The sequence below is a fragment of the Sulfurospirillum oryzae genome, assembly GCF_025770725.1.
GTDB lineage: Bacteria > Campylobacterota > Campylobacteria > Campylobacterales > Sulfurospirillaceae > Sulfurospirillum > Sulfurospirillum oryzae.
In genome coordinates, this window is record NZ_JANZKZ010000001.1 from 1 (window position 1) to 57,671 (window position 57,671).

Here is a 57,671-nt window from a genome sequence, read left to right on the forward strand (position 1 = left end):
AATTGTTTCGTTGCAGGCATCCATGTTGGAATACAGCCTAAATGGGTACAAAGCCCTATCATGACAGCATAGTGTTTATTGCCCGCTACAATGTCACGTTTCTCGTTCTTAGGCATATCTGCACTTTTTCTCAAGATGAAAATAGGCTTGCCCCTCCATTGGATCGTTTGCACTTCTCCTTCTTTCATTGGAGAGAGATCAACGGTGATGAATCCAGCAGACTGTACACTTGGAAGTGGATCCCAAGTCTTTTTCATAGCGCCAAGGGCTATGACCCCACCTGCCGCTGCAAAACCGCTGAATGCCATGCCTATAAAGTCTCTTCTGCTTGTTTCAACAGCCATTCTTTGTTCCTTTCGTGTAGTATGAAATATTGAGAATTCTAGTTATTGGTAATTCGAAATGCAGAAAGGCTGTGGTGAAATATCACCACAGCCTTTATTTATAAGAAGCGATGGTAGTAGCAACTGCTTTTAAGTCATCATCACTTAATGCTGTTGCAATGGGTTTCATAACATTTTTCATAGGCCCACCCTCGCCATTTTTATAGCCATTAATTGAAGCTGTAATTTTTGCAACATCCCATCCCGCAATAATTTGCGATTTGTTCAATGCAGATTTTGAAGCTTTATCGCCATGACATGAAAAGCATTTGCTTTTGTAGATTCCTTCGCCATCAGCCGCCATAAGCGATACTGCTGCCACTGAGATGAGCATACACGCTATCTTCTTCATTCTTAAATCCCTCCATTCATTAATATTTTAATATATTTCTAATAATAGAGTGACATTTTATAACAGAGCGAGTTTCTTTTCAGTCGCTTTGTAAAAATAAACCATTTTAATCTTTAATTGCGTATCCTAAGTTACCAATTGTTTTAATAACATCATTTGTTATTTTTTTACGTAATTTAAAAACAAGATTTTTAAGTGCTGAAGGCGGAGCTTCTTCATAGATATAAAGCTTATCTTCAAGAATTTGCCTTGTAACTAAATTGCCTTTATGTGCCAATAATATTTCAATAAATTCGATCTCTTTTTGTGTTAATGTAATAGAGATATTGTCTTGTAAAAAAGTTTTATTCGTATAGTCGTAGAAGCTTGTATTGTTAATTTTGACAATGGTTTTTGACTTTTCCAGTAAAATGCTTGCACTGCTTTCTAAAAGTCTTGTCAAATCTCCTTCTTTAATCGGCTTTACAACATAATCAACTAATGAAAGTTTGATAGATTCTAGTAAAAAATCTTTGTCAGTATAAGCACTTGTAACAATAATGGGGATATCATGATTGTCTTTTCTAATATGCTTAATTAATTCGAGTCCATTTAATTTAGGCATTTTCACATCCGTAATAACAATATCAGGATGATGTTGGTTATAAAGCATTAAAGCCTCTTCACCATCAGATGCCGTGTAAACTTTATCGACATACAATAGTAAAACTTTTGCAAAACTATCTCTCAGATTTTTTTCATCTTCAGCAAGCAATAACGAACTATTTTTTAAAACAAATGCATATTTATCTAACAAAAATTTCCTCCATTTTGAATCTTGCCTTGAGAAATTGTAACACTTTTTTCTCTAAAAGAAAGCTATAATTCTCATAGTGTACTGTAATATTAGTCGCAAAAGGGAGTTTTTATATGATCGAAACAATTAACTTTACGAAACGATATATTATTGCACTTTCCATCATAGCACTCCTTTCTATTCTAGCCTATTACAATCTAAATCATCTTATCAGTAGCCAATCCAATGATGGAAAAATAATTAATATCAGTAGTAAACAAGGAATGCTTTCTCAACAAATTGCTCTGTATGCGATCTATTATAAAACGGATAATTTACGTACAAATATTGCGCTTATGGAAGAAGCTCATAATTTATTGATTTCGTTCCCTATGTCAAATGAATTGAAAAAAATTTATTTTGAAGAGCCGTTTTTCTTAGATAAAAATGTTAGAACCTACTTGTTTCATGCAAAGCGTTTTGAAGAAAATCGTGATGGAAGAAGTTTAACGTATATCTTACAAAACTCGCAAAAGCTTTTAGATAATTTAGATCTAGCTACTTCAATCTATGTTGCAACGACAGAATCAAATACAATAAAACTCAAAAACGTCGAATTTTTTATTTTTATTTTTACACTTGTAACGCTTTTTTTCGAGGCAATTTTCATTTTTAGACCAGCTACAAAGAAAATTACAGAAGTGACAAAAGAACTTATTAAACAACATGATTATGCCAATACTATTATTGAGTCCAATACAAATGCCATTGTAACACTTGATTCGTCACTTAGGATTCAAACGTATAATCATATGGCAGAAAAGATATTTGGCTACACAAAACAAGAAATTATTGGAGAACTTTTCTTCCCAAAAATAATCTCAAAAGAGTCTCTACCCGTAGAACAAGAAGGCATTTTAAATTTTAAAAAAATTCTTGAAATTGAGAATAAAGAAGAAGTACGCGAAATTAAAGCCGTCAATAAGAAAGGACAAATATTTCCCATTAGAATTTCATTTGGAATTAGTGGAGAAGAAAAAAATATGCTCATTATTAGTATGCAAGATATTTCAAAAGAAATACTCAAAGATAAAATTATGATGCAACAAGCTAAATTTGCAGCGCTTGGCGAGATGATTGCTATTATTGCACATCAATGGAGACAACCACTGGCTCAACTTAATTTTAATTGTATGTATATTCGAAAAAAACTCACGGATCCAGAGTTAATGGAAGAAACGGCTAAAAATGAAGAAATTATTCAATTTATGTCAGAAACTATCACAAATTTTGAAAATTTTTATAAACATGTAGATAACACTGTTTTTAACCCTATCATTTCGATTAAACAGACGCTTGTGCTGCTTGAATCTTCTTTAAAACTTTATCAAATCAAACTTATTCAGAAAATTGACTCAAAAATGAATATTTTTGGTAATTCAAATAGCCTGTCGCAAGTCATTTTGTCGATTATCCAAAATACAATTGATATTATTAAAAGCTCTGACATCAAAGATCCTTTTATTCAAATTACCCTCGAAAACTCAGATAAGTTTGTTGTTCTAACAATCACCGATAATGCAGGAGGAATTCAAACTCCTTTAATCAATGATATTTTCAAGCCTTTTCATAGCAATAAAAACAAGCTCTCTACAGGGATTGGTCTTTACATGTCAAAATTAATTATAGAAAATCAATTTCACGGAATAATAAACGCTAAGAACACTCATTGTGGTGCTCAATTTAATATATTACTGCCTTCTTGCTGCGATAATATGTAAATATATGCTTTTTTTACTACCTAATTTTAACTCATAAAATTCTAGCGACTCAAAAGAAACTGACTCTATTATAGAATTCCATAGTCAACTTAAAGTGTTAAATTAATGTTAAATAAAAAGAATAAAGAAGATACTGGCCATATCGCTCTTTATGACAGTTGTTTAGCATAATCTTATGTTTTTAAAGGAGGATATATGGAAAGAGGTTTCAAACTTCTATCATCGCTTGTACTCTCTAGTACTCTCTTAACAACAGTATCTATTGCTGCTGGTGGAGATGGGACTTTAGATAAAGTGATGAAAGAAAGAGGTCTAAGCGAAGCAGATGTCGTTCGTGCTGCAAAGACCTATAATCCAACGGGCGTACATGACAAATACCTCATCTTTAGTTCAGGTGGGCAATCTGGACAGGTATTAGTTTATGGTGTTCCTTCGATGAGGATACTAAAGTATATTGCTGTATTTACGCCAGAACCATGGCAAGGATATGGTTTTGATGAAGAAAGTAAAAAAGTACTTGACCAAGGTAAGATTAGAGGTAAAGACATTACTTGGGGTGACACACACCACCCAGCGCTTTCTGAAACAGATGCCAAAGTTGATGGTAAATGGCTTATTATTAATGATAAAGCCAACCCAAGATTGGCAGTTATTGATTTGAGCGATTTTGAAACAAAACAAATTGTTGTTAACCCTGTATTTAAGTCTGAACATGGTGGTTCATTCTTTACACAAGACTCTGAATGGATCATCGAAGCAGCACAATATGCGGCGCCATTTGACAATAATTACCATCCGATTGAAGACTATAAAGAGAGCTATCGTGGTGGTGTAACCATGTGGAAATTCGATCCTAAAAAAGGTAGAGTTCAAGAAAAAGACTCTTATACCATTGAGCTTCCTCCCTATATGCAAGATTTAAGTGATGCGGGTAAAAAAGTAAGTCACGGTTGGGGCTTTACCAATTCATTTAACTCAGAAATGTACACCGGCGGAATTGAAGTAGGTATGCCACCTAATGAAGCGGGTATGAGCAGAAACGATACAGACTACCTTCACGTATACAATTGGCAAAAACTTGCGGAACTTGCAAAAGATCCAAAAAATGTCAAAGTGATCAATGGTCATAGAGTTGTTCCTATGGAAGTTGCTGTCAAAAATGATGCTCTTTTCCTTATCCCTGAGCCTAAATCTCCACACGGTGTCGATGTTGATCCAACAGGTGAATACATTGTAGTCTGTGGAAAATTAGATACACACGCATCGGTGTATAGTTTCTCAAAAATTCAAGCATTGATCAAAAATAAAGATTATGCCGGTAAAGACCCATACGGTATTCCTATTCTTGATATGAAAAAAGCTTTACATGGTCAGCTTGAATTAGGCCTTGGACCATTGCATAATCAGTATTCACCTGTTGATGGGGAAATTTACACCTCATTGTATGTGGATAGTCAAGTTGTAAAATGGAATTTCAAAACCTTAAAAGTATTAGATCGCGTCAATGTTCACTATAACATTGGACACTTAGCGGGTATGGAAAGTAATACGGCTGATCCACAAGGTGAGTATATTATTGCACTTAATAAATTATCAATTGATAGATTTAATAATGTAGGACCTCTACATCCACAAAATCATCAGTTAATTGATATTCATGGCAATAAAATGGATCTTCTTGTTGATATGCCTATCCCTCTTGGAGAACCACATGATGCTGTAGGTATTCGTGCGGATAAACTTCATCCAAAAGTACGTTACGAAATGGGTACAAATTCTCGAACAGAGCAAATCAGTGAAGGAAAAACACTGGCTGGACAAGAGAGAATTGAACGTAAAGGTAATGATGTAAAAGTCTATGCAACGCTTGTACGTTCACATATTAACCCAGAGCGAATTACCGTCAATAAAGGTGATAACGTCACAATCTATATGACAAACCTTGAGCGCGCAGAAGATGAAACACATGGTTTTACAGTGGATAACTACAATGTTCATGCATCCGTAGAGCCAGGTAAAGTTGCAACTGTTAAGTTCAAAGCTGATTTAGAAGGTGTTTTCCCTTACTACTGTACAGAATTCTGTTCTGCACTTCACTTAGAAATGATGGGTTATTTAATGGTTAAAGACCCTAACAAAAAATATGAAAGTGCACAAAAACTCAAAATGGCAACGATGAGTAAAGAACAACTCAAAGCTGAATACGACAAAACGGTTGCAGTCAATAAAGCAACAGATGATGTTATTCAAAGTGTTGTGAAATTCCTCAAAGAGAACCATTATGAGAAACACGATGTTGTCAAAAACCTTGTAACAGACGCGCTTGATCAGTACGGCAAAATTCCTGAGCAGAAAAAACTCTCAGATGCTGCTGTCAAAGAAGGCGATTTTGAAAAAGCTGTCTTATTTGAAAATATGATCTGGCAATACATGGTTAAAACAGCAGACGTTGGTATCAGAGCTAAAGACTTACTTGTTAAGTTCGTTGCAACCAAACAGTCTCCAGAAGCTGCCAAAGGTGAAACTGCCTTTAATGAAGGTGGATGTTCAGGTTGTCACGTTATTGGAAAAGTAAGTTCAGGTCCAGATCTTACTGGTGTATTGGGTCGTCATGAAAATGGTGAAAAATGGGTAGCTGATTTTATCAAAAACCCAAAAGACAAGTTTGAAGACCCTTATGTCAAAGCGATGATTGACTACTTTAACTTGAGAATGCCAAACCAAAACATGAAAGATCCTGAAGTAAAAAGCATTATTGAATATCTAAAATGGATTGACAGTAACGCTAATTTATTTTAAATTTCATATCTTCAACCCGCAAAGATTCGATCTTTGCGGGTTGACATGTGTCAATGTTAAAAATAAGAATTCAAGATACACTATTTTTATCTAAAGATTTAACGTTAGTTTTTAGCTAAGGATATTAAGGAGAAAAAATGAATCAAAGTTTACTAAAATCAAAAATCTTTGCAGGTATTGCATTGGTGATCATGACACTGTCATTTACATTCCCAATGATCAGTTTTCATGGTGTGCTGAATAAAATTGATGCCGGTAAAAAAGAAGAAATTTCATCTTTCCAAAAAATCGTTTGGGGAATATATAATCAAGGTAGATATAAAAGCACTACTACCCCTAAAGATGCCCACAACAACTTGGACAAAATGATTGTAAGCTCTTCAGAAATTGGTGTCGCATCACTTCCTATTTGGTCATGTTCACTTGAAGCTCCAAACTATCCAAAAGAAGCCTTCCCCGAAGGCATTCCTGTCTTTTTTCACTTTGATGGATTTAGTGGTGAAGTGCATGAGATGAATACGATCAATCACTACATTGGTATGGATCCTATGTGGAGAGGCGGTATATTAGAGCGTGAAATTGGTATTTATGCCTTATTATTTTTAAGTTTGATTATGGTCTATTTTATTGCTTATAATCAAAAAGTGATGAGCTACTTTATGCTCATTCCAACTTCATTACCCTTGCTCTTTATAGCAGATTATTCTTATTGGCTCTATTGGTTTGGACATAATCTTCATGACTGGGGTGCTTTTAAAATCAAACCATTCATGCCTACCGTTTTTGGTGATGGAAAAGTAGCACAGTTTACAACACATTCTTATCCAGCCATCGGGTTTTATGGCTTAGTTCTTATCGGTATCTTTTCGCTGCTTGCTATCTTGGCACGAAGTAAAGCGATGAAAGAAATTGGTCAATAAATATTATGAAACAACTTCTTTTTCTCGCTTTTTTAACACTGTCAACACTCTATGCCAAGAGTGACTTTATATATGAAACAAGAGAAGAAGTCGTTCCATATACAGGCCCTATTAAAGAAACGCATAGAAGTTCTATCCAAGATATTATTGATAATGCCAAAGAGGGCTCTATCATAAAACTTAAAGCTGGTATTTATGAGGGCAATATTGTTATTACTAAACCCCTGAGCATTATTGGAGCCGAAGAAGGTGTCATTATAGATGGATTAGGCGTTGGAAGTGTTATAACGATCAAAAGCTCTTATGTAACCTTGAAAAATCTTACGATTCAAAATAGTGGTGAAAGATCTGACGTTCTTGATGCTGCAATAAATATGACAGGCGATACGACAACAGGGGCACTTGTTCAAAATGAAGTGAGCCATTGCAAAATCCTAGATTCCCTTTTGGGTATCAATATGGAAATAGTCAATAATTCACTCATTAAAAACAATTATATCACGTCAAAAAATTATGAACTTGGACTCCGAGGAGATGGTATAAGACTATGGTATAGCAATGACAATATGATTCAAAAAAACCATCTGTATCGATCCCGTGATATGGTCGTTTGGTATTCACATGGCAATACCATTGAAGAAAATTTAGCTGAACATGGAAGGTATTCACTCCATTTTATGTATGCAGGCAAAAATTTTGTCCACAACAATACCTTTCAATACAATTCTGTCGGTATTTTTTTCATGTATTCTAACGATACGATTGCAACAGGAAACGTCATTACCAATGCACTTGGTGCTACGGGTATTGGTATTGGGCTCAAGGACTCTTCTAACTTCACAATTGAAAACAATACCATTGTCTACAATGCACAAGGTATGTACATTGATCGCTCTCCTTTTGAGCCAGATTCGCATCTTTGGATTCGAGGTAATCAATTTTTATTTAACTCCGAAGCATTGCATTTTCATTCGCTGTGTGAAAATGGAATATTTGAAAGTAACATTGTCAAAGGCAACATTGAAGATGTTGTGAACGACTCACGCAGTAGTGATAATTTTAAAAATGAATTTACGAAAAATTATTGGGACAACTATGAAGGTTTTGATACGAATATGGATGGTTATGGGGATAACCCTTATCGTGTTTATCAGTATGCTGATAAGCTATGGGCGTACAACCCCTCTGTAAAATTCTTTTACGGTTCACCCGTTATGACTTTATTAAACTTTTTGTCGAAATTGGCTCCATTTTCAGAACCAATTTTCTTATTAGAAGACAAAAAACCTAAGTTTACACATTAATTGGAGAGAAGATGGCATTACATGTAAAGCAAGAAAGAAGAGAATTTATCCACTATTCTACACTGGGTGTTTTAGGGCTAGTACTTGGTGGAGGTGTTATTGGAGCACCTTATCTTAAAGGAAGAGAAACCCATTTAAGACCTCCTGGAGCTGTGGAAGAAAATAGGTTTTTATCGCTTTGTATTAAATGTGGACAATGTTTACAAGTATGCCCATACCATTCGATTAAATTGGCAGATTTTGCAAAGGGATATGGCATGGGAACACCTTATATTGAAGCAAGAGAGCGAGGCTGCTACCTTTGTGGCGCACTTCCTTGTGTTCTAGCCTGTCCAACAGGTGCATTAGACCATCATGCTGAGAAACCTGAAGACGTTAAGATGGGAATAGCTGTTTTCGCATTTCCAGAAACATGTTTAGCCATAACAAGAACCATCGTACCGAAAAATCAAATCGAACGAATTTATAGCCATCCACATACGCGTAATTTGGAAGAAAATGTCCTTAAAAAACTCTCAACATACGAGGGCAAAAGCTGCACCATTTGTGCGGATATGTGTCCATTTCCTAATCCTTTGAATGCTATCGAAATGATCGTCACAGAAGATGGAATTAAAAAACCGCAAATCAATCAAGGGTGTGTTGGCTGTGGCGTATGTGAAGAGCTTTGTCCAGCATCTTCGCCATCCATTGTTATTAAACCACGCGAAACTTACGAAACATTTTACAAAAAGGAGCAAGTATGAAAAAATATTTCATTCTTAGTTTATTCATTTTATTAACCTTCAATGCCTGCTCGGACAAGAAAGAAGAAAAAAATGTGCAAGCAGTTGAAAAAAATGTATCGCAACAAGCTGGGAAAATTGAAGTAATTGAAAATGATAATTTTAAAGAGGAAAAAGTTCAAGTCAAAAAAGATGACAGCAATGAGAGCAAAAACTTCTATTACGATTATCATCAAGAGGCAAAAGCTCATGCACAAAAAGAAGAAGAGAGTAACTATACACCGCTAGGTGCAGTGCTTAAAGCAAGAAGTCCTTATGAACATGTTGAAGTTGGTCTGCTTGTGAATCAACTCAGTAAAAATTTTATTGTTAAATGTTCTGCGTGCCATAATCATTATGCCAATGGTATCATTGGACCATCACTCCTAAGTAAGGACAGTGCCTATATTTTCAAAACGATCTCTCAATATAAAACGGGAGAGAAGAAGAACGTTCTCATGAAAGAATTAGTTGAGCAAATGGACGATAAAGAGATCAAAGCATTAGCAGATGAAATTTATACATTTAATCAAGAAGTTAAAAAATTAAAAGAGAGACAAAAATGAAAAATATTATTGTAGGAGTAATCACATTTGTGATTCTTGGAAGTATGGTTTATACAGTCAGTCAGGGTACTGCATTTCAAGGTGGACAAGCAGCTAAAATTATTGAGAATGTATCAAAAACTCAAACTACGGTATCTCAGCAAAAAACTCAAGTAGCTACAGAAAAAAGCGATAGAGATATAGAAGCAGAAAAGATCAAATCGCTTAAAGATAAAGCGGGTAATGCTGCCGCATTTAAAGTAAGTGAAAATTATAAACGAAAATGCGCTTCTTGCCATGGCGCTACAGGTGAAGGTGCGGTTGGACTTCCTCTTTTTGGCCAAAGTGCAGAACAACTCTATTCCAAATTACTTGAGTTCAAGAGTGGAAAAAGAGACAACCCTATTATGAAAAATGCCATCATGAATCTCAATGAAAATGACTTTAAAGAACTTTCTGCCGAAATTGGTGACTTTAAGGCAAGATCCGAAGCATTAAAATAACCAAAGGACATCACGTGAGTAGTAAATACGAAGAGCGAAAAACGATTGCTAAAACATCATTTTTTTCTACATTTGTTGATGAGTCAAGAGATGGGAAAAAGATGTTAAGTATAAGAGCTATAAGGTGGATTGTTATTATTAGTATTCATCTATTGTTCTTTTTGTCATTTAAAATTGATATACAAATACTTGAAGGAACACTCAATGGATCGCGATTTTTAGGATTTCATCTTATTGATGTTTTTACAACATTAGAAGTTTTTGCAGCCACATACCACATGCCGATCAATATGATTATTGGAACGGTAAGTATTTTAATCGTCTATTTACTCGTTGGTGGAAGAACGTATTGCTCATGGGTATGCCCTTATGGGTTACTCAGCGAAATTGGTGAGAAACTGCATAGTATCTTAGTCCAAAAAAAGGTTATTAAGGAAAGAGTTTTTGATTATCGTATAAAGTATATTTTCTGGGGGATTTTTCTAACCCTTGCCTTTACAAGTGGTTACTTAGTCTTTGAACTCTTTAATGTTGTTGGTATTTTAAGTCGTTTTATAACCTATGGGTGGAGTGCTGCTCTGGCTTGGGTCATAACTGTTTTTTTAATTGAAGTTTTTTTTGCAAGACGTGCATGGTGTAAGTATATCTGTCCTATTGGAACAACGTATGGCTTTGTTGGTGTTGTGAGTGCCTCAAGAATAGAATGGAATGATAACTGCGATCATTGTATGGTGTGCCATGATGTTTGCTTTGAAAATCACATTTTGGAACTAACAAAACCACAGTACGATAAGCAACATAAAGAACTTGGCATTAAAAAAGAAATTGTGACAAGTGGCGATTGTACACTATGCGGACGTTGTATTGATGTATGTCATTCTGATGCATTGAATTATACTTTTAGATTAAAGAGTCTCCTATGATAGAAATTCACAATGTCAGTAAAAAATTTGGCAATGTCCTCTCGTTAGATGATCTAACATTGACATTAAATAAAGATGATTGCGTTGCGCTTATGGGGCCTAATGGAGCGGGAAAAACTACTTTAATCAGGTTAATACTAGGCTATTACCATCCTAATAGTGGCACGGTTCTGGTTAATGGACTTGATCCGATTAAAGAGAGGATACAGGTATTACAAAACATTAGTTTTGTTCCACAATTACCTCCTCCGATTAAATTAAATTTGGATGAACTTATCAGTTATGCTTGTAAAAGTACCAAAATAGAAAGAGATGCTATCATCCATTTTGCGAAGGAAATGGAGCTTGATATTGAACCAAATTTAAGTAAATCATTTTTTAAATTAAGCGGTGGCATGAAACAAAAAATGCTAATAGCGATCAGTCTAGCACGTCAAAGCGACATTATTATTTATGATGAACCAACAGCCAATCTCGATCCAAAAGCACGAGATAATTTTCATCGCCTCTTAAAAAAAGAGACACGTTCTAAAATTGCATTGTTCGTTACCCATCGCCTTGATGAGATGAAAGAACTGGTCAATCGACAAATCTATATGGATTTAGGAAAGGTGTTGAGCGATGAAAAGATTTAATGCACTCTTCCTTTTTTTACTGATGATTTTAATTTCAGGATGCGACACAAAGATAGACTTGAGTCCAAAGAAAGTTCATTGGGATCGCGATATGTGTGAGCGCTGTAAAATGGTTCTAAGCGATCGTAATTTCTCAGCACAAGTCATTAATCCAACCAATGGTAAAAGCTATGTTTTTGATGATATTGGCTGTGCTATTTTATGGTTTGAAGAAAACAACATAAAATGGAAAGACAAAGCTGTAATATGGGTTAATGATGCAAAAACAGGTGCATGGATAGACGCGCGAAAAGCATTTTATGATGTTGCCAACATAACGCCCATGGCATACGGATTTGGTGCGCATGCCATGAAATCAGCCATTAAAGAAGGTCAAGAAATGATTGATTTTGAAGAAGTCTCTAGAAGAGTTATTAAAATAGGCAAATGATGATGCAAACAAATTATCTCAATTTATTCTATGATTTATTGAATCAATAATGGAGCTTTTTTGTGAAAAATAAAGTTTTAATTTGGGTACTTATTTTATTTCCCATCATCGTTCTTAGTGGATTCTTTTGGACGTTACATGTAAAACAGCAATTGCCAACAGACATCAGCAACAGTGACAAAAAAGCATTGGAATTTAAAGACAATACCATCCAATGTCCACAATGCCACATGTATCTTGCGAGCGCAAAATATACGGCGCAAATTATTACTCAAGATTCAAAAACACATTTTTTTGATGATGTGGGTTGTGCTATTTTATGGCTTAAAGAACAAAAGACAGAACCACAGTCTATCACTTTTTGGATATTCAGTAATGATACACATCACTATATAGACGCTTTTAAAGCATTTTATTCTATCAATGATATTACACCAATGCATTATGGATTTGGTGCATACGAACAGGAAAAAGAAGGCTTTATCGACTTTACTGAAATGCGCCTTCGTATGCTTCGAGGTGAAAATATGAGTGATCTTAAAATTCGAAAAAAACTAATAGGACATTAAGATGAAAAATTTATTGCTAATTGCTTTTCTCGATATCAAAGAGTCTGTAAGAGCACGTTGGTTTATTGTTTATACATTGGTTTTTGGAGGTCTTATTGCCCTCTTTTTTATTGCAGGCGTGACAGAATCGCAAGTTATGGGATTTAGTGGACTTAGTAGATTATTGCTGATGTATATACAAGTTACGATTGTTATTCTGCCTATTTTTATTCTTATCACTACTGTACGTTCCATTTCAGGCGATAGAGACAATCATATATTAGAGTACATGCTTTCATTCCCTATCTCTTTGCCACAATACTATTGGGGGAAAATTATTGGAAGATTTACAACTGTTTTTTTACCTGTCTTCTTTGCAATGATTCTTGCATTAATTATTGGAACTATAAAAGGTGCCAATATTCCTTGGAATATTTTTCTACTCTATTCTGGTCTACTTTTTGCCCTTAGTGCGGCTTTTTTAGGAATATCATTTTTAATATCTTCTGTTGTCAAATCTTCAGAAGTTGCGTTGGGACTTTCATTTTTTGTTTGGATTGTTTTGCTTGCTTTTATCGATATTGCCTTAATTAGCCTTATGATGCAACACCGTTTGAGCGAAGAAATTATCATTGCTATCTCACTTGTCAATCCAATGGAGATTTTTAGAGTTGCCGCGATCAGCCTTTTTGACCCAGAACTAACGGTTATGGGACCTGTCGCCTTTTATATTTTAGATAACATCCATCTTTCTGTCTTTATTTTATTTTCTATTCTATACCCTATCCTTTTAGGCTTGGGATTTGCATTCTTTGGGTTTAACATATTTAAAAAAACAGATTTAGTGTAGGAGAAAAAATGATTAAAAAAATATTGATTGTTGCTTTAGCAGTAGGTGCTCTCTTTGGAGCTAAAATGGAAATTACAAAAGATACAACATGTCTTATACGAAAAATCAAAGTCTATCAGGCACCAGAATGGGCTGCAACAATTCAAGTAAGAAGTGGTGAAGTCATCTATTTTTCAAGCCCAAAATCCATGTTTGAATTCTATTTTGAACCATCACGTTGGCCAGAATACCAAGTAAAACAAAATGACGATATGCGCATCAATGTAACGGATTATGAAACACTAGAAAAAATTCCTGCACGCGAAGCATTTTATGTCTATGGAAGCCAAAAAACAAGTCCAGCAGGAGACGATTTACCCGCTTTTGCAAGCAAAGAGAAAGCAGAAAAATTTGCAAAACAATATGAAGGAAGAAGAGTTCTTGATTTTTCCCAAGTTTCCAATGGGCTAATCAATCTTTTGAACAACAAACTGCGCTAGAACATGCAATGAGAGACGACCCATCTCTCATTGCATAATTTATTTTTAAAAGACAATGAGAAATTTTATATTTGATAGGAAATTTTCCTTTAACACCCACTCAAAATTCGATTGCGGTGATCAATCCTCGGTCTTTGCAATGCTTCAATAGTTTGACTATCAATTTCCCATTCAAGTTTAACGGTTTCATCGGGAATGCGCCTAATTTTCACATTGGGCTTTTAAAAGAATTTTATATGGCGAAAATTATACTTCACCAACAAAATAAAATAGGTATTAACGTTATTTATCAGTGCTAAAGTTTGCAGAAATACGATATTGTTAGTTTTTAAGCTTTCTTTATAAGGTGAAAAGCAAAAGTTAAAATTCCCATTTACTTTTGTTCAATAATGCTATTAATATCTTTTATAATCTTGACGTGCAAATTACTATTCGAAGAGTCTATTAGTAATTTGCACTGTTGAAATTGCATTTTTAGGTGAGCCATCAATGAGTTTATCTGAATATGTTAAATAAACAAGAGTATTACGTTTTGGATCATAAAAGCGGACAACTTGAATATGCTTGAATAAGAAAGAAGTTGATTCTTTGAAAACGCGCTCGCCATCATTTTTTTTAGATTGAACATCTTGAGGCAAATTAATCACCCCTGTTTGCCTGCAAGCAATAGATGCATCAGAGGTATCTTCTGCAACACCAAACGTACCTTTCACGCCTCCTGTCTTTGCGCGCGATAAATGGCATGAAACTCCTGGTATTTTAGGATCGTCGAACGCTTCAACTAAAATTTTGTGATTAGCGCCAACCAGTACAAAAGCTGTATCGACAGATCCAATTTCTTCTGCATTCATTGATATCGTAGAAATCAACAATATGATACTAAAGCCTTTAACTAAGTTTGTTATGTTTAAAGCCATTTTGTATTCCTCTATAATGTTCTCATTAATGAAATTATACATAGCATTAGTAAACATAAGATTCAACAAACTAAGTTTAGCTCAATGTGTCTAACCTTTGTGTCTAAAACTTATTATTATGACAGTATAGTGCAAAAGAAAACCACTATTAATGATGTTGAATAAAATACTAAAAGCTCTATTTTATGGGATTTTTTGAAGTTTTAGGAGTGGTGTCAAGAGGGGGACTCGAACCCTCGACCTCCGGCTTATGAGTTTGATAATACGAAATACAGAGCCTATCGAAAGTCCTACCCAGTCGTGCATTAGGCATTTTTATTGGGTCTTTTTTTGAGCCAAATTTTAAAGGCACTGCACCCGTTCCTAGTATAAAATTAAGCTGGATATGGATGAGTCTTTGAAGGAAAAAACTGCCTTATTGGGAAACTATTCAGTCAATTTTCATGAAATAATAATTTCATAACGTGTATTTTTGCCTTTTGTTTCAGGATCCACTCGAATACATCCAAAATCAACTAACTCTTTTAAATCTCTAACTGCCGTTCTTGGACTTGCTTTTGTAATAGCAATGTATTTTCGTTTTGTAATGCCACCTTCAAAATTTTCCATTCCTATATCCAGAACCTTATTAAGCACTTTAATTTCTCTTGCATTAAGTCCAGTATTGCGATGATTATCCCAAAATTTTGTCTTATCAATGATGTAGCCCAAACTCTTTTTCGCATCTTCCAAAGCGTGAAGGAGCGTTTTTAAAAACCACTCAATCCATACGGTAATATCAATACCTTCATCACTTTCTTTGATCGGTTTTAAGCCCGTAGTAGCATCAAGAACTTCATAATATCCTCTTCTATCTTTGAGAATGGAGGTTGACATCGAATAGAGTTTAGAGAAATTTGAACGTTCAATTTTAGATAAAACCAAATCTGTAATAGCCCTTGTTATTCTTCCATTACCATCATCGAAAGGATGAATAACCACAAACCATAAATGCGCAATAGCCGCTTTAATAAGAGTCGAATCTTGCTTATTAAACCAATTTAAAAATGCGTTCATTTCATCTTTCAGTGTATCGCTTGGCGGTGCTTCATAGTGTACTTTTTCTCTACCGATGGCACCAGAGACTACTTCCATTTTGGAAGAACCTCTAAAATCTGCCACAATAATCTTTTCAAATCCACTGTATCCTCTTGGAAAAAGTGCATTGTGCCATCCAAAGAGACGTTTTAAGGTAAGATCTCCTTCATAATGAGTATTTGCATCTATTAAAATATCAATGATGCCATCTGTGTGTGTATCAGCAACTCTGCTGTGTTCCATATTAGCGAGCCCTAGTTTTCTACCAACCGAAGCTCTAACACTCTCTCGATTGAGAATTTCTCCTTCAATAGCAGAACTGTTCAAGACTTCACTCGATAAAGATTCCCACTGCCTCATACGAAGTGTTTCATCATTTAAAAATCGTGTAAATGCAATGAGATAGCCCTGCTCCCTACTAATACTCTGCACAAGTGGTTCTATGCTTTTGGCATCATACGTAAAATGAGGATAGTTCGTTTTTTGCCAAATCCAGCGTGCTGATTGTTTCACTAGGACTCCTCTGTAGGTTATTTTAACGCTATTATATCCATTTTGGCACGAATATATATAAAATAAGAGCCATATTTGGCTTTAATATAACAATTATACGTGCCATTCTTTTATTTTAAATATAGTACAACGTATTCTCAAAAGTGCTACAGGGTGGTTTAAAGCATTTTTCACTTTCTCATTCAATACAGGGCTTAGAACGGGTGAAGCTTTGGCTTTACAGTGGGGTGATATTGATTTCGAGAACAACACCATCACTCTTCAAAGAAGTCAAAGGCACGGTGTCTTGAAGTCAACTAAGACAAACATTGTCAATACCGTTTATATGCCCTCACCTGTTAAAGAAGCGTTAGAACTTCACAAGCAAACTGCAAAGAGTGATTTGTGGGTCTTTCCTAACGAAAATACGCTGCAACCCTACTTCGAGTCACGTCCTATCGTTAAAACGTATTTAAAGCCCCTTTTAGAGCGTTTAAACATCACTTACAAAACGCTCTATGCTACTCGCCACAGTTTTGCGAGTTCAGTTGTTGAGAATAATATGCCAATTACTCTTGCTCAAAAGTATTTAGGGCATACAAAACTCTCTACTACTATGGATTATTACGTGAAAAATGGCTTGATGGATGTTGCGAATATTGATAAGGGAATTGATAGGTTGTTTGCGTAAGTGAGGTAGGGAGTTTTTAGGAGAGAGTTAACCCGTTAACCCGTTGGATATGCGGCCTAACGGGTTAATATAGAGAATCTATAAAAATGAAATACTTTTTCCTTTTAAATTATAATTTCTATATAATAGCTTTAGTAAAATATAAAAAGGAAAATACTTAATGAAAGATTATAGTAGACCTTTGCATGAAATTCCTCTTGCATATGATTTTTTAACTAGAGTTCTAAAATTAGCAGAATCTGAGAAAACTGGAGATAAAGCTCTAAAAATAACAACTGCAGAACAGTTATTAAAAAATGCAAAAACAAAATCAACTTTAAACGATGATAGCGTTAGACATCCTTCTTATATGGCTAAAAAAGACCGCCAAAAATTAAGAACAACAATTTTCGAAGAATTAATTACACAAAAAAGATTAGATAATGATGATAATATTAAACTTGGCGATGGTGGTGCCTTACCCAAAAGTGATTTAAAATTTGAATCCCAAGCCTTTATAATAATAGGTCTTCCTGCAGCAGGGAAATCTACAATTGCAGAAAAGATAGCAGATACTTATGGTGCCTGTATACTAGACTCCGATTATGCAAAAAGAAAATTTCCTGAATTTACGTGTCCTCATGGAGCATCAATAGTTCATGAAGAATCATCACTAGTTATATTAGGAGATGATAAAATGCCTGACGAGCTTTCGGTTAAGGAATACATGATATTGCAAAAAGCCAATATTATTATTCCAAAAATTGGATATAATGTGGACTCAATAAAGACTATGAGAGATTATCTAATATCTAAAAAATATAAAGTTCATTTAATTCTTGTCAGTGTAGATAAAGAAACTTCTACTAAAAGAGCCTTAGATAGATTTGTAAGAACTGATAGGTATGTACCTTTAGCTTTAATATTTGATACATACTCAAATGATCCAATGCTGACTTACTATAGACTAAAAGATTGTGAGAACTGGGGATCAATTGGAAAAATATCTACAGAAGGAGAACATCCTGAAGTAATATACAATAAAAATAATAGTCCTGTAGAAATATGGAGTATAAAAGATGAATAAAATGAGAAAAAAAAATTTATTTAAAACTAAAACTGGGGGGAGAAATAAAAATTTTATAAAAGCCTTTGCTTCTACTCCTAGAATAGAAAGAATGGCAGTTTATATAGAGAACCTTAACATGATTTACAAACAAGATATACTTGAAGCTAAATTATTTTCAAAAGAATCATCTAAAGATAGAGAAGAAATACTCAGAGTCAAATATGCTAAATATAATGTAAAAAGAATGTAGAGATAATTTGAAAAATAGGTTGTCTAATTAAACCGAATTTTATATTAAGTATATCTTATACATATTCTTCAAGCCATTCTATATCTTCAAAACTAAAACCGTGTCTAAGTAGCAACATTTCTTTTTCAGTATTTGTACCATATTTTATATAATTTTTTATTATTAGAACCCTATCATCATCACAGTTTTTTTTCATAATAAATTTGTAATGCAACGCAAATTGGATCAGCTAAAGATAAAAATATAACTTTGTCTAAATTAAAGAAGCGCTACAATTTCACAAGTAAACTGCCAAAAGTGAATTATGGGTCTTTCCTAATGAACAAACGCTTCAACCATACTTCGAGTCACGTCCAATCGTGAAAACGTATTTAAAGCCCCTTTTAGAGCGTTTAAACATCACTTACAAAACTCTCTATGCCACTCGCCACAGCTTTGCAAGTTCAGTTGTTGAGAATAATATGCCTATTACGCTTGCTCAGAAGTATTTAGGACATACTAAGCTCTCTACTACTATGGATTACTACGTTAAAAATGGCTTGATGGATGTGGCGAATATTGATAAAGGGATTGATAGGTTGTTTGCGTAGTTAAGAGTTTTTAGGTGAGTACTGACCCGTTGGATGTTGAGTTCTGACGGGTTCGCAATGGTTTTTGTTCTTTGTTAATAATTGCATCAACGCAGAGTCTCATTGTAATTAAATCATGGTAAATACCAATCAACTAAATGTCGAATATAGGCAGGTGCTTGCTCAACTTCTTTTTTGAATATTATATTTTCTTCATTGATAGACTGAATATATGGACTGATTTCAGTAACATTTTCAGGAGGAATTCCGTATCTCATTAGAAGCATATGCGCTGTATTATTCGTGCCAAATCGTAAGAGCTCAATCATTTTTTTTGCTCGCTCATCTTGCGTATCTTCTTGATAAATCTTAAATGTAGCCATAAAAACATCAGATAACGAGAAAGATATCACTTTATCAAAATAATCATAGGTATCAAAGATAACAGCATCATAACTTACATTTTTTGCTGGAATATCTTTAAATAACGAATACTCTTTTTTAAGAGTACTTTTAGGTAAAGATTCTGCAGGTTGCGAAAATCCAGCCATTCCCTTATGTTTTTCATCACGTTTTGAAAGATTACTATATATAATGCCCACAATTTCACGGAATGATCGACCTTGGATCATTTGTAAAAATATTGAAATTGCCTTACGAAATACTGCATTTTCTCCATCATATAATTGTCGATTTATTGAAGCTTCAAATATAATACGAAAGGATTTTTGTATTTGTTCTTTATATTGTTGATTCCAAACACCAGTAGTATTTTCTTTAATGGTATGACCTTCTCTATAAAGGATATCTAAAATAATTTTCGCATGATTTAGGACATTTGGACTGGATAATCTTTCCACTGTTGAGATTGGAATATGCTTCTCATCATCAAAAGTTTCAGAACGTATGGCTTCTATTAATTCCTTAGAATCTGAATTCAAATCATCAATTGGAGTGTCAATAACTGATTTTTCATCTAATACAAAATCATCATTTATACGTTCCATAAAAATTTTAGGACGTTTTGTAAAAACATAGCCATAATCAAACTTGTTTTCCATAGATGATCGCCCTGCTCTGCCTATCAAATTCTTAAATGCAAGTGATCTATCCTGCTCATTTTCACCGATAAGACGATTGGATTCTAGCCACACAATATCAAATGGCATATTTACACCTTGAGCTAAGGTGCTTGTTGCAAAACAAATTTTTGCATATCCATTTCTAATAAAATCTTCAACAAGAAATCTCACTTCAAGAGGTACTGAACCATGATGAATCACAACTCCTCTTTGTAAAAGTGAAACTAGTTTCGAATTATGACCATTTTCATCAGCTCCTAATAAATGTGCTATGGTATTAATTATTTCTACAGCATGCTCATTTATAATTTCAGGGAAAGTATTGATATATTTTTCAAAATTTTCGAGATACGTTCCATTATATATTGAGGCTTTGGAAACAAAAACTAAAACTGTATGATCTCCATTAAATGCAAAATCTTCAAATTTCCCTTGGAATTCAATACAATTTTTTTGCATGTGCCCATTTTCATGAAATGGAGAAAAGAAATAATCTTTACCATTACTATGCTCATATAAACATAATTTCCCTACAGAGCCATATGGATATGATCGTGCATAGCTACTTTCTTTTTGAAAAGCATGCTTACTAATTTGAGCATTAGGATTTTCTACAAAGGGATGTGCAAATATAAGTTTAGCCTCTTTAAAATGCTTTTTGATTCTTCTAATAAGTACATCAAAGATGATACCTCGTTCTTTTTCTTCAGAAACTTGTGCTTCATCAAAGAAAAATACTTGAATATTTAATTTCAAACTAGAAGAAAAAATATCTCTCGCTCTTTCAGGGGTAAGAATAAATATTCTACGCAATTCTCTACTTGTAAAAATATTATCGACAAAAGAAGATATCATAACTCTTTTGTCACCTTTAAATTTTCGTTTCATGGTATTTACATATTCTGCAATTAATGCTCTTGATGGAACAATTACAACTGCATCACCATCTTGCGCTGCAATAAAATCACGAATTGAATAAGATTTCCCAGCACTTGTTGGTGCTGAGATAGAAATAACATTATAATCATCAAGTGCTCGTCTAATGCTTGCCTGAACTGGTGTCAAATAGGCACCATAATCTTTTTTATATTGCTCACCAATTCCAGAAAGCAAAAAAGAATAAATATCCTTTGGTTCTTTTATTTTATAAAATAACCCTAGTGCAAAAATTATTTTTTCTTCAAATTCTAAAAAGATCTCTGGATGAAATCTTTTATAATAACTGATACTTTCTAGTATTGAAGATTGTGCAGGTCCCTCTTTATGCAACAAATCAAGTAATTCAGAAAGATCTTGAAAAGGGTTTTTACTTTCTATAATATCTTTAATGCTCAATGTATAACTCCAACTAAATAAACATATTTAGCATTACTTGATGGAAATGTCTTTCGCACACTCTCTAAAGCATTATTAAGAACTGTGAGAGGATTAACGGCATGTATGGAAAAAGCTGCAACAATACCAAAATCATCATTATCAAGATTTTGAATTGCATTAGGGCTTGTTAGATTGATGAGATGTACTCTGTCTCTGAAATGTTTTTCTTCACAGATAAACCGATGAGCTTGTGATATAGCATTACCATGTGGGCTGTCTGTGGAAGAAAATTTTGCTTCTCCAAAATTAATCATCTCGCTAGAGCATACAGTATGAAAATCGAAACCTTCATTTTGCTTTAGTTGTGGCTTCCAAAGTTCCGCAATTGGGAGTACATGATGAGCGAATAATACTTCTAATGCTCTTGCCGAGCCTATAGAGACCATTAATTCACCAAATTCACCACCTAAACTACCAGATACACTAGTATGATTGAAAATTTCTACTAATTTGTTTGCTGTAGCTTCGACTGTCTTTTCATAAGAACGTTTAGTACCTTTATCAAGACTCATCATCCAAGAACTATCTTGAACCTTTTTTGTCAGTTCAGATGCAATTTTTAAAATATCTGAGATATTAACAAGACATAATTTGACTGCTTCAATATGAGGATTAGTGCCAACTTTCAGATAACTGCAACCCCAGTCTAAATCATATGTCGGAGTTTCATGTTTAAGTTCAATACTCATGCAGACATATTTCCTTTGATTTTATTCTATCGATCAGGAACAAGGCGTATGCTAAAAGCTGCTTTACATTTTATGAAAATAAATCTAAATATTTCATTTTATCAAATATATGATATAAATTAATATTTTACAGCATATAGTGAATATAAAATAAATTAAAAGGACTTATATGGATTTATATGAAGAATATTTTAATAGTTTTGATGATCATGATTTTAGAAGATTAGTAAACCTTTTAGAGACTAAGGGGTATGTAATTGACACGAAAGATGGATTTAGCTCTGTGCAAATTAAACATATGACAGAAGATATGTTTGATCAGTTATGTAAGAAATTTGAAATTAAAGCTGATATAACGTATTCAAAAACTGGTGGCTATTATCCAACAGAAGGAGGATATTCAATGCTCTTTAATAGCAATATTGTAGATTATGCCGAAGCTAAGAAGATTTTAGACCATAAAGTCATGGAGGAATAGAGATAGTTTAACTTAGAACACTCTATATTAACGGGTCAACGGGTTAAAAACCCTTAAAAAAGTTTTTCCATTTCATACATCAGTGATATGAGGTAAAAAGTGAAGATAAAAGCAGAGTATTTTTCCGAGCCAAAAGTGAGCCAAATTGTGCCAAATTGTGCCAAAAATGGGTCAAAATTTAAGACCTCCGACGCCAGAGACAATAATTAAAAGTTATGATTGAGTTGTTGAAAAGTTCGACAGGATAAGGATTTTTGAAGTTTAAGTGGTGTCAAGAGAGGGACTCGAACCCTCGACCTCCGGCTTATGAGTTTGATAATACAAAACACAGAGCCTATCGTAAGTCCTATGGAGTAAGTCTTTTGGCATGTTTATTGAGTCTTTTTTTGAGCCAAATCTTAAAGGCACTGCACTCGTGCCTAGTATAAAATCAAGCTAGAAAGGAATGAGCCTTCAATATATCTTGTTCACTTTCTGGCATCACAATATAATAATCATCTAGAATCATCCATCATAATTAGTACGTTGTAAATAAGCTTCTGCGTCAACGCCGAAAAAACTTCGAATAGTGCTAAAAAAGCTGAAATAATTACCTGTCTCATCTTTTGAGAGTTGTACATCGACTAAGATACTTACAGACTCTGCCATATCATTGTTAACTTGATATAATGCATCTAGCTGCAATCGCAAAATATTTATTACTTGTTCTCTCCATTTTACGAGTTTTGGAGAATTAAGGTTTAATCTATCTTCCTTTAGTGAATTTTCTGCTTTTCTTTTTATATCCCCTGTAATTGAAGCAGCTACCGACATGACACCCTCATTAGAGACTTCGAATATCGGAGGATAAGCAGGTATTTCCAAAGGATTAAGAATTTCCTCATCCCAAATAAAATTATTCTTTAATATATCACTGTGTCTATGTCTAACGTTTTGAATAAATCTATCTTCTCCTGAGATTGTTCTATGTTCACTACCACCATGGCAACAACCCAAAAGGTTTGTCCACTCCAAATTCCAGTTTTTTCCTTCATTAGGGTCATCACTTTTAGGATGAAAATGTTCTACTCTAAAATCAGGACGAATAGTGACATTATCACTAAATGATAGTTCACAGTAGCAACAAATATTGCCTTGATCTTTTTTAATTTGTTCTATAACTATTTTATATCCATCCTGGCAATCATTCTTAAAGTCATCTTCCCAATCTTTTGTTAAATCACAATCAAGATCAATATATTTTTTTAATTCTATTGGTATTGTCGATTTTTTTATTCTTTTCATCTGTTTTTTTGATACTCTTTTAATCTAATATCCATATCTGCTTTAAGAAGCTCTTTTTCTCTACCATATCCCCAATTATTTAATTCGCTCCTTAAAGCTTTTGCATCCGAACTATTATATTCATTTTGATCTACCATTTTTAAATATCTATTCAGTTTTTGTACTATTTCTAGATTTTGGGGTCGTTCATCTACTCCTAATATTTCTTTTAGAAGCTCATGACTTTTTGCACCATAAGAAAAATCAAAGATTTCTTTTTTAGGCTCCCCATTCTCTAATACTATCGCTTGTATATTTTTTGCTTCTACAGTAGTCAGAACTTGCGGACTATGAGTGGTAACTATAAATTGTACATTTGGAAAAGTTCTTTGTAAATCTATCAAAATATTTTGTTGCCACCTTGGATGTAAGTGTAAGTCAACCTCATCGATCATAATAATTGCTTCGCTCTCAAGAGGATTACTCAAATGAGGATTTGCTTCTGACATTCTTGCCGCTATATCCATTACCATAGCTAAGACTGTTTTATAACCATCACTAAGCTGGTCTATTCGATAAGATAACGTTTGTCCATTCATATTTTTATCTATCATGAACCTTAAAGGACGAGTTTCGATATGAGGATTTGAAAACTCTGGCAACATTGTTGTTATAGCATTACGCACTGCAGTAAGTTCTGGTAAAACAAAATCAAAATCTCTTTTTTCTTTTATCAGCCTACGCTCCTTATCCTCCATAGCGTCAAACCATTGAAAGAGTCTATGAAAATCTGCATCAGCATTAAGAGCACCATTTAATGCTTCAAAGCGCGAAAAATTCTTTTGAAAATTTCTTTTTCTAAGAGGCGAACGAAGCACTGCTCTACTTGTACCATAATAAATAATTAGAGGAACATCAATATTATTATTTTGCTCATTAAGTTCATAAATTATTTCATCTACATAAGCGTAAAGAAGACCTAGTTCTTTAGCTGGTGGAATATTCTTTTTTGTTCCTTTTGCATTATCCCTTGATTGGGTTCTATCCCATACTATATTTTGGTAAGTATCTATTTGAATTCTCATATAAGGAGCTTTTTTTGTACTATCAGCATTTTCCAATCTCAAATCTTTTTCTTCAAAACTTTTACCAGAAACTTTTGGCATACGAGTAACCATCGCTCCAAATCCTATGGCTATCGCATCCAATATAGTTGTTTTACCTATACCATTTTCAGCAACTATAACATTAAGTTTTTTGTCAAAATCTATATCAAAATATTTGTAATTCCTGAAGTTCGTAAGTTTAAGGGTTTTGATTTTCATATTTTGGATTCTCACACTTTTATTTTAATTTTACGATCTATTTTATCTAAATTGTTACTTTTCTGTACTTAGTGTTTATTTGATTTAATATTTTTTTACATCTAGTCTACAATAAATTCTCAAATGAAGTGTAATTGTCAGATAAAATATTCGAAACAGCTATATTTTTTTATATCTACACTTCATTTGACATTATTATCTTTTAACTTGCGGCGAAAACTCTCATAATCACAATATAGATAAGGAAAAAACCTGACAATTGTGGTCCGTGGTTCCAAAAGAATCTTGTTTTAAAAGCTCCCCAAAGTGTACCATCAGTAAAGTATATATCAGGCATTGCATACAAACGTATAGCATTACCAATAACAGCACCAACATAACCAATACCTAAAAAGGCAAATACGCCACCAGAAACTTTCAGGGTTTCAAGAATAGATGTTCCATGACTTAACGCACCATAAAAAGTGTAACCTAAGACTGCGATCATCATCGCAAAAACAATCCACCCAACATTTAAAATCCTCATTTTAAACTCCTACATTGAATTAGAATACTCCACCTAAACCCACTACAGTGGGTTGATGGAAAAACGTATTATAACTAAACTTAGTCAAAAAATTTACTATAGTAGGTTAAAAAAATGACTAAGCACTCCCTTCTTGATGAAGAGACTATTAACCTTTATAAGACGATTGGGAAAAATGTGAAGTTCTTTAGAATGCAAAAAGGATTAACGCAGTTAGAGTTATCACTTGCAATGGGTTACAAGTCTGTTAGCTTAGTATCTGCCGCTGAACTTTACACCAACAATAAGCACTTCAATATAGAACACTTACAGAAAATCAGTAAAATTCTCAATGTGCCTATTGCAGCTTTCTTTGAAGAAAACACTAAATAGCAACCTATCTTTTAATTAAGAATACTACAGGACAATAAGCATTTTGATCATCTTCACAAAAAATAAAATCTTGACCATATTGTTCTATTTTAAAGATATCACCAACCATTGCTTTTGCTTGCATGAATATATTATTAATTTGCTTTTGCAATTTATCTTTGGCAGTGTTCTTATATTGTTGTGAAATATAAAAAGCAATAACCCCAAATTGTATTTTTGAATTTGTAGTCTTTCTCTTTAAAACTTCTTTAATACGCTTTAAATCTTCTTCAATTTTTTTAAAAATATGAACTCCATTTTTTACTTCAATTACAGCTCTTGGTGTCAGACCATCTGCCCACCATAAGACAACATCAAATCTACCTTTTGTTCTAATATCCGAATGTATTCTTCCACTTCCTTTTGCATGAGCATGATCCAAAATGTAGCTAACATTGTCTTCCATGGTTACAAACTTCTTTTTCTCTAAATTTGCAATACTCTCTGCAATTCTTACAGTTATGAAATATTCAGGAGCATTCCAAAGCCACTCACCATCAGTCCATTTTAAATACTCATTATGGGCGTTAATTATTGCTCCTAAAGCACAGTTAACAACTTCATCCATACTCACACATCGGCTCATTGTGTATCCTCAAGAAAATCTTACTATCCCTTTATTATACACCCAATTATTTCGTATCTTTGAAAATTGAAAGCATATATTCTAAATTGGAATTCAATTCTTAGGAGAATTACAAATGAAGAATCAAACAACAATGTGCATTATTATCCGATGCACTGCTTTAGCCATTATTGCCATCATGTCTGCTCGCCAAACCTTGAGCCATCAGTCTAAAAAGCTCGAACCATGATAGAGCTTTTAAATAAAGGCGATGTAAGCCTAATACACAACCCTGCGTTAAAAGAATATGCCATCTACTCATTGGAAAGACTGCCTAGTGATTTTGTCTATCTTGAGTATGGCTACTTCATCATCATTGAACACTTCGATGAACTCCTTCAAAACCCTCTACCCTTTTCAAAATGCAAACTGCCCTCTTTCAATGATGGCTTGTTTGAGTACATAGAATTGGTAGAGCAAAAGGGAGATATCTTGGAGATCGTTATTTTGGTTAATAATGATTTTGGGGTGAGCTTGATACTTGAATCTAAGATCGTTCCAAAAGAGATTTTAGACAAGCTACTGCAATATCAACTTTAGTCAAAAAGTGGCTTGTTTGGCACATAAAAGGCTCAAGATTTGACACGGGCAAAGGTTGAAAGCGTTGCAAAGTCCTATATAGTAGGCGTTTTAGAGAAGTGAACCGTCGGCTATTAAAGTCGATAGTTCACTTCTTGTCATTATAGTTATTAGCATTCATATAATTTTTTTTATCTATTCATAACCCGTTCAACCCGTCATTCTACGGGTACAATGGGTTGATATTTTCATATATTTTTACTTTCGTTTGCAATTGATAATCTTTTTTCTAAAGAAAGTCCTTTTTTATAAATAAGATCTAATTTGATTGCTTTCTTAAGAACAATTATTTTGACTTCCTTGATATCTTTAATATGATAAATCTGAAATCTTCTATTCAAGATATTTTTCTCAACCATTGCATTAAAATCTTTTTGATTGTAGCCGTTATTAACATATTCATTTACATCTTTTTCGATTCTCTTTTTTATACAATTTCCTTCAAAAGCGATCTCAATCATTTTTGAAAAATCATACGGATGAGTAGCGAAAAATCTACTATAAATATTATCACTCATGTGCATGTTAAAATTTTCATCAGAACTTTTTTGTTTTAATTTATATTTGGAAATAGTGCTTGCAATAGTTTTATCAGAAAATTGATATAAGAACAAAGAGTCAATTTGTCCTTTATATTGAAAATTATAAATACTTAAAGTAAAAAGAATTTTTTTGAAATACTCATAAGTTTCTGTTTTTTCAAATCTACCTTTCACATGACGAATGTCATTTTTTTTTTGAATTAATTCTTTTAATATACTCTTATATAATTCATAATCCAAACCAACTTCGTAAAAAAATTCATCAACTTTAATACTATATTTTTTTTGTTCAGGAGACATGTCATATAGAATATTCTTTTTCATATGACGACATTTAAATTTATTTTGATCGACTCCATTAATTTCCATAAATTTTAACTCCTTTTTCATTTTATATCGAACATTCACCTAGTATGATATGCTATAAGGCTTATGTTCGACCAACTCAAGAAAGCCTATTTTTAGGGCTTTTTCCTTATTTTTCTACTCTTCACTTTTTGGTTCAGAAAAGAATACTATGCCACTTTGAATTCAAACATCTAAATGGTGAGTACGCATGCAATGCTCACCATAAAATAAAAATCATAGGAGTTTATCATGCAATATGATAACAAAATATCACTGTCATATACAGTGAAAAATAATAGCAAAGCAATTAAGTTTGAAGTTCAAGAGCTGTTATTTAAGGATATTCCTTCTTTGACAAAAAAACATCATTACTCAAATTTGATTTTTAACGGTGGTGAACGAAAAGGAGTCAATTTCTTATCAGCAAATTTGCTCACATTAGATGTTGATGGAGGGTTGGCAATTGATCAAGCCAAAGTAATGCTTGATGGTTATAGAAGTCTCATTGTGACAACAAAGAGCCACCAAAAAACAGAAAAAAATGGTAACCCCATTGAAGCACAAGACCGATTTCGCATTTTTATTGACCTAGAAGAGCCAATCAGTGATCCAATCATCTATCAACAGGTCATTCAAGGATTGATTAATACCTTTCATGCAGACCAAGCCTGCAAGGATCTTGCTCGATTCTACTACTGTAACCCTAATCAAGAGGTAATTACAATAGGTGGCGATAAGTATTGGGATATTTCCCAATACTTAAAAAAAGAGGTTGGAAATAGCCAGCCTCCTTTAGCTCCACAAAAAAAAGCTAAAGGCAAGGGAGGAAAAATAAAATTTGAAGATACTCAAATTGTAAAAACGAGTTCGTACGGTGAATTGAATGTCGAGAAGTTATTTGAAACACTCGAAGATGGTTCAAGTGAAACCATTCATTGTTGTATTCATCCAGAAAATCATGCCCACAATGACGCTACACCATCATGTGTTGTGAGCCGTAATGGAGAATATTTAAACTTCAAGTGCTATGTCTGCGAAGATACTGCCTACTATCATAAGAAAGAAAAGAAAATTCCTTTTCTATTTCTTCCTCAGAAAGTTGTTATTCAAGAGGGATTAACTCTTCTTGAAGACATAATGAAAGAAGCTATCAATTCGCTTCCAATGCAATATGAAAAAAATGAAAAAAAGCTTGTAAAGGTTGTTGTAGAAAATATCTTGTATAACTGCGCACTTCCTATATGCGCTTATGCAAACACATTACATATTTACTACCATGGAAAATGGCATGCCATTGATAATCCAGAGGCAGAAAAATATATACTCGTTAAAGGAATGGTAGAGAAAACGCTTGGGTTCATAAATCCTATAGCAACAGTTATTCATCAAGTTCTGGCAGAATTAAAAACTATATATCAATCTTTAAATGGCTACATTAATAGAAAAGATGTTTATATCAACATGGCAAATGGCGTTGTACGTATTTCCAAAGAAGGAAGCATAAACCTACTCCCTCATGACCCATCTTATGGGTTTAAATGGCAACTGCCCTATAACTACAACCCTGAGGCAAACTGCCCACAGACTTTGCAATTCTTACAAGATGTTGTTGAAGATGAAAATGCAATAAAAGTCCTACAAGAATTTTTTGGGTACATTTTTTTACCACACAAATTCATGAACCACGAAAAGTGTCTGTGGTTGTATGGATCAACAGGGGCTAACGGGAAATCAGTGCTATTATCACTCGTACACCAGCTCATAGACGAGACCAATATCTCGCATATGAACCTATCGGAACTAGCAGATCCAATAAAACGGACAATGCTACTCGGTAAGGTGTTGAATATAACGAATGATGCCACTACAAAAGGCATAGATGCAGGAACCTATAAGGCTCTAATTTCTGGAGAAACTACGACCATTCGTCAATTGTACAAAGGAGCTGCAGAATTAAAAGCACCTCCTAAGTTCATTATTGCAACGAATGAGTTGCCCTTAATGGAGCAAGGAGCAGAAGCGTTTGTAAGAAGAATGATACTCGTCCCCTTCAACAAGCAGATACCTGAGGCACAAAGAGATATCCATCTCTCATCAAAGCTTACAAGCGAAGTGGAAGGTTTCTTTAACTTCGCTCTTGTTGGACTTCAAAGATTGATTGAAAACCAACAATTCACAAAATCAAACCTTATCGCATCAGCAACATCTGATTATCTATGTGAGCTTGATGTTTTAAGCGATTTTTTACAGGATCACCCTATTGAAGCATTGCATGGTAAAAATGTACCGTATCTAGATCAAAGTGAAATCTTCACAAAAATAGGAGAATGGTGTAAGCAAAACCATAGAAAAAATCCGTACAACACCCCAAGACAACTAAGGGATAAACTTATTTCTCAAAAAGATCATAGCTTTGATCTGTACAAAAACAACAAGATTTATGGTATCAAAGGTAGATGGCAATTAACAAAAGTGGAAGTAAAAGTTCCATCAGATGTAAGTGACTATGAATAAAGTCACAAAAATATATTAAAAATATGAGTAAGTGGGGATACTACTTACTCATATCTCACAACTAAACAAAGGAAATACAATGAAAGTTAAACAACCAAAAGCAGCGCAAGCCCTTGCTCCTTCAAAGCCTGTTCTTACTGTACCACAAGGCTTTAATGAGCATGAAGACTTGTTAAAAAGTGTTCGAGTATATAGTAAAGGTGGCAAGATTTGCTTGGATTATCGGCTTGTCGATGAGTACCGAAAAAATGGTCAAGATCGTATTCGTTTTAGCCTAAAGCTTGATGATACGCCCTTAAACCTACAACGCACTGAGCGAGACAAATATGCCCTTGCATTGGAGCATTTTCTCTTAAATAATGAAGTGAATGATGATAACTATACCATTGATGATATTGCTTTAAAAGCATTGAATGAGGATAGACACAATCGTGCAGAAGATACGCACAACGATTATATTCAAATCTATACAAAGTACATTAAACCTTACTTTGGAAATAAGCACTTGGTGGATATTAAAGTAACGGACTTGAAGGCTTGGAAGAACAACTTAATTGAATCCCATCAGTTAAGTAAGTCACGCTTTAACAAATACTATCGAACCTTTAACTTCATTTGGAACTATGCTCTTGTCAATGAGATGATCGATAAAAACCCTTTAGCTCTCGTGGATAAGAAGTCTAAGCAGTTCAGCAAGAGCAAAAGCGATTCTTCGCAGAAATATTACAGTAAAGAGGAGGTGCAACGTATTCTCGAAAATGCTACTGGGTGGTTCAAAGCGTTTCTCACTTTGTCATTCAATACAGGGCTTAGAACGGGTGAAGCTTTGGCTTTACAATGGGGTGATATTGACTTTGAGAACAATACGATCACCATACAACGCAGTCAAAGACATGGCAAGTTAAAATCAACTAAGACGAACATTGTCAATACCGTTTATATGCCTGCTCCTGTTAAAGAAGCGTTAGAACTTCACAAGCAAACTGCAAAAAGCGACTTGTGGGTCTTTCCTAATGAAAATACGCTGCAACCCTACTTCGAGTCACGTCCAATCGTGAAAACGTATTTAAAGCCCCTTTTAGAGCGTTTAAACATTACTTACAAAACCCTCTATGCCACTCGTCACAGCTTTGCAAGTTCTGTTGTTGAGAATAATATGCCTATCACTCTTGCTCAGAAGTATTTAGGACATACGAAGCTTTCTACTACGATGGATTATTACGTTAAAAATGGCTTGATGGATGTTGCTAATATTGACAAGGGAATTGATAGATTGTTTGCGTAGGTGAGGTAGGGAGTTTTTTAGGAAAGTGTTAACCCGTTGACCCGTTGGATGTTGAGTTCTATCGAGTTAACGGGTTTTGATGGAAACAAAAGTGCTAATTTAGAAGTGAAAAGTTTAGTTCCGCCCTCCTATTATTTCATAAATTGCCTGCAGGTTTATTTATTGGCTCCACTGCTTTGTTATGTATTTTATTTTATAAACTGTTGCTATATTTCTCTAACCATTTAATTGATTCTTTATAGTCTGGATAATAGGATTTTAACAAAGTCCAAAATTTATTCGTATGATTCATCACAACCGTATGTAGTAATTCGTGAATAATAATATAATCAATCACATATTCAGGCGCCTTAATAAGCTTCCAGTTCAAAGAAATATTTTTTTCAGCAGAACAGTTTCCCCATTTATTTCTCTCGTCTCTGATGTATAGTTTGTTATAGGGAAAGTTCAGTTTTGTTGATAATTGTTCTATCCGTTTTGTTAAATATTTTTTTGACTCATTACGATACCATTTTTCTTGAACTTGCGGGTCAGTTAAATCTCTTTTGGAAGTTATCGTCTTATGTTCGGCATTAATGATTACTTTTTGCGAAAAACTGGTGTCATAAAAATAATTGTATCTATTACCAAAAAGCAAAAGCTGATTTCTTTGCAATTCAATTTTTGACATTGATTCAAAATATTTTACATTCTTAGCAATCCATTTTGCTTTTTTGCTAAGTAATGAAGAAATATCGTCTTCGGAAAACGAAGGTGGGGCAATAATACGCACCTTTCCATCTTCGCTTACTCGAAGTCGGGCATGTTTTACTTCTTTTCGGATTAATATGTAATTCTCTGGTAATTGCATTAGTCCAACTTGTAGTTTTGTAAAACAGCTTTCATGATTTGCTCCATCAATTCTTCATTTGAATCAATTTTCAATTTTTCAAATTTTGGATTAACAGACAAGAGCAAAATCTCGTATTTCAAGCGGTCAAACTCTCTGGGCACTTCTTGCCAACCGTTGTAAATCTTAGCTTTGATTTTTTCGGCTGCTTCAAATGAAAATTCTCTTACCAATTCTTCATTGAATGATTCACCCGAAGCATTTTTGATAATGCTATAAAACTCAAAACTGCCTTTGTCCGGAAAACCCATTCTAGCAGGTAATGAAGCCACTTCATCCAATTCAGTATAAAGTAAACCCAACTGATTTAATATTTCTTCAATTGCCAAACTTTCTTCTTTTTTCTGTTTTATCAATTCATCCAAACGATTTTGGAACTCTACATATATGGCACTGTTTACTTCGTTTTGTCGGATTACCGTCTCAATGTCTCTTATGATTTTCTCGGCTTTGTCTGAAGGGTCAAGTTTGATTTCTTTTAGCTTGTTTAGATAATTTGAATCAATAGAAATTTCTGGTAAATGTCCTTTAAAATTGAGTAATTTGGTACTTTCTTGAATCAGCTTTCTTGTTTTGGTAGCATAAATTTCTGCATCAAAATCCAAACGTTTAAACTCTTCTAAATAAATTTCATAAATCTCATTCAGCCACATGTATTTTGTTTTGGATTCTCGAAGAGCGGGGTGTGGTGAAATAGATTCCCACAATTGAACCGCTTCTCTAAAATCGTTTTCAAATTTTCCATGGTCTATTTCTGATAGCTTCCTTACGATTGCCATTGTGCATTCGTAGCTATCTTCTAATTCTATTTCCACAAAAGGCTTGAATGCTTCTTCCAAAACCTTGGGGAATGTTTTTACCAAACTTTCTACATCTTCAAACTCGCCAATATCTTCGGGGTCGTAATTCAATGCTTCTTTATAGTTTTGGAATACACCCACATAATCCACAATTCGCCCAAACTCTTTAGAAAGATTGGTTACTTTATCATCATAAGGTCGGTTGGTACGTGCTACAGCCTGCAAAAGATTGTGGTCTCTCAAAGGACTGTCTAAATACATTGTTTGCTCAATAGGAGCATCAAACCCAGTTAAAAGCATATTGCAGACAATGAACACTTTTAGGTTGTTGCCCATTTTCTGTTCTTCTTCTGTAATTCTTCGTTTAAACTGTTTTATCAGCTTTTTACGCTCAGCATCTTCTTTATAATGGTCTTTGTAAAGTTCATATTTTTCGCCTTCTTCGTAATTGCCTGTTGAAAAAATGATAGCCATTTCAGAGCGGTCAAAATATTTTAATAGCTCATTGTAATACAACACACAAGCTTCTTTATCGCAAGTCACTATTTGCGCTTTGTATCCTTGTGGTTCGAGCATTTCTCGAAAATCGTTGGCAATATCTTTGGCAAGTGTTTCTATTCGCTGAGGGTGTTTTAAAAATACTTTCCAAGCCGAGACGCGTCTTTCTACGGCTTTTTTTTCGTCTTCGGTAAGTTCAGCTGTGATTTCTTCATAGCCTTGTTTTAGTTTTTCTTTATCAAGGAACCACTCCATGGGTCCAAAAGTGTAACGAATGGATTTGGTTGCTCCATCATCGATGGCATCTTTAATGCTGTAACGATCTAAATAATACTCGTGCCTGCCTTTTTCTTGGTCAACGATGCCAAATTCCTGATGTGTTTTAGGTATGGGCGTGCCTGTAAAGGCAAAACGTTTGGCATTGGGCAATACGGCTTGTAATTCCATTTGATAATTGCCGTATTGGGTACGGTGGGCTTCATCGATTAACACAATGATATTATCCCGCAAATCTTGGCGGTCGCCTAATTCATCAAATTTCTGAACAGTGGTAATGAAAACGCCTGAAGGTGCAGTCTTGATAATGTGTTTTAAATCGCCAATATTATTAATGGCTCTTGCATTAGGAAATTCGCAATCGTCAAATGTGCCACCAATTTGCTCTCGCAAATCTTTGCGGTCAACCACTATGTAAATGGTAGGGTCTTTCAGTTCCTTGCTTTGACGCAATTTGTAAGCCGTGTAAAGCATTGTCAAACTTTTACCAGAACCTTGGGTATGCCAAATGACGCCTTGATTTAAATCGCTATTGATTACTCGGTCGGCAATTTTATTGGCAGCTCTTAGTTGTTGATACCGAGCCACTTTTTTAATGATTTTACCTTCTGCTCGTTCAAAGACAATGAAGTGCTGCAGTATGTCCAACACTCGTGCAGGTTGCAATAATCCAATGATTCCAAGTTTCATTCGCTCTAGCACTTCGCCATTGGGTAAACGATCCACATCAAAATTCCAAAGTCCGTCTTTTTTGTCTTGATGAGTGAGGCAAAGGTCGTTGGTGGGTTCAAGAATTGGATTTTTACTGCTTACATCTAATATGGTGTCTTTCCATTCATTAAAATAAGAAGAAGAAGCCCCTGGGATTCCGTATTTGGTGATTCTGCCATTACAAGCCACCCCAAAGCAATGACACATAAAGAGTTTATCGGCTCGTTGGTCATAAGTAGAAAACTGGCGAACGCCTTCCATCCAATTGGTGCCTTTTCTGGCTCTTTGCTTTGCTTCTATGGGAACTAATGGAATGCCATTAACCAATAGCACAATATCGGTTTTTACCATTTTGTAGCCCTGCACCCAATATTGATTGGTGACGATAAAATCATTTACCCAAATATTTTCAAAGTCTATGAAATGAACATCAATGTCTTTGTCTTTGACAGCAAGAGTAACACCTGAAACCAATTTATCTAAAAACGCTTCATTGCCAAGAATGGGCACGGGATTGTTTAGGTTTTGCAGTAATAATTCAACTGCATGGCGGGCAATGTTTTCACTTATACCGTTTATGGCAGTTGTTTTTTCTATGAGTATTTGCTCAATAATGGGTTTAGAAAAAGGGCGTTCATAAATTTTTAAATCTTCGTGACTTTTAAACGACCAACCCATTTTACTCAACCATTCAGTTACCGGCTGCTCTACACCTCTTAGTTCTGATAAATTCCCCATATTATTCTGCCTTTCCTGTATTACTCATTTTTTTAAGGCTGTTTTCAAACTGGGCGATAAACTCAGCTGGCAGCCGCATTTTGCCTGTAAGCAAGTTTTGCATTAAGGATTTTTTTAAGCGTTGAAACGTTTGGATTTTGGATTGTTTACCAATTATTTCATTTGAAACTTCATCTAATTTTTCTTTTATGGCTTGTTGCTCTGATTCAGACGGGATTGGAAGTAAAATCTTGGATAAGCTTGATTTATTTACCCCATAAACTTTAGCTCCTGTTGCCATTCTTTTGATTGAAACGGAAACATTATACAGATTCATCAAATAACCTTTTATTCCTAAAATTAAATCGTTCGATTTAGGTCTAAGGTGCAAAGTATGAAGCCCTGCAATTACTTTTTTATTTTTAGAATTAATTATTTCAATAGATTTCCCCACACCATCCCAATCTTCAGAAGCATCTGCAACGACCAAATCACCATCCTGTAATTTTTCATATTTCTTTTCAAGTTCTGTTGGGATAAATGGAACTGATTCAATTGAAAGGTCAAGAATTCTATCAAATTTTGTATGTATATCACCGTAATGAATATTTCCAACTTCTCCTTCATCAATTAAAATTGACCTTGAATATGAAGAAGTAGGATAAAAGTCGAAAAGTTGCTTAATGGTTTTTACTTCCCACCCCATCGGCACTTTCCCAAATTTTTCGTATTCATAAAACTCATCTTCTGTACGCCACGAGCCATCTGGTTTTAGTTTGCCGGTGAGCAAGTCTTGCATTAGGGCTTTTTTGAGCTTTTCGGCTGCCTTTATGCTGTTTTGCGTAGCAGCTATGGTTTCATCTACCATGGAAAGAATAGTAGCTATGGCAGTTTGTTCAGGGGTAGGTGGTTTTGGTAGGATTGTTTTTGTGTAGAGTTTCCAATCCAAGTTTCTTATACCTGTTGTCTGATACTGCATACTTGCTGTAATCCCCATTTCGTACATCTGTTGTAAGCAATAGTATAGGTAAGTAGGATCGATTTCTGAGTCAAGTGAAATTCGCTGTATAAAATTAGCAAAAGCCCAATCCGTTTTGGCTATTTCATTTGTGATTAAGCCAACTCTGCCAACTGGTTGAGAATCACTTCCACCACTTCGCTCTATCAATATGTCGCCTGAAGATAATAGTTTCTCAATTCTCTTAATCGGCTTTAAGGTTCGAAATGCGACATCTGATAAATCAAGTTTACCATCATTCGAAAAATTTGTACTTCTGATTACGCCAATTTCGTTTTTATCAGGTTCTGTTCCCCAATCTCCTGCATCATTTTTAACAAGGGCATTTTTGAGTTTAAAAGTTGAGAACCCATTGCTAACTTTCCCAAGTTTAGAAATTTGCTCTTCTATCAATTCAACACCTTTAAAAGTTCATCAATCATATTACCCAAAGTATTCTCTTGGTTGATTGTGGCTTTAAATTCAGTAATGGCTTGTTTTAAGTCAATTTCTTCTTCGGGTTCAAAAGTGTCCACATAGCGAGGTATGTTTAGATTAAACTCATTTTCTTCCAACTCTTCCATATCGGCAATGGCAAAGTAGCGTTTGCGCAGCTCTGGGTCTTGCAACATTGTAATGAGTTCCTGCTCCACGGCATCAATGGCTTGGCGTTCTTTTTCGGCTTGCTCGTGAGCAGCTGCTATTTTGTTGTCTTTTTCGTTGGTGAGTTTATCCAAAGTATTTTTGGCAGTTTCTACAGCTTTCAAATGAGTTTTGGTAGGTTTTTCTTTTTTAGCTTCTTTATCGATAATAGCTTTTTGGGCTTTTGTCAATTTTTCGGTTTGCATTGCTATGTCTTCTGCATAATATTCCTCAATTTCCAAAAGCTTAAAATCAAGGTCTTCTTGTATCAAGTTTTTTAGTCTTGGTTTTTCAGAGCCAATCCAAGTTTTGGCAGCATCTATATCGCCCCAACTTTCTAAAATGGTGGAAATACGCAATATGTCGTGTGGTAGTAAAGTATTCATATTGGCTGCTTCTTTATACCAACCTTCTCTGGCGGCATACACCATCAATACTTTGTCTTTACGGTGCTCGGGTTTGTTTTTGTTGATAAACAAAATGGCACCCGGGATGGTAGTGCCATAAAACAAATTACCAGGCAATACCACTATAGCATCTATAATATTGTGCATTTCAGTAAACTCGCCATTGTGGTCAATCTTGCCTTGCAAAAATCCCCTGCGGATTAGATACTCATCATCTGCTTTGCGGTTTTGTCCGTCTTCTTCCTCGGTTTTTTCGGGTTGACCACGGAACAAAACACCTTGAGGACAAACCACGCCCGCTTTGCCGTCATCTTTTATGGAAGCAATAATGTGTTGCAAAAAAGCAAAATCTCCGTTGGAATAAGGCGGTGTGCCATAGACTAGACGTTCATAAGGGTCGCAATAGCCTTCTTTTGGGTATTCCAATTGTGGTGAGCCATCTTTTTTGTTGATTGTTTTACCTTTGCTGTCTTTTTTGGGCTGTCCTGTTTTTGTCCAATTCTCTTGTGAGAAAGGAAAATTAGCCATACACAAATCAAATTGCTTAATCGCCAATTCGTTATCTTCTTCAATAAATTTTGGATCGAGTAAAGTGTCGCCTTTTTCAATGCGGGCATCCAAGCCGTGCAAAATCATATTGATATTAGCAATCGCCCAAGTATTCCAAACATCTTCTTGTCCAAAAAGTCGAATGGCTTTAGCATTGTTGTAATTGACTTTGCAGTATTTGGCAGCATTAATCAAGAAGCCCCCCGAGCCACAAGTAGGGTCATAAATGGTATTGCCTTTTTGAGGTTTGAGATAACGCACAATAATATCCACAACTTCCTGTGGTGTATAAAATTGTCCTGCGGTAGTACCGCCTTTGTTTTCATCTGCAAATCGCTTGATTAAATATTCATAAGCATCACCCAACACATCTACTGAAGCATTTTTGTTGCTCAAATCCACTGCATCTAAGTAGCTCACTAAGGCTGTCAAAACCTGTGGACTTAACTTTTTACTTCCTGAACCATCTGGTGCAGGCTCATTCCAACGTACGGTATTGATAACACCTTTAAGAACGGCTTTGCCGTTTCTGTCTACATTGGCATCTGCGATTTCGTTTACGGCTTTGTTTAATTTTTCATTTTTCTTGTCGGGCGAGGCATCACGCACATCTTTCCAAAAACAACCTTCAGGAATTTTGAAGTCGTGCTTTTGAGTTACAATGATTTTTTTCTCGGCTTCTGTAGGTTGTCTACCTTCTCGCTTTACAAATTCTTTGATTTCGTTTTCCGTTTCCCATTCGTAATTGTCGGAAAGTCGTTTGAAAAAGAGTAGCGAAAGAATGTAAGCTTTGTAATCTTCAACCTTGTCACGAAGAATGTCAGCCATTCCAAAAAGTGTACTGCCTAATGCTTGTTTTGTTATCATATATTTTCTATCCCTTATAGTCATTTTCTAATTTTAATATTAAGTGCATAACCATTGTTAAACATAATATTATATGCAAGATAGCCTGAAAATCAACAGATAAGATACAGAAAAGATGTTGTAAACAACGGGGTCAACGGGTTAAAAAAATCTGATAAAAGTTTTTCTATTCCATATTTCAATGATATGAGGCAAAAAGTAAAGATAAAAGGCTGAGTATTTTTCTGAGCCAAAAGTGAGCCAAATTGTGCCAAAAATGGGTCAAAATTTAAGACCTCCGACTCCAGAGACAATAATTAAAAGTTATAGATGAGTTGTTGGAAAGTTCGATAATATAAGGATTTGTGAAGAGTAAGTGGTGTCAAGAGAGGGACTCGAACCCTCGACCTCCGGCTTATGAGACCAGCGCTCTAACCAGCTGAGCTACCTTGACATGGTTAAAAGAGGTTGGCATTATATAGTCATAAAACTTATACTTAGGTTAATTAAGACGTCTTTCTCAAAAGATGAAAAAAAACTGAAAACATTGAGTATAACAGACTAAACTTTTACTGCTTTTTTCTTGACTTTTGAGCCATATTTGTGTAAAATTTTGTCACTCGAAATAAGCGAGTGCTAAAAATTTTAGTCAAAAGGACATTCAAATGACTTTCAAACCATTAGGAAAAAGAGTACTTCTTGAGAGAATCGAAGAAGCGACTACCACTGCTTCAGGTATTATCATCCCTGACAATGCTAAGGAAAAACCTCTTAGCGGTATTGTGAGAGCAGTAAGTCCAAAAGTTGCAGAAAAAGGTCTTGTTTCAGTTGGTGACAAAGTTGTGTTTGCAAAATATGCAGGTACAGAGATCACTTTAGAAGGTAAAACTTACCTTGTAATGAACGTTGACGACCTCTTAGGCGTTTTATAATCAATCAAATAGAAAAAGGAAATAAACATGGCAAAAGAGATTCAATTTTCAGATAGCGCACGTAATGCACTTTATGAGGGCGTTAAAAAACTAAATGACGCTGTAAAAGTTACAATGGGACCACGTGGTCGCAATGTTTTGATTCAAAAAAGCTTTGGCGCTCCTAGCATCACAAAAGACGGTGTTTCTGTCGCAAAAGAGATCGAACTTAAAGATACGATTGAGAACATGGGTGCTCAACTTGTTAAAGAAGTTGCATCTAAAACAGCTGACCAAGCGGGCGATGGCACAACCACTGCAACCGTTTTAGCACACGCTATTTTCAAAGAAGGTCTTAGAAACATCACTGCAGGTGCAAACCCAGTTGAAGTAAAACGTGGTATGGACAAAGCGGCTGAAGCGATCATCGCAGAGCTTAAAACGATGGCAAAAGCGGTTAAAGATAAAAAAGAGATCGCACAAGTTGCAACGATTTCTGCAAACTCTGACACAGTTATTGGTGAGTTAATCGCTGAAGCTATGGAAAAAGTAGGCAAAGACGGCGTTATTACCGTTGAAGAAGCTAAAGGTATTCAAGACGAGTTAGACGTTGTTGAGGGTATGCAGTTTGATCGTGGTTACCTCTCTCCTTACTTTGTAACCAACCCTGAAAAAATGCAAACCATTATGGAACATCCATTTATTTTATTGTATGACAAAAAAGTTTCTAACCTTAAAGACCTTCTTCCTGTGTTAGAGCAAGTTCAAAAAACAGGTAAACCTTTACTTATCATCGCTGAAGACATTGATGGTGAAGCACTTGCAACACTTGTTGTTAACAAACTAAGAGGTGTTTTAAACATCGCTGCGGTTAAAGCTCCTGGTTTTGGCGATAGAAGAAAAGCGATGCTTGAAGACATTGCGATCATCAGTGGTGGTGAAGTCATCAGCGAAGAGCTAGGACGCACCCTTGAGGCGGCTACACTAGCAGATCTTGGTCAAGCAGCACGCATCGTGATCGACAAAGACAACACAACCATCGTTAATGGCAATGGCGAAAAAGCTCGCATTGATGCACGTGTTGGACAGATTAAAGCACAAATCGCTGATACAAGCAGTGACTACGATAAAGAAAAACTCCAAGAGCGTTTAGCAAAACTAAGCGGTGGTGTTGCGGTTATCAAAGTAGGTGCTGCAACTGAGACTGAAATGAAAGAGAAAAAAGACCGTGTTGATGACGCCCTTTCAGCAACGAAAGCGGCTGTTGAAGAAGGCATTGTTGTGGGTGGTGGTTCTGCATTCTTGCTTGCAAACGCAAAAATCAAACTAAACCTTACAGGTGATGAAGCTATCGGTGCTGAAATCGTTACACGTGCTCTTAAAGCTCCACTAAAACAAATCGCTGAGAATGCAGGTTTTGATGCAGGCGTTGTAGCAAATAACGTTCTTTCAAGCAACAAAGCAAACTATGGCTTTAACGCTTCAACAGGTGAGTATGTGGATATGTTTGAAGCAGGCATCGTTGATCCTGTTAAAGTTTCTCGCATCGCACTTCAAAATGCGGTTTCTGTCGCAAGTCTACTTCTGACAACGGAAGCTACTATTAGCAATGCAAAAGAGGACAAAGCCTCTTCAATGCCAGATATGAGTGGCATGGGCGGAATGGGAGGCATGGGCGGAATGATGTAATTCATTCCCCCTGCTTTACATGTAAAGCCATTTCGGTGGCTTTACGCTTTCATAAACATCATGAAAAAATTAACTCTTAGCTTCATCCTTCTCATCCATTCACTTTTCGCTGCTGACTCACTCATCGATGCCTTGCTCGATGGCAACCTCACGCATAAGATCAATGCCAATTACAATGAAGGCAACGAAGATGAGACGGCGGCGTATACAAGTACAAAAACCCAAAAGATACTGTTTCACTATCAGACAGCTCCCATAGGAGGTCTTAAACTTGAAGTGGCGACACAATCTTTTGCAACGGAAACACACCAAAGTAGCATGGACAATACCATCTATTACACCGAAGCGCTTTATCGTGGTAATGCAGATGACCTTAGTTACAAACTAAGTGCAAACTACTACGCTGATACCTATCGTCAAAATATCTCCCAAAATGGACTTTCAACCACCAATGCTGTGGGACTTAAAGCTCAGGTGAATTATGAAAATTTTGGAAGCTACATCGCCTACTCAAAAGTGGGAGAAGGCAGTCACAGTGTGAGTGGAAATTTAGAGGGAAAAGATCATCTTTTGCCAACCTCTTCTGTGATCAGCTCCAACAATTACACGCCTAATACCGCCGCGTATGCCATTGATCTAAACTACTCGCCTCGCCAAGATATTACACTAGGATCGCGTTATGTCATTGCCAATGAGATGCAAACCAACCTTTCCTACACGGGTGTGTATAGCAATTTTCAGCTCAATGAAATCGCCAAAGGACTCAACCTTGGTCTTACTTTCGACAAAACAGGCATCGCGAAACAAAACGATCAGTTTGGGATTAACATCAAAAGTAAGTTTTAATGCCCACGCCCTAAGAGTTCTGAGGCTTCCATAACCACCATAAACGCTTCACTATCAATTTTTTGAATCAACTCTTTCAGTAAAGGCACTTTACGATTTTCAACCACTAAAAAAATCATACGTTTGTTTTCATGCGCATAGATACCATCACCTTGAACAATAGTGCCGTTTTTGCCCAGATGAAGGACAATCTGAGAGCAAAGTTCTTCGATCTTAGAAGAGACGATATGCACTACTTTTTTAGCAGGTCCGCGGGTTAAGAACATATCGACACTCTTAGCAGTGATGTAAATGCTCACCAAACTCCACAATGCCAAGTCCACATTTTTAGAGATAAATGCAATCGCAATGATAATGAGCATATCGATGAAAAGCATCACCGAAGAGGCTTTAATGCTCGTCTTAGAAGCGACGATTTTAGCAATGATGGTTGAGCCTCCAGCGGATGCGTGACCACTTAAAATAAACCCCAAACCGATGCCAATAGCTATTCCTCCGAAGATGGAGGCCAAGATAACATCGTGGCTGAGTGCCTTTACATGTAAAAACTCAACCATCACGTCTATACACAATGAGGTAAAGCCAATCGCAATGATACTTCGAATTGTAAAGTGACGCCCAAAGTATTTCGTACCTAAAAGCAGAAGCGGTGCGTTAATGAGCATCATCAAAACACCCACAGGGAGTTTAAAAATATAATGCCCCAAGAGCGCCATACCCGATGTTCCTCCCGTAACCAACGCATTGGGGATAAACAAGGCAACAACACCGAAGCTCAAAGAGAGTGAGCCTAAAAAGATATAACTGTAATTTTTGAGTTCTGATTTCACAAGAAGCCTTACATGTAAGAAATTGGCGGTATTCTAGCGTTCGCAGGCTTCAAGAACAATAGTGTCGATTTGAGGAAGCGAAGTAAAAAAGTCACTAAGCGGTGTGCATCTGCCATCAAAACAGAGTTCATACTCTTTGGTGAAAGGCGAATGTGTAAGACGGAGTTCTTGAAGCGGTGGAACATGTGGCGTGTAGTGCCAAGCACCCTCTTTAAACACGGCATCCTCTGGAGGCTCCATCCCTGCCCCACTTCCACGCACACTGGCAGAAGTTACATGTAAAGAGTTTTCTTCAATTTTCCACTGCTCTTCCCAGCGTATTTTTTCAACCGAATGCATCCATGCGAGGGTAAAAGAGTTCAGAAACAGTGTCACAGACATTGCTCCTGAACTTAGACATAATGCCATCATTGTTTATGGCTTTTCCACCAATTCCAAGCAATAAACAGAGCTCCAAGTACAAACCCTGCTTCATCGGTTAACGGAATGGCGGCTACCAAAAGTGCCGCAGTTGACGCTGCGATGACACGCTCAAACATATTCAGTGGTGACCACAAATACCCAATCGCCGCACAACCCCAGAGGTAAATTGCTAGTAATGCTTTGATCACCACATAAACCACTGCCATAACCGTCGGGTCACCTTGAAGCATCAACGCGGGGTCATAAACCGCCATAAACGGTACAACGAAGCCTGCCACGGCTATTTGCGTGGCTTTAAAGCCTATCTTCATCGCAGAAGCTTTGGCAATCGAAGCGGCAGCAAAAGCAGCCAGCGCAACGGGAGGTGTAAGATCTGCCATAATGCCAAAGTAAAAGACAAACATGTGACTGACGATAAGAGGAACACCCAGTTTTAAAAGTGCGGGTGCCGCGATAGAGCTTGTGATGATGTAGTTAGGAATGGTAGGAATCCCCATACCCAAGATCAAACACGCCACCATCGTCAAAAGCAATGAAAGAAAGAGGCTTTTTTCTCCAATTTCAAGAATAAACCCTGCAAAGTTTGATGCCGCACCCGTAAGGGTTAAAACACCAATGATGACACCGACAATCGCACAAGCGATTCCCACGCCCAATGCTTGTTTTGCGCCATCAACCAGTGCTGTTTTCATGGTACGAAGTGTGTCACGCCCACCTTGAACCACAAAGTTAAGGACAACCAAAAGAGCAATGACACCTAGAACTGGAACAATGCCCCATTGTAAAAAGGTTGATGCTCCAAGGGCAATGGCAACCCAAAAGACATAACGCAACGCGACTTGAGAAATGCGCGCTGCAAGAGCCGCTCCTAAGATTAACACCGAAGTGAGTGTTAATCCCATCATACCTGCAAACATCGGTGTAAAGCCATGAAAAAGCATATAGACCAAGGCCGCTAATGGAAGCGCTAAATACCAACTCGCTTTGAGCTCTTTCCAAGGATTAGGACATTGATCGGCAGGAATTCCTAAGAGTTTCAAACGCCCTGCTTCAAGATGCACCATCCAAAAGGCGGTAAAGTAGTACAACATTGCAGGAATAATCGCCGCCATAACGATGTCAGAGTATGGCACATTCAGCGTCTCAGCCATAATGAACGCTACCGCACCCATAACAGGAGGCATAATTTGCCCGCCCATAGAAGAAGTCGCTTCAACAGCGCCCGCAAAAACAGAGCTATAGCCAAAGCGTTTCATCAATGGAATCGTAAATTGTCCAACGGTTAAAACATTGGCAACACCTGAGCCCGAAATAGTTCCCATAAGCCCAGAAGAGATAACCGCAACCTTAGCAGGTCCACCTTGTGCGCGTCCAACAAGCCCAAGAGCAAGCGCATTAAAGAGGCGAATCATTCCTGCATGTTCTAAGAATGTTCCAAAAAGGATGAACAAAAAGATATACGTAGCAGAAACCAATGTAGGTGTGCCTAAAATGCCATCGCTTCCAAGGTAGAGTTGGCTCACAATTTGATCAAAACCAAATCCTCGGTGTGCGATGGAAAGAGGCAAATACTGCCCAAAAAATCCATACGCCAAAAAGAGTCCACACACCAGCGTTAAAGCAAACCCCACCACACGGCGTGCCGCTTCAAACACTAAGAGTGAAGCGAGTGTTGCAACGACGAGATCGGCGGTTGTTGGATCGCCTGAACGCTCAATAAGATCTGCTTCAAACACCAGATGGTAAAAACCAAGCCCAAGCCCAAGAAGGGAAAGCAAAAGGTCATACCAAGGAATACTCTGCTGTGAACGTCCTTTGGAACTAGCAGGATAAAGCATAAAGATAAGGAACATCAAAAAGCTTACATGTAAAGCTCGAATAATCAAACTCGAAAATGGATGAAACGCCGCAACAGAAATCTGATAGGCAGAAAATGCAAGCGCACCAAACATCACCAAACGTGACGCCCAGCCTATAAGCTGCCGCTGGTGCCCGTGCTCTTCAAAATCAGAAGTATCTTCGTGAACTTCCTCGGTTAATAAGGCAGACATACTCTTTCCTTCAACATTTTTTATTTAATCAAACCCATCTCTTTGTAGTATTTTTCAGCGCCTGGGTGCAATGGAGCCGGAGGATTTTTCGCAGCATTTTCTAAGCTAATGCCTTTTGCTGCAGCGTGTGCTGCGACCATTTGGTCTAAGTTTTCAAACATTGTTTTAGTCATGGTATAGACGGTTTTTTCTGAAACACCCGAATGGGTTACAAGGAAATTTTGAACAGAAACGGTTTTAACATCAGCCGTTTGACCTTCGTATGTGTTCGCAGGGATGATGCCTACTTGGTATGCAGGATCGTCAATTTTTTTAACAATCTCTTCTGAAATGTTCAAGAAAACTACTTTTTGTGATGTCGCAAGATCGCGAAGTGCTGCAACACCTGCACCTGAAGAGAGCAATGTAACATCAAGTTGTCTGTTTTTCATGAGCTCAACAGACTCAGCGTAAGAGAGGTACTCAACTTTTGCAAAATCTTTATAACTAAGCCCTGCTGCTGCAAGGATGGCTCTTGAGTTAAGTTCTGTTCCTGATTTTGGAGCACCGACAGAGATGCGTTTGCCTTTGATGTCAGCAAATGACGTGATGCCAGAGTCTGCCGCGGCAACAAAATGGATATAGTTTGGATAAAGTGCTGCGATAGTACGAAGTTTAGAAAGGGGTGCTTTAAAGCCAGCTTCCGCATTGCCTTTGTACGCATCGGAGAGTGAGTCACCTAAAGAGATCGCCGCTTCACCACGTCCTGCTTGAAGGAGATTGAGGTTTTCAACGCTCGCTTTAGTTGCTTGAACCGCGGTTTTAGAATCGGGGATGGCTTTGGCGTACATCTGGGAAAGTGCAACACCTAAAGGGTAGTAGATACCACTCGTTCCACCCGTGAGAACATTGATAAACTCTGCCGCATAAAGTGAAGTCCCAAGACTCACTGCCATAACGCCTAGTAAAAGTGATTTTTTCATAGATCGCTCCTTATTAAGTAATTTGCTTATTAAACTAAAGGCTTATTGTTCTATTTTATTTTACTGTTCACTTCACAACAAGCTTCTTATAGTTCCACTTTAATGCAAATTTCCTTGGAAAATCTAAAAATGTCACACCTTTACATGTTTACATGTAAAATGCTTCGTATAGAAACATATTAATACCCAAGCTCCTCATCGACTAAAATAATGGTTGTACGCCCTTCTTCATCACCATTAATATAGGCAAATTTTTTACCAATATTATGTATGTTATAACGAGGTTCTTTCCCCAAACTGATAGCGACATTGTTTAAACGCTCAATGTTTTTAGGGCTTGCCACGTCATGTATGCGCTTAAAGCCCTCTTCCACATTCTCAACAAGTTTGTTAATGCCAGCAATAATCAGCACTTTTTTAGGACCAAAGATCTGTGCAGCAACCCTATTTCCACTGCCATCGGCATTGACCAGTTCTCCATTTTTTGTGAGTGCATTGGTGCCAGAGATGAAAAGATCACAGGTCAAACCTTGTCGTCTTCTAGCAACATTTTCTTCCATGCTAATCCCTGCTTCATACTGATTATAAAGGGTGATGTCTTTACGAGAAGTAATATAATCGTAAAGCCCTATTTCTTTTACCGTCACTGAGCCACCCATACCAATGCTTACATGTGGCTTGATGAAACTCATGGCAACACTAAGTGCCTCTTCTTTATTGGGAACACAAATAAGCTCAAATCCATGCTTTTTATAAATTTTTTTAAGTGCTTCCATCATCTCAACCCTTTCAATTTTTGCCAAAATCATACTCTTATTTTCAAAAAGGTATAATAAGGAAAATTTTACAACACATTAGAAGGAATGTACCCCTATGGGAAGAGCGTTTGAATACCGAAAAGCAGCAAAAATGAAACGATGGGGAAATATGTCACGCGTATTTCCAAGACTTGGACGAACCATCATGATGGCAGCAAAAGATGGTGGTGGAGACCCTGATATGAACCCAAAACTAAGAGCCGCTATCTTAAATGCTAAAGCGGAAAATATGCCCAAAGACAACATCGATGCGGCGATTAAGCGAGCACTTGGCAAAGATGCACAAACTCTTAGTGAGGTTACTTTTGAAGGCAAAGGACCGCATGGTTCACTTTTCTTTGTTGAGTGCGCAACTGACAACAACACCCGTACCGTTGCCAACATCAAAAGTGCGTTCAAAAAAGCGGGCGGGGAGATGGTCAACAATGGCTCACTCGACTTTATGTTCTCTCGCAAAGCCGTTTTTGAATTTGCTAAAACCGCAGATATGGACATCGAAGAGTTAGAACTTGAACTCATTGATGCTGGACTTGAAGAGATCGAGGAAGAAGAAGGCGTAGTCCTAGTCTATGCAGACTACACCAACTTTGGAAGCTTGAGTGCCGCATTTGAACGCTTAGGCATCGCTTTAACCAAAGCGACCTTAGAGCGCATCGCCAACACACCTATCACCCCAACCGAAGAGCAAATGCCCGACATCGAAAAAATCATCGAAAAAATCGAAGATGATGACGATGTTCAGGCTGTTTATACCAACCTCGGTTAATACACTTTAGGGCTTTACATGTAAAGCCCTTTTTCCCCCTTATACCGTTTTAAATTGAGCGAGTGTATTGTTCAGTGATCCAGAGAGTTTTGCGAGATGTTCAGCAGCACTTGCTATCTCTTCAACACTTCTAGCATTTGAGCTCGAAAGAGAATTAATGATGGTAATTTTCTCAATGATCACACTATGAACGAGTTTCGCGTTGTGCTCTGTTTTAATCACAACTTCATTGCTTGCTACAACACTTTGCTGCAGCATCTTAACAGCTTCTTCTGTTTGCGTTTCAACTTCATTGGCAAGAAGCCCAAGTTTTTGAACACGCGTTGCATTCATATTCATTTCGCCACTAATGTCGCCAATGGATTGAACGATGACATTGATCGTTGAATTGGTTTCGATAAGACTTTTTTGAGTTCGTTCAGCTAACTTTCTTACTTCGTCTGCCACGACAGCAAATCCACGTCCATGCTCTCCAGCTCTTGCTGCTTCAATGGCGGCGTTGAGCGCTAAGAGATTGGTTTGATCGGCTATGTCGCCAATCACCTCAAGCACGACTCTCACTTGATTGGCTTCACTTGCTAGATGATTAAGACGGTCATTTATCATGGCTTCTGCTTCTACTGTTTGGTTGAGCTGATCTATGGTTTCGTTGAGAATCTCTTGTGCTTTTTCAAGGCTGCTTTGTGCAACAAGCGTAACATTTTTACTTTTATTGGCTTGCTCACTCGCTTCACTAATATCTTGTGCCACCTCTTTCGTATCACGTACCGTTTGTGCTACTATAGCGGACTCTTCTTCGGCTCTTTTGCCAATTTGCAAGCTTGTGTTGGAAAGTTCCTCTGCTATCGAGGCATTTTCCATAGCGTTGCTTTTTGCTCCTGAAATCGCATGGGATATCTCTTCTAGAAGTGCATTGACGCTTTGCATGGTGTCGTTTATTTCATCTTTTGTATTGGTTTGTATCGCGCTCGATAAATCTTTGTTGGTAGCCATAGAGTGACAACCAACTGCTGCCAATTTTACCGACCTGCCTACACTGCGTGAAATAAGTAATGAAATCAAAATAGATATAGCTATGGCTATAAGTGCCACAATTAACATTGTTGATTTAGAAAAAGATATGGTTATTTTTCCTTGATTATTTGCCTCAGCTGCAACTTTCTCATTGAGGTCTATGATTTTGCCAAGCGTGGTTTCAGCGGCACCAAAAGTGACTTTATTGGTGGCATATAAATCATAAAATTCTATAAATAATTTTTTTTGCATCTCTTCTGATTTATTATCGGCAAGCTTACGTGTAACTGCTTTTAGCTTTTCGACATCAACTCGCCAAAGTGCCCACTCTTTTTCAAATTGCTTCCAGAGGATTTCTTCTTCTGCTGTTTGAGGCAACGGCTCATAAATTTTCCAGCCTTTGTCTATGCGTTCCCAAATTGCTTTATCTTGATCTAGAATTTTTGCAAATTCCTTTTGGGAGCTATAGTCATTTTCATAGATAGGAACTTCAAGAATATTGGCTTTGATAGCCGTTTGTCCCTCATTGATGATTTCTAACCCTAAGATTGATGGCAATCGAACTTCACTTACCTCGCTTAAAGCATTACCACACGATGTTATTCCATGCCCACCAGTAAAACTTGTCAACAACAGCCCCGCTAAAGATACACCTAAAAGCAATGCTAGCTTTGACTTTATTGTTTCAAACATATTTTTACTCCTCATTTTTGGTGACATATATCTCTATTCTTAAATTATTATTATTAGTTCTGAAACCTTAGCATACATTCAGTCACCCAGTAGTTGTATTTAAGGAAACAATATATGACCAATTTATGACTAATGATTAAAATTTATCCTATAGGATAATGATTTCAGCATTATATATCACTAAAGTTATATTAATACTTAACCTATAGGATAAATTAAGATGAAAGAAAATTTTAGTAATACTACAGATCAAGAAGTAATGAAGTTTTATGCAGATGTTTCAAACAAAATCAAACAGTTACGTACAGAAGCAAATATGACGCAGTTGGATTTATCGCTTGAAATTGGTATAAAATCAGTAGCTTTTTACTCGAATTGTGAGAACAATCGCTATGGGAAACATTTCAATTTAGAGCATATTTATAAAATTACAAAAGTCTTTAATATGCCGTTATCTTTCTTTTTTAACACTATTTCATAATAAAATATCTTCTATTTACTTCTGTGTCGAAGAAGCCAGTTGAACTCCAAGCCCTGCAAAGGTCAGCGCAAAACCTCGTTTTAACCATGCTTGCACGCGGTGTGATTCCATCACGCTTTGACGAAAACTATGTGCTAAAAGACCATAAATAACAAAAACAACAAATGTCATAAGCATAAAAACCGCACTTAAAACCAACATGTCCCCCAATGGCGATGTTGTTTCAGGTGCAACAAATTGTGGTAAAAAAGCCAAAAAAAAGATGGTCAATTTTGGATTGAGGATGTTGAGTAAAAATGCTTTGGTCGCTAAGGAGATGGCACTTGAGCGTGTTGGCAAAGACTGAGCTTCAAAACTACTTTTATCTCTCCACGTTATTACCGCAAGATAGAACAGATATAAAACACCTGCAAACTTCAGCAGCTCAAAGGCAAGTGCGCTCGTGTGCATAATGGCAGCAAGTCCAAAAATCGTTGCTAAAAGGTGTGGTACAATCCCTGCAGTGCATCCAAGTGCAGCATAAACACTGGCTTTTCGACCTTGTACTAAGCCCGTTGAGATGGTAAAAATGACACCCGTGCCAGGGATGAGCACAACAATCAATGAGGTGATGAGAAATTCGATGCCAATCATAACAAAAGCTCCAGCATAAAATGATAGAACTATTTTATCATAGAGTGCCTTATAGGGCTTACTCCGTTTTCATATATCCAAGGTCACTCTCATTATTGAGCCGCTTTACAATACTTTCTTGATAAGAACTTGCAAGAGAAGGTATGTTTAAAATCGTTTCAAGAATTTGCCTGTATCTTTCAGGCTCTCTAAAAGCGTTATTTGCCTCCAAAATGGAAATTTGAGGTGTCTTTTTTTGCTTGATTACCCGCACGTCATTGTTAGATCCTATGATGCCTTCTTGCAGCACTTTATAGTACCATCCCGTCAGTCCGCTGGTAAAAATCTCATTGGTAAAGGCTTTATGATTCCATCTTCGTGAAATTTTCCAACACGGTTTTCGCGGCTGTGAGACTTGCAAAATAGCTGTACCTATCTGATGAATTTCTCCTAACGTAACATTGCTTTCATGCAAGCCTTTTATCGTTAGATTTTCCGCTAAAGCACCATAAGGTAAAGACTCGACTTCTAAAAATGAAGCCCAATGCGCATAGTTTTCATAGCTATTAGCAAAAATGGCTTTATCGATACCACCATGGTGCATTTTATCGGCGACCTCATCGCCCGATAAACCACTGAAACTTGCAAAAAGAGGGGTTTGGCTAACTTCTTTAAACGATGCACTAAACCACTCTTTTTCTAAAAAATCCTTTGCTTGTGCATCACCATACGCTTTGGCACGCCCAACTTGTACCGAGAGTACTTTTGCCATTATGCTCACTCCTTAATCTTCTTCGCATATTTTAGTACAACATGCTCGAATTTGTTTTGATGCACATCAAAACTCTTTACATGTAAAAGGTTTTACTTGATCAATTCCACTTGAAGGCGCATCATAGCAACATGCACTCTTCCTTCATGATCAACTGGACAAAGCGCCAAATAAGCCTCTATCCACTCCTTAATAAATGCTGCCTTTTTCTCACGTGGAATAGGATTGATAAAAGGAAACCATGTTGTCTCGATCCAGCCTTGGAACGCCTTAACATCCTCATGCACCATATCTTTAAACACTAAGCTAGTCGTATGTGAGCTAAAGTCCATATCTGAGAGCAAGACCTCATAAGTTTTGTCCGAATGAAAGGTATAAGGCATCTCAAACGCTTCAAAATACGTCGCATAGTGTGGAAAAATTTGCCCCAATGCTTCAAACACTTTTTCGCCATTTCCCGCTCCTCCCATCTGTAAAATCGCTCTGCCTTTTGGTTTTAGCGCTTTATAGATTCCTTCTAAGACTGCTTTATGGTCTTTCACCCAGTGCAATGCCGCATTGGAAAAAACAACATCAAAACGCTCACCAAAACTCAAAGCTTGTGCGTCCATCTGCAGAAAAGTTGGCTTCGAAAAAGCAGCTTTTGCATACGTAATCATTTCGCTACTAAAGTCGATGCCGACCACTTCACCGCAGGTGTGACGACTCAGCACATCAGTGATCTTTCCATCGCCACACCCAATATCCAAGATGGACTCATCGCCTTTTAGCTCCATCTTTTCGATCAACTCATTCGCCCAAACAGCCTGCCCTTTTGAATTTGACGCATAATCGCTTGCTTTCCATTGTTCACTCATCGTTTTTCCTCTTTACATGTAAAAGATCAAAGCTTACAAATTTGTCTAAAAACTTTAAAAATCTCTTCGGCATTGACTTCGATGCCTTTTTCATCGCAAAGCCTTTGTACCTCTGTGGCGATTTCAATCTGCATATTTTTCGTCGTCTCAATGCCGTAAAACTCTTTGAGAACATACGCCACACCACTTTTGCCTGACTGCGAGTTGATGCGCACCACATCACGGTAATCCCGCTTGATATCCTTCGGGTCGATCACAAGGTACGGTACGTGCCAATAGCCATCTAACGCCACCTTTTGAAACTCCATACCCTTCTTTATTGCATCCTGATGGGTACCCGAAAAAGCCGTGTAAATCATAGAACCTACATAAGGGTGACGGGGAGGAATCGTGCTGTGCGTCAAAGTGATGATCTCCTGCAAAATTGTATCAATGTTATAAATATCCAACATCGGGTCAATCCCTTGCGAATAAAGGTTGAACGCCATCGTGATTAAGTCAACATTGCCCGCTCTCTCGCCATTGCCCATCAATGTCCCCTCAACTCTTTGCGCACCTGCTAAGATCGCCATCTCCGCGCTCGCAACCGCCGTGCCTCTATCATTGTGCGGGTGAACACTTAAAATAACGCTGTCTCTCTCCAACATTTGTTTGCTCATCCACTCGATTCTATCGGCATAAATGTTGGGTGTGCATGCCTCTAAGGTGTTCGGTAAGTTGATAACCATCGGTGCATTTTTCGTTGGCATCCACTCGCTAATAACCGCATTCACCACATCGCGCGCAAACTCCAACTCCGTTTGCGAAAAGCTCTCAGGTGAATACTGAAACATCACGTCACCTTTGAATTTTGCCGCCTCTTCTTTGATGATGCGTGTGCCCTCAACCGCTAAAGCAATAATCTCCGCTTTGCTTTTGTCAAACACAATTTTGCGCTGATTGTCCGCGGTTGGATTGTAAAGGTGCATCGTTACTTTTTTAGCCCCGCTCATCGCTTCAAAGGTTCTTTTGATGTGTTTTTCAATGGAAGGCATCAAAACCGCAACCCTAACATCATCAGGGATCAAGTTCTGCTCGATCAACGTTCTGCAAAAGTCAAAGTCCGTTTGTGAAGCACTCGGGTACGCGATCTCGATCTCTTTAAATCCCATCTCAACCAATTTTTGAAAATACGCCAATTTTTTGGTCGCATTCATCGGCTCTACAAGGGCTTGATTGCCATCGCGTAAGTCCGTACTAACCCAAATGGGAGCACCTGTTATAACGTTACTTGCCCACTCTCTGTGAGCTAAATGTACCAATGGGTACGGTTTGTATTTTTTAAATGTTTGTGTACTTTGCATAGAAATATCCTTAAGTTATAAAATGAGCCAAAAGCTCATATATGCCTAAAATCAGGCAGAAAAATCTTGCGTTATGGCAAGAAAAACAACAATGAAAATGATGAAAATTGTGCAATTTAGATAGAGGTATCCTCAGGGCTAAAAAGCCAATTTAAAAATCAACAGTGAAAAAAAATGGGGTGAGTGTGAAGGTTTAACGGAGCTTCAGAAGGAGGACGACGACGAGTGATGCGTTAGAAAATTGCGCAATGCTCTGAGGTTGATGTATGGTTTGATGGTTGATAAAAGTTTCCATCTGTTCTCCTTTAAGAAAATTTGTAACGTGAAGTATAGCACAGCTTTTTCTAAAATGTAAAGAGTGGGCGTTTAAAATCTCAAACGCCCATAAAGTGTTACGCTTTGAAAAGCTGATAAATAGAACTAAAGTCCTCATCACCTTTTCCCATCATTTTCATTTTGGAAAAAAGCTCTTTGGTGACACTCGCCGTATAAAGCGGACGGTTCAAACTGTATGCCAAGTCTTGCAGACAATGCAAATCTTTGGTAATCGCTGAAGTGCTAAAATGCGGGCTAAAGTCTTCATCGATAAGCTTTTGTGTTTTAGCCGCAAGAACAAGAGACTTTCCTCCCCCCGCACCCAAAATGTCCAACAACTCTTTTTTATCGATGCCACACGCTTCACCAAGAGCCGTACACTCGGCAATGGTCGCCATAAATGAACCCAAACAGAGGTTATTGATGAGCTTCATTTTCGCCGCAAAGCCAGCCTCTTTCAGATGAAAAATCGTCGAAGCAAATTTCTCAAGCAGTGGTTTACATGTAAGAAAAACACTCTCACGCCCCGCACAAACAGCGGTCAACTCACCCTTGCTCGCTGGCACAACACTTCCAAGCACTGGGCATTCAAGGTAATTGCCACCTTGTTTTTCAACCATCGCATGAAATTCAATAACATCGTTGAAATGGTTGGTACTAAGATCGATGATGGTTTTGCCTTTTAAAGCACCGCTTAAAAGTCCGTTTTCCATTGTTAAAACATCACGAACACCTGCGGAGTCAAACAGACACAAAAGCACTGTGTCGCATTTTTCCAAGAGTACTTTGGGAGAACTCTCACAAACAAAGCCTTTCGCTTCTGCCTTGCTTTTGGTGCGATTCCAAACGATAACCTCTTCATTCATGCTCATTAAACGCTTTGCGATGGCTGTACCTAAATTGCCTAAACCTATAAAACCGATTGCCATTTTAAAACTCCTTTGACCTATTTTTTAGAATTATAGTCTAAATTAGACAATTTATCAATATAATTTTTCAAAAAGTTGTGTTATGATTTCCGTATGAAAAAAGAACTCAAACCTTATGTCGCACTATGCGATGCTGTTGCTAAACTATTTTACCCAAATGTTGAAGTTGTGATGCACGACTTGGAAGCTAAAAAACTCGTTCACATCGTCAATGCTTTCTCAAAACGTCGCGTCGGCGATGCGATGATTAGCGAGCTAAAAGACTTAAACAGTATCAAAGAGAACTGGGTTGGACCTTATGATAAAACCAGCAGTGAGGGCAAACGCCTCAAAGCGGTGAGTATCATCGTGCGAGACGTAGATGAAAAACCCATTGGAATGATCTGCATCAACTACAACACTGAGCCTATTGCATCGCTGTTTGAATCACTCAAAGGCTTTTTACATGTAAACGACTCTGAGCCAAAACCACCGGTACTTTTTTCACAAAGTTGGAGAGAGCATACGGATGAAACGATAGAAAAATATTTGAGCAGTAAAAACATCGCCCTTTCAGGTCTTTCAAGCGACGATAAAAAAGAGTTGGTCATTTTCTTAGAGAGTGAAGGCATCTTCGCCATTCGCAATGTCGTGGGGTACATCTGCTCAGTTTTAAATGTCTCGAAGGCTACGATTTATAACTGGTTGAAAGTGGTGAGAGGTTAGGCTCTCACCACTTTACATGTAAATCTTTACCCCAACTTCCATATCTTAAACCGCCTATTTTTAATGGTCGTAGCACACAGCCCATTAAAGGCTTTATCGGCGTATTCACGCGCTATAGCAACATAAGAGAATTTATCTAAGATGTCGATTTTACCGATGACGCCAGCTTCGAGTCCTATGTCTTTGGTGAGTGTGCCTAAGATGTCGCCTGCGCGCATTTTGTGTTTTTTGCCACCATCGATGCAAAGTGTGATGTACAAAGCTTTTTTAGGTTTTGTTAGGGTCGGATTTAGATCGCCAATGCTTTTACATGTAAAGGCAAAATTGGACTCTTTGAGTTCTTCAAAAAAGCTCTCTTCTCTTGGCGTGACAAAGCTCACCGCCATGCCCTCTTTTCCCATACGCCCTGTTCGTCCGATGCGATGGGTGTAGATTTCCATTGTTTGAGGAAGCTCGTAGTTGATGACCATCTCGACATCTTTGACATCAAGCCCACGGGAAGCAAGATCGGTGGCAACGAGAATTTGCGCACTGCCATTGGCAAAGAGAAGCAGGTGCTCGTCACGGTCGATTTGCTCTAAATCACCGTGCAAAGAGAGCGCATCAAACCCCTCATCGTAAAGGTAGCCTTGAAGCTCGGCAACCCCTACTTTGGTTTTGCAAAAGATGATGACAGACTTAGCGTCGCTCTCCAGTAAAACACCTTTAAGTGCCGCTTCTTTTTCGCGTGCTTCAACACTGTAACAAATTTGCGTAATGTTGGGTGAAGTATGTGCCTCTTCTTCGATGCTGACGCGAATGGCATTGCTTTGCACTTCGTTGCACATCTGCTCTATCTCTTTAGGAAAGGTGGCAGAAAAAAGCAGCGTTTGGCGTTTGCTTGGCATCTTAGCGATGATCTTTTCGATGTCCTCGTAAAAACCCATGTCGAGCATGCGGTCTGCTTCATCAAGCACCAATGTTTTGATGTGCTCAAAAGTGATCGTTTTTTCTTGCAAATGTTGCAATATACGCCCCGGCGTTCCCACGACGATATGAGCTCCATGCTCTAGGTTGATGCACTGAGGCACAAAACGCGTTCCGCCACACAGTGTCACGATCTTGATGTTATGAGCAAATCTGGCGAGCCGTCTTAGCTCCGCACTTACTTGTTCGGCAAGTTCACGCGTTGGGCAAAGCACGACCGATTGGATGCGCATGGAGTTTACATGTAAAGCTAAAAGAAGCGGAAGCCCAAACGCAG

The 57,671-nt window shown here is 36.8% G+C and carries 56 protein-coding genes, 1 tRNA gene and 1 pseudogene (1 of these 58 running past the window's edge); 28 read left to right on the forward strand and 30 right to left on the reverse strand.

Annotation, left to right across the window (positions count from 1 at the left end; genetic code table 11):
- The 3 genes from N0B29_RS00005 to N0B29_RS00015 all read right to left on the reverse strand — a co-directional run.
- A partial coding sequence (locus tag N0B29_RS00005; protein ID WP_263831665.1) for a twin-arginine translocation signal domain-containing protein occupies positions 1 to 344 on the reverse strand: 344 nt, incomplete at its 3' end.
- Between the two features lie 94 nt (positions 345 to 438).
- Positions 439 to 735, reverse strand: a complete 297-nt coding sequence (locus N0B29_RS00010) for a c-type cytochrome (protein WP_263831666.1) — start codon at positions 733 to 735, stop codon at positions 439 to 441.
- 106 nt (positions 736 to 841) lie between these two features.
- The gene (locus tag N0B29_RS00015) at positions 842 to 1,531 is read right to left on the reverse strand and encodes a response regulator transcription factor (protein WP_263831667.1); all 690 of its coding nucleotides are present in this window, start codon (positions 1,529 to 1,531) and stop codon (positions 842 to 844) included.
- Positions 1,532 to 1,644: 113 nt separating this feature from the next.
- Between N0B29_RS00015 and N0B29_RS00020 the strand changes: the two genes are divergently transcribed.
- The 13 genes from N0B29_RS00020 to N0B29_RS00080 all read left to right on the forward strand — a co-directional run bounded on the left by N0B29_RS00020 (position 1,645) and on the right by N0B29_RS00080 (position 13,991).
- Positions 1,645 to 3,291, forward strand: coding sequence for a PAS domain S-box protein (locus N0B29_RS00020; RefSeq protein ID WP_263831668.1), 1,647 nt, complete (start codon positions 1,645 to 1,647; stop codon positions 3,289 to 3,291).
- A 195-nt stretch (positions 3,292 to 3,486) separates the two neighbouring features.
- Positions 3,487 to 6,090 (forward strand): Sec-dependent nitrous-oxide reductase, encoded by a 2,604-nt coding sequence (gene nosZ / locus N0B29_RS00025; RefSeq protein ID WP_263831669.1) that lies wholly within the window; start codon positions 3,487 to 3,489, stop codon positions 6,088 to 6,090.
- Positions 6,091 to 6,227: 137 nt separating this feature from the next.
- Positions 6,228 to 7,010, forward strand: a complete 783-nt coding sequence (locus N0B29_RS00030) for a cytochrome C (RefSeq protein WP_263831670.1) — start codon at positions 6,228 to 6,230, stop codon at positions 7,008 to 7,010.
- A 5-nt stretch (positions 7,011 to 7,015) separates the two neighbouring features.
- The gene (locus tag N0B29_RS00035; protein WP_263831671.1) at positions 7,016 to 8,314 is read left to right on the forward strand and encodes a nitrous oxide reductase family maturation protein NosD; all 1,299 of its coding nucleotides are present in this window, start codon (positions 7,016 to 7,018) and stop codon (positions 8,312 to 8,314) included.
- 11 nt (positions 8,315 to 8,325) lie between these two features.
- Positions 8,326 to 9,060 carry a 4Fe-4S dicluster domain-containing protein gene (locus N0B29_RS00040; RefSeq protein ID WP_263831672.1) on the forward strand — a complete coding sequence of 245 codons (735 nt, stop codon included), beginning with the start codon at positions 8,326 to 8,328 and terminating at the stop codon, positions 9,058 to 9,060.
- Positions 9,057 to 9,644 carry a c-type cytochrome gene (locus tag N0B29_RS00045; protein ID WP_263831673.1) on the forward strand — a complete coding sequence of 196 codons (588 nt, stop codon included), beginning with the start codon at positions 9,057 to 9,059 and terminating at the stop codon, positions 9,642 to 9,644. Before N0B29_RS00040 ends, N0B29_RS00045 begins: the two co-directional genes overlap by 4 nt.
- Positions 9,641 to 10,126 (forward strand): c-type cytochrome, encoded by a 486-nt coding sequence (locus N0B29_RS00050; protein WP_263831674.1) that lies wholly within the window; start codon positions 9,641 to 9,643, stop codon positions 10,124 to 10,126. The genes N0B29_RS00045 and N0B29_RS00050 overlap by 4 nt, the downstream gene beginning before the upstream one ends.
- A gap of 14 nt (positions 10,127 to 10,140) precedes the next feature.
- Entirely contained in the window at positions 10,141 to 11,049 is a 909-nt protein-coding gene (locus N0B29_RS00055) for a NapH/MauN family ferredoxin-type protein (RefSeq protein ID WP_263831675.1), read from the forward strand.
- Complete coding sequence (locus tag N0B29_RS00060; protein WP_263831676.1) at positions 11,046 to 11,684, forward strand: ATP-binding cassette domain-containing protein; 639 nt, start codon at positions 11,046 to 11,048, stop codon at positions 11,682 to 11,684. The genes N0B29_RS00055 and N0B29_RS00060 overlap by 4 nt, the downstream gene beginning before the upstream one ends.
- Positions 11,671 to 12,114, forward strand: a complete 444-nt coding sequence (locus N0B29_RS00065) for a hypothetical protein (protein ID WP_263831677.1) — start codon at positions 11,671 to 11,673, stop codon at positions 12,112 to 12,114. Before N0B29_RS00060 ends, N0B29_RS00065 begins: the two co-directional genes overlap by 14 nt.
- A gap of 62 nt (positions 12,115 to 12,176) precedes the next feature.
- The gene (locus tag N0B29_RS00070) at positions 12,177 to 12,683 is read left to right on the forward strand and encodes a nitrous oxide reductase accessory protein NosL (protein WP_263831678.1); all 507 of its coding nucleotides are present in this window, start codon (positions 12,177 to 12,179) and stop codon (positions 12,681 to 12,683) included.
- 1 nt (position 12,684) lies between these two features.
- Positions 12,685 to 13,512, forward strand: coding sequence for an ABC transporter permease (locus N0B29_RS00075; RefSeq protein WP_263831679.1), 828 nt, complete (start codon positions 12,685 to 12,687; stop codon positions 13,510 to 13,512).
- An 8-nt stretch (positions 13,513 to 13,520) separates the two neighbouring features.
- Positions 13,521 to 13,991: a nitrous oxide reductase accessory protein NosL gene (locus tag N0B29_RS00080; protein ID WP_263831680.1), complete on the forward strand. Its 471-nt coding sequence runs from the start codon at positions 13,521 to 13,523 to the stop codon at positions 13,989 to 13,991.
- A gap of 89 nt (positions 13,992 to 14,080) precedes the next feature.
- Here the strand turns inward: N0B29_RS00080 and N0B29_RS00085 are convergent, their stop codons facing one another.
- The 3 genes from N0B29_RS00085 to N0B29_RS00095 all read right to left on the reverse strand — a co-directional run bounded on the left by N0B29_RS00085 (position 14,081) and on the right by N0B29_RS00095 (position 16,498).
- The gene (locus N0B29_RS00085) at positions 14,081 to 14,203 is read right to left on the reverse strand and encodes a hypothetical protein (RefSeq protein WP_263831681.1); all 123 of its coding nucleotides are present in this window, start codon (positions 14,201 to 14,203) and stop codon (positions 14,081 to 14,083) included.
- Positions 14,204 to 14,419: 216 nt separating this feature from the next.
- A complete protein-coding gene (locus N0B29_RS00090) occupies positions 14,420 to 14,908 on the reverse strand; it encodes a CreA family protein (protein ID WP_263831682.1) in 489 nt (162 codons plus the stop codon).
- Between the two features lie 441 nt (positions 14,909 to 15,349).
- Complete coding sequence (locus N0B29_RS00095) at positions 15,350 to 16,498, reverse strand: Fic family protein (RefSeq protein WP_263831683.1); 1,149 nt, start codon at positions 16,496 to 16,498, stop codon at positions 15,350 to 15,352.
- A 133-nt stretch (positions 16,499 to 16,631) separates the two neighbouring features.
- On the opposite strand from N0B29_RS00095, the gene N0B29_RS00100 reads away from it, so the two are divergent.
- The 4 genes and pseudogenes from N0B29_RS00100 to N0B29_RS00115 all read left to right on the forward strand — a co-directional run.
- A complete protein-coding gene (locus N0B29_RS00100) occupies positions 16,632 to 17,168 on the forward strand; it encodes a site-specific integrase (RefSeq protein ID WP_263832469.1) in 537 nt (178 codons plus the stop codon).
- 160 nt (positions 17,169 to 17,328) lie between these two features.
- Entirely contained in the window at positions 17,329 to 18,234 is a 906-nt protein-coding gene (locus tag N0B29_RS00105) for a zeta toxin family protein (RefSeq protein WP_263831684.1), read from the forward strand.
- The gene (locus N0B29_RS00110; protein WP_263831685.1) at positions 18,227 to 18,466 is read left to right on the forward strand and encodes a hypothetical protein; all 240 of its coding nucleotides are present in this window, start codon (positions 18,227 to 18,229) and stop codon (positions 18,464 to 18,466) included. Before N0B29_RS00105 ends, N0B29_RS00110 begins: the two co-directional genes overlap by 8 nt.
- Positions 18,467 to 18,777: 311 nt before the next feature.
- Positions 18,778 to 19,056: pseudogene (locus N0B29_RS00115) on the forward strand (tyrosine-type recombinase/integrase); the annotation flags it as partial.
- A gap of 113 nt (positions 19,057 to 19,169) precedes the next feature.
- On the opposite strand, the gene N0B29_RS00120 reads toward N0B29_RS00115, so the two are convergent.
- A complete protein-coding gene (locus N0B29_RS00120; RefSeq protein WP_263831686.1) occupies positions 19,170 to 21,452 on the reverse strand; it encodes a DEAD/DEAH box helicase in 2,283 nt (760 codons plus the stop codon).
- Positions 21,449 to 22,183 carry a hypothetical protein gene (locus N0B29_RS00125; protein ID WP_263831687.1) on the reverse strand — a complete coding sequence of 245 codons (735 nt, stop codon included), beginning with the start codon at positions 22,181 to 22,183 and terminating at the stop codon, positions 21,449 to 21,451. The genes N0B29_RS00120 and N0B29_RS00125 overlap by 4 nt, the downstream gene beginning before the upstream one ends.
- 169 nt (positions 22,184 to 22,352) lie before the next feature.
- Between N0B29_RS00125 and N0B29_RS00130 the strand changes: the two genes are divergently transcribed.
- Positions 22,353 to 22,661 (forward strand): hypothetical protein, encoded by a 309-nt coding sequence (locus N0B29_RS00130; protein WP_263831688.1) that lies wholly within the window; start codon positions 22,353 to 22,355, stop codon positions 22,659 to 22,661.
- 504 nt (positions 22,662 to 23,165) lie between these two features.
- Here the strand turns inward: N0B29_RS00130 and N0B29_RS00135 are convergent.
- The 3 genes from N0B29_RS00135 to N0B29_RS00145 form a co-directional block, all read right to left on the reverse strand.
- Entirely contained in the window at positions 23,166 to 23,945 is a 780-nt protein-coding gene (locus N0B29_RS00135; RefSeq protein WP_263831689.1) for a retron system putative HNH endonuclease, read from the reverse strand.
- Positions 23,942 to 25,249 (reverse strand): AAA family ATPase, encoded by a 1,308-nt coding sequence (locus N0B29_RS00140; RefSeq protein WP_263831690.1) that lies wholly within the window; start codon positions 25,247 to 25,249, stop codon positions 23,942 to 23,944. The genes N0B29_RS00135 and N0B29_RS00140 overlap by 4 nt, the downstream gene beginning before the upstream one ends.
- 202 nt (positions 25,250 to 25,451) lie before the next feature.
- Positions 25,452 to 25,775 carry a hypothetical protein gene (locus N0B29_RS00145; RefSeq protein WP_263831691.1) on the reverse strand — a complete coding sequence of 108 codons (324 nt, stop codon included), beginning with the start codon at positions 25,773 to 25,775 and terminating at the stop codon, positions 25,452 to 25,454.
- A gap of 114 nt (positions 25,776 to 25,889) precedes the next feature.
- Between N0B29_RS00145 and N0B29_RS00150 the strand changes: the two genes are divergently transcribed.
- Positions 25,890 to 26,147 carry a helix-turn-helix transcriptional regulator gene (locus N0B29_RS00150; protein ID WP_263831692.1) on the forward strand — a complete coding sequence of 86 codons (258 nt, stop codon included), beginning with the start codon at positions 25,890 to 25,892 and terminating at the stop codon, positions 26,145 to 26,147.
- 4 nt (positions 26,148 to 26,151) lie between these two features.
- Here the strand turns inward: N0B29_RS00150 and N0B29_RS00155 are convergent, their stop codons facing one another.
- On the reverse strand, positions 26,152 to 26,754 hold the full coding sequence (locus N0B29_RS00155; protein WP_263831693.1) for a hypothetical protein: 603 nt from the start codon (positions 26,752 to 26,754) through the stop codon (positions 26,152 to 26,154).
- 243 nt (positions 26,755 to 26,997) lie between these two features.
- Between N0B29_RS00155 and N0B29_RS00160 the strand changes: the two genes are divergently transcribed.
- The gene (locus N0B29_RS00160; RefSeq protein WP_263831694.1) at positions 26,998 to 27,351 is read left to right on the forward strand and encodes a hypothetical protein; all 354 of its coding nucleotides are present in this window, start codon (positions 26,998 to 27,000) and stop codon (positions 27,349 to 27,351) included.
- Between the two features lie 227 nt (positions 27,352 to 27,578).
- Here the strand turns inward: N0B29_RS00160 and N0B29_RS00165 are convergent, their stop codons facing one another.
- Positions 27,579 to 28,301 carry a hypothetical protein gene (locus N0B29_RS00165; RefSeq protein WP_263831695.1) on the reverse strand — a complete coding sequence of 241 codons (723 nt, stop codon included), beginning with the start codon at positions 28,299 to 28,301 and terminating at the stop codon, positions 27,579 to 27,581.
- A gap of 228 nt (positions 28,302 to 28,529) precedes the next feature.
- Here N0B29_RS00165 and N0B29_RS00170 point away from each other — a divergent pair, with 228 nt between their 5' ends.
- Together N0B29_RS00170 and N0B29_RS00175 are read left to right on the forward strand one after the other, a co-directional pair.
- On the forward strand, positions 28,530 to 30,794 hold the full coding sequence (locus N0B29_RS00170) for a DNA primase family protein (RefSeq protein WP_263831696.1): 2,265 nt from the start codon (positions 28,530 to 28,532) through the stop codon (positions 30,792 to 30,794).
- Positions 30,795 to 30,873: 79 nt separating this feature from the next.
- Complete coding sequence (locus N0B29_RS00175) at positions 30,874 to 32,079, forward strand: tyrosine-type recombinase/integrase (protein ID WP_263831697.1); 1,206 nt, start codon at positions 30,874 to 30,876, stop codon at positions 32,077 to 32,079.
- 193 nt (positions 32,080 to 32,272) lie between these two features.
- Here N0B29_RS00175 and N0B29_RS00180 read toward each other — a convergent pair whose 3' ends face one another.
- From N0B29_RS00180 to N0B29_RS00200, 5 genes are all read right to left on the reverse strand, one after another.
- Complete coding sequence (locus tag N0B29_RS00180; protein ID WP_263831698.1) at positions 32,273 to 32,929, reverse strand: M48 family metallopeptidase; 657 nt, start codon at positions 32,927 to 32,929, stop codon at positions 32,273 to 32,275.
- Entirely contained in the window at positions 32,929 to 35,991 is a 3,063-nt protein-coding gene (locus N0B29_RS00185) for a type I restriction endonuclease subunit R (RefSeq protein ID WP_263831699.1), read from the reverse strand. The genes N0B29_RS00180 and N0B29_RS00185 overlap by 1 nt, the downstream gene beginning before the upstream one ends.
- 1 nt (position 35,992) lies before the next feature.
- The gene (locus N0B29_RS00190) at positions 35,993 to 37,381 is read right to left on the reverse strand and encodes a restriction endonuclease subunit S (RefSeq protein ID WP_263831700.1); all 1,389 of its coding nucleotides are present in this window, start codon (positions 37,379 to 37,381) and stop codon (positions 35,993 to 35,995) included.
- Positions 37,378 to 39,432 (reverse strand): type I restriction-modification system subunit M, encoded by a 2,055-nt coding sequence (locus N0B29_RS00195; protein WP_263831701.1) that lies wholly within the window; start codon positions 39,430 to 39,432, stop codon positions 37,378 to 37,380. Before N0B29_RS00195 ends, N0B29_RS00190 begins: the two co-directional genes overlap by 4 nt.
- A gap of 356 nt (positions 39,433 to 39,788) precedes the next feature.
- Positions 39,789 to 39,865, reverse strand: a tRNA-Met gene (locus tag N0B29_RS00200).
- A 211-nt stretch (positions 39,866 to 40,076) separates the two neighbouring features.
- On the opposite strand from N0B29_RS00200, the gene groES reads away from it, so the two are divergent.
- The 3 genes from groES to N0B29_RS00215 are packed head-to-tail and all read left to right on the forward strand — an operon-like array spanning position 40,077 to position 42,857.
- Positions 40,077 to 40,343 carry a co-chaperone GroES gene (gene groES / locus N0B29_RS00205; RefSeq protein ID WP_263831702.1) on the forward strand — a complete coding sequence of 89 codons (267 nt, stop codon included), beginning with the start codon at positions 40,077 to 40,079 and terminating at the stop codon, positions 40,341 to 40,343.
- Between the two features lie 27 nt (positions 40,344 to 40,370).
- A complete protein-coding gene (groL, locus tag N0B29_RS00210) occupies positions 40,371 to 42,011 on the forward strand; it encodes a chaperonin GroEL (RefSeq protein ID WP_263831703.1) in 1,641 nt (546 codons plus the stop codon).
- Between the two features lie 60 nt (positions 42,012 to 42,071).
- On the forward strand, positions 42,072 to 42,857 hold the full coding sequence (locus tag N0B29_RS00215; RefSeq protein ID WP_263831704.1) for a hypothetical protein: 786 nt from the start codon (positions 42,072 to 42,074) through the stop codon (positions 42,855 to 42,857).
- Here N0B29_RS00215 and N0B29_RS00220 read toward each other — a convergent pair.
- The 5 genes from N0B29_RS00220 to N0B29_RS00240 form a co-directional block, all read right to left on the reverse strand.
- Positions 42,854 to 43,687 carry a YitT family protein gene (locus tag N0B29_RS00220; RefSeq protein WP_263831705.1) on the reverse strand — a complete coding sequence of 278 codons (834 nt, stop codon included), beginning with the start codon at positions 43,685 to 43,687 and terminating at the stop codon, positions 42,854 to 42,856. The genes N0B29_RS00215 and N0B29_RS00220 overlap by 4 nt on opposite strands.
- Before the next feature lie 33 nt (positions 43,688 to 43,720).
- On the reverse strand, positions 43,721 to 44,098 hold the full coding sequence (locus N0B29_RS00225; protein ID WP_263831706.1) for a DUF1850 domain-containing protein: 378 nt from the start codon (positions 44,096 to 44,098) through the stop codon (positions 43,721 to 43,723).
- On the reverse strand, positions 44,095 to 46,161 hold the full coding sequence (locus N0B29_RS00230) for a TRAP transporter permease (RefSeq protein ID WP_263831707.1): 2,067 nt from the start codon (positions 46,159 to 46,161) through the stop codon (positions 44,095 to 44,097). Before N0B29_RS00230 ends, N0B29_RS00225 begins: the two co-directional genes overlap by 4 nt.
- A gap of 20 nt (positions 46,162 to 46,181) precedes the next feature.
- Positions 46,182 to 47,123 carry a TAXI family TRAP transporter solute-binding subunit gene (locus N0B29_RS00235; protein WP_263831708.1) on the reverse strand — a complete coding sequence of 314 codons (942 nt, stop codon included), beginning with the start codon at positions 47,121 to 47,123 and terminating at the stop codon, positions 46,182 to 46,184.
- Positions 47,124 to 47,302: 179 nt separating this feature from the next.
- Entirely contained in the window at positions 47,303 to 47,899 is a 597-nt protein-coding gene (locus N0B29_RS00240) for a lactate utilization protein (protein ID WP_263832470.1), read from the reverse strand.
- 97 nt (positions 47,900 to 47,996) lie between these two features.
- Here N0B29_RS00240 and N0B29_RS00245 point away from each other — a divergent pair, with 97 nt between their 5' ends.
- Entirely contained in the window at positions 47,997 to 48,707 is a 711-nt protein-coding gene (locus N0B29_RS00245; protein WP_263831709.1) for a YebC/PmpR family DNA-binding transcriptional regulator, read from the forward strand.
- A 39-nt stretch (positions 48,708 to 48,746) separates the two neighbouring features.
- Here N0B29_RS00245 and N0B29_RS00250 read toward each other — a convergent pair whose 3' ends face one another.
- On the reverse strand, positions 48,747 to 50,414 hold the full coding sequence (locus N0B29_RS00250) for a methyl-accepting chemotaxis protein (protein WP_263831710.1): 1,668 nt from the start codon (positions 50,412 to 50,414) through the stop codon (positions 48,747 to 48,749).
- Positions 50,415 to 50,634: 220 nt separating this feature from the next.
- Between N0B29_RS00250 and N0B29_RS00255 the strand changes: the two genes are divergently transcribed.
- Positions 50,635 to 50,895, forward strand: a complete 261-nt coding sequence (locus N0B29_RS00255) for a helix-turn-helix transcriptional regulator (RefSeq protein WP_263831711.1) — start codon at positions 50,635 to 50,637, stop codon at positions 50,893 to 50,895.
- 15 nt (positions 50,896 to 50,910) lie between these two features.
- On the opposite strand, the gene N0B29_RS00260 is transcribed toward N0B29_RS00255, so the two are convergent.
- The 5 genes from N0B29_RS00260 to N0B29_RS00280 all read right to left on the reverse strand — a co-directional run bounded on the left by N0B29_RS00260 (position 50,911) and on the right by N0B29_RS00280 (position 55,723).
- The gene (locus N0B29_RS00260) at positions 50,911 to 51,528 is read right to left on the reverse strand and encodes a LysE family translocator (protein ID WP_263831712.1); all 618 of its coding nucleotides are present in this window, start codon (positions 51,526 to 51,528) and stop codon (positions 50,911 to 50,913) included.
- A gap of 58 nt (positions 51,529 to 51,586) precedes the next feature.
- Positions 51,587 to 52,279 carry an MOSC domain-containing protein gene (locus N0B29_RS00265; protein ID WP_263831713.1) on the reverse strand — a complete coding sequence of 231 codons (693 nt, stop codon included), beginning with the start codon at positions 52,277 to 52,279 and terminating at the stop codon, positions 51,587 to 51,589.
- Positions 52,280 to 52,371: 92 nt separating this feature from the next.
- On the reverse strand, positions 52,372 to 53,136 hold the full coding sequence (locus N0B29_RS00270) for a class I SAM-dependent methyltransferase (RefSeq protein ID WP_263831714.1): 765 nt from the start codon (positions 53,134 to 53,136) through the stop codon (positions 52,372 to 52,374).
- 26 nt (positions 53,137 to 53,162) lie between these two features.
- Entirely contained in the window at positions 53,163 to 54,479 is a 1,317-nt protein-coding gene (locus N0B29_RS00275) for a 2-isopropylmalate synthase (RefSeq protein ID WP_263831715.1), read from the reverse strand.
- A gap of 392 nt (positions 54,480 to 54,871) precedes the next feature.
- The gene (locus N0B29_RS00280) at positions 54,872 to 55,723 is read right to left on the reverse strand and encodes an NAD(P)-dependent oxidoreductase (protein ID WP_263831716.1); all 852 of its coding nucleotides are present in this window, start codon (positions 55,721 to 55,723) and stop codon (positions 54,872 to 54,874) included.
- Positions 55,724 to 55,816: 93 nt separating this feature from the next.
- On the opposite strand from N0B29_RS00280, the gene N0B29_RS00285 reads away from it, so the two are divergent.
- Positions 55,817 to 56,428, forward strand: a complete 612-nt coding sequence (locus N0B29_RS00285) for a helix-turn-helix transcriptional regulator (RefSeq protein ID WP_263831717.1) — start codon at positions 55,817 to 55,819, stop codon at positions 56,426 to 56,428.
- Positions 56,429 to 56,454: 26 nt separating this feature from the next.
- Here the strand turns inward: N0B29_RS00285 and dbpA are convergent, their stop codons facing one another.
- Positions 56,455 to 57,671, reverse strand: the 3' portion of a protein-coding gene (gene dbpA / locus N0B29_RS00290; protein ID WP_263831718.1) for an ATP-dependent RNA helicase DbpA. The gene runs 175 nt beyond the window's last position; the window shows 1,217 of its 1,392 coding nt (coding positions 176–1,392); its start codon lies off the right edge, out of view — the gene reads right to left on this strand; the stop codon is at positions 56,455 to 56,457.

Coding starts and splice junctions, on each gene's coding strand:
- N0B29_RS00215 (WP_263831704.1), top strand. CDS start 42,072: ATGAAAAAATTAACTCTTAGCTTCATCCTTCTCATCCATTCACTTTTC.
- N0B29_RS00245 (WP_263831709.1), top strand. CDS start 47,997: ATGGGAAGAGCGTTTGAATACCGAAAAGCAGCAAAAATGAAACGATGG.
- N0B29_RS00180 (WP_263831698.1), bottom strand. CDS start 32,929: ATGCAATTACCAGAGAATTACATATTAATCCGAAAAGAAGTAAAACAT.
- N0B29_RS00240 (WP_263832470.1), bottom strand. CDS start 47,899: ATGGAAGCACTTAAAAAAATTTATAAAAAGCATGGATTTGAGCTTATT.
- nosZ (WP_263831669.1), top strand. CDS start 3,487: ATGGAAAGAGGTTTCAAACTTCTATCATCGCTTGTACTCTCTAGTACT.
- N0B29_RS00285 (WP_263831717.1), top strand. CDS start 55,817: ATGAAAAAAGAACTCAAACCTTATGTCGCACTATGCGATGCTGTTGCT.
- N0B29_RS00165 (WP_263831695.1), bottom strand. CDS start 28,301: ATGGAAATTAATGGAGTCGATCAAAATAAATTTAAATGTCGTCATATG.
- N0B29_RS00110 (WP_263831685.1), top strand. CDS start 18,227: ATGAATAAAATGAGAAAAAAAAATTTATTTAAAACTAAAACTGGGGGG.
- N0B29_RS00250 (WP_263831710.1), bottom strand. CDS start 50,414: ATGTTTGAAACAATAAAGTCAAAGCTAGCATTGCTTTTAGGTGTATCT.
- N0B29_RS00275 (WP_263831715.1), bottom strand. CDS start 54,479: ATGCAAAGTACACAAACATTTAAAAAATACAAACCGTACCCATTGGTA.
- N0B29_RS00160 (WP_263831694.1), top strand. CDS start 26,998: ATGATAGAGCTTTTAAATAAAGGCGATGTAAGCCTAATACACAACCCT.
- N0B29_RS00175 (WP_263831697.1), top strand. CDS start 30,874: ATGAAAGTTAAACAACCAAAAGCAGCGCAAGCCCTTGCTCCTTCAAAG.
- N0B29_RS00235 (WP_263831708.1), bottom strand. CDS start 47,123: ATGAAAAAATCACTTTTACTAGGCGTTATGGCAGTGAGTCTTGGGACT.
- N0B29_RS00065 (WP_263831677.1), top strand. CDS start 11,671: ATGAAAAGATTTAATGCACTCTTCCTTTTTTTACTGATGATTTTAATT.
- N0B29_RS00075 (WP_263831679.1), top strand. CDS start 12,685: ATGAAAAATTTATTGCTAATTGCTTTTCTCGATATCAAAGAGTCTGTA.
- N0B29_RS00150 (WP_263831692.1), top strand. CDS start 25,890: ATGACTAAGCACTCCCTTCTTGATGAAGAGACTATTAACCTTTATAAG.
- groL (WP_263831703.1), top strand. CDS start 40,371: ATGGCAAAAGAGATTCAATTTTCAGATAGCGCACGTAATGCACTTTAT.
- N0B29_RS00255 (WP_263831711.1), top strand. CDS start 50,635: ATGAAAGAAAATTTTAGTAATACTACAGATCAAGAAGTAATGAAGTTT.
- N0B29_RS00230 (WP_263831707.1), bottom strand. CDS start 46,161: ATGTCTGCCTTATTAACCGAGGAAGTTCACGAAGATACTTCTGATTTT.
- N0B29_RS00060 (WP_263831676.1), top strand. CDS start 11,046: ATGATAGAAATTCACAATGTCAGTAAAAAATTTGGCAATGTCCTCTCG.
- N0B29_RS00140 (WP_263831690.1), bottom strand. CDS start 25,249: ATGAAAATCAAAACCCTTAAACTTACGAACTTCAGGAATTACAAATAT.
- N0B29_RS00050 (WP_263831674.1), top strand. CDS start 9,641: ATGAAAAATATTATTGTAGGAGTAATCACATTTGTGATTCTTGGAAGT.
- N0B29_RS00170 (WP_263831696.1), top strand. CDS start 28,530: ATGCAATATGATAACAAAATATCACTGTCATATACAGTGAAAAATAAT.
- N0B29_RS00185 (WP_263831699.1), bottom strand. CDS start 35,991: ATGGGGAATTTATCAGAACTAAGAGGTGTAGAGCAGCCGGTAACTGAA.
- N0B29_RS00225 (WP_263831706.1), bottom strand. CDS start 44,098: ATGATGGCATTATGTCTAAGTTCAGGAGCAATGTCTGTGACACTGTTT.
- N0B29_RS00265 (WP_263831713.1), bottom strand. CDS start 52,279: ATGGCAAAAGTACTCTCGGTACAAGTTGGGCGTGCCAAAGCGTATGGT.
- N0B29_RS00020 (WP_263831668.1), top strand. CDS start 1,645: ATGATCGAAACAATTAACTTTACGAAACGATATATTATTGCACTTTCC.
- N0B29_RS00155 (WP_263831693.1), bottom strand. CDS start 26,754: ATGGATGAAGTTGTTAACTGTGCTTTAGGAGCAATAATTAACGCCCAT.
- N0B29_RS00270 (WP_263831714.1), bottom strand. CDS start 53,136: ATGAGTGAACAATGGAAAGCAAGCGATTATGCGTCAAATTCAAAAGGG.
- N0B29_RS00125 (WP_263831687.1), bottom strand. CDS start 22,183: ATGAGTATTGAACTTAAACATGAAACTCCGACATATGATTTAGACTGG.
- N0B29_RS00090 (WP_263831682.1), bottom strand. CDS start 14,908: ATGGCTTTAAACATAACAAACTTAGTTAAAGGCTTTAGTATCATATTG.
- N0B29_RS00105 (WP_263831684.1), top strand. CDS start 17,329: ATGAAAGATTATAGTAGACCTTTGCATGAAATTCCTCTTGCATATGAT.
- N0B29_RS00040 (WP_263831672.1), top strand. CDS start 8,326: ATGGCATTACATGTAAAGCAAGAAAGAAGAGAATTTATCCACTATTCT.
- N0B29_RS00135 (WP_263831689.1), bottom strand. CDS start 23,945: ATGAAAAGAATAAAAAAATCGACAATACCAATAGAATTAAAAAAATAT.
- N0B29_RS00010 (WP_263831666.1), bottom strand. CDS start 735: ATGAAGAAGATAGCGTGTATGCTCATCTCAGTGGCAGCAGTATCGCTT.
- N0B29_RS00145 (WP_263831691.1), bottom strand. CDS start 25,775: ATGAGGATTTTAAATGTTGGGTGGATTGTTTTTGCGATGATGATCGCA.
- N0B29_RS00035 (WP_263831671.1), top strand. CDS start 7,016: ATGAAACAACTTCTTTTTCTCGCTTTTTTAACACTGTCAACACTCTAT.
- N0B29_RS00195 (WP_263831701.1), bottom strand. CDS start 39,432: ATGATAACAAAACAAGCATTAGGCAGTACACTTTTTGGAATGGCTGAC.
- N0B29_RS00260 (WP_263831712.1), bottom strand. CDS start 51,528: ATGATTGGCATCGAATTTCTCATCACCTCATTGATTGTTGTGCTCATC.
- N0B29_RS00045 (WP_263831673.1), top strand. CDS start 9,057: ATGAAAAAATATTTCATTCTTAGTTTATTCATTTTATTAACCTTCAAT.
- N0B29_RS00030 (WP_263831670.1), top strand. CDS start 6,228: ATGAATCAAAGTTTACTAAAATCAAAAATCTTTGCAGGTATTGCATTG.
- N0B29_RS00080 (WP_263831680.1), top strand. CDS start 13,521: ATGATTAAAAAAATATTGATTGTTGCTTTAGCAGTAGGTGCTCTCTTT.
- groES (WP_263831702.1), top strand. CDS start 40,077: ATGACTTTCAAACCATTAGGAAAAAGAGTACTTCTTGAGAGAATCGAA.
- N0B29_RS00130 (WP_263831688.1), top strand. CDS start 22,353: ATGGATTTATATGAAGAATATTTTAATAGTTTTGATGATCATGATTTT.
- N0B29_RS00280 (WP_263831716.1), bottom strand. CDS start 55,723: ATGGCAATCGGTTTTATAGGTTTAGGCAATTTAGGTACAGCCATCGCA.